This window comes from Bradyrhizobium acaciae (assembly GCF_020889785.1).
Classification (GTDB): domain Bacteria; phylum Pseudomonadota; class Alphaproteobacteria; order Rhizobiales; family Xanthobacteraceae; genus Bradyrhizobium; species Bradyrhizobium acaciae.
This window is the reverse complement of sequence record NZ_JACMYK010000019.1, coordinates 1-56,640: the sequence shown is the minus strand read 5'-3', so window position 1 is coordinate 56,640 and position 56,640 is coordinate 1. Positions and strand designations below refer to the sequence as shown.

Below are 56,640 nucleotides of genomic sequence, written 5' to 3'. Positions count from 1 at the left end.
TGGGCGCCGTTCGATCGCAGCGGCTGGCGCAGCTTCGTCTATCCGGATCCCAACAGGTAAGCGCCCTTCCTTGCCTCGCCCCGCTTGCGGGGAGAGGCCGGAACGCATGGAGCGAAGCGCAATGCGATCCGGGTGAGGGGGAGTCTCCATGGGTCGTCTCTCACCGTGAACGCGGAGAGCCCCCTCATCCCGACCTTCTCAGAAACGAGCTTCGCTCGTCTCGGCCCCACACCCGGGGAGAAGGAGAAGACACCCGCATTGTCGTGAATCGACAAAACGCGCTATGCGTTGAGGCATGCCACAGCCGCTTGCCCGCATCGTCGATCAACTGAAGCGCGAGCCGTCACGCACCGGCTCGATCATCATCACCGTGTTCGGCGACTCCATCGTACCGCGCGGCGGCGCGGTGTGGCTCGGCACGCTGCTCGAATTCTTCAAGTCGCTCGACATCGACGGCAATGTAGTGCGCACCGCGATGTCGCGGCTTGCCGCCGACGGCTGGCTCGAGCGCAGCAAGGTCGGCCGCAACAGCTTCTATCGCCTGAACGCGAAGGGCCGGCAGACCTTCGACACCGCGACGCGGCACATCTACGATCCGCCGCCGTCGGACTGGACCGGCCGCTTCGAGCTGTTGTTGATCGGCAATGCCGAGGACCGCGACGCCGCGCGCGAGGCGTTGAAGAATGCCGGCTTCGGCAGCCCGCTGCCCGGCGTGTGGGTCGCGCCGTCAGGCGTGCCGATTCCGGATGAAGCGTCGCGCGCGATCCGCCTTGAAGTCTCCGCGGAAGACGACAGCGGGCGCCGGTTGCTCAGCGAGAGCTGGCCGCTCGATCGCACCGCGGACGCCTATCTGAAGTTCATGAAGACGTTCGAGCCGCTGCACGGCTGGATCATCAGAGGAGAGAGGCTGAGCGACGCCGATGCCTTCACCGCGCGCATTCTGCTGATCCATCATTATCGCCGGGTCGTGCTGCGCGATCCGCTGCTGCCGTATCAGCTGTTGCCGAAGGATTGGCCGGGCAGGGCGGCGCGCAAGCTCTGCGGCGAGATCTATCGCGGGCTACTTCCGTCGTCGGAACAGTGGCTTGACGACCACGCAACCAATGAGGACGGCCCGCTGCCGAAGCCCAACGGCGCCGTGGCGCGGCGCTTCGAGGGCGTCTGAACGTATTACAGAAATATCTTGCATTTAGAAATTTGTGTTATATATTTCCGCCTAACAACACACCGGGAGGTCGGCCATGTATACGCAGGCGCTCAACTCATCCGACGGCGACGATCGCGGCGTCGAGGATGTTGCCCGTGCCACGCGGTTCCAGGCCCGCATCGATGCCGACGAGCGCATCGAGCCCAACGACTGGATGCCCGCCGCCTACCGCAAGACGCTGACCCGGCAGATTTCCCAGCACGCCCATTCCGAAATCGTCGGCATGCTGCCTGAGGGCAACTGGATCACCCGCGCGCCGTCGCTGCGCCGCAAGGCCGCGCTGCTCGCCAAGGTGCAGGACGAATGCGGCCACGGCCTCTATCTCTACGCCGCCGCCGAGACGCTCGGCACCTCGCGCGAAGAGCTGGTCGACGCGATGCTCTCGGGCAAGGCGAAATATTCCTCGATCTTCAACTACCCGACGCTGACCTGGGCCGACATCGGCACCATCGGCTGGCTGGTCGACGGTGCCGCGATCATGAACCAGATCCCGCTGTGCCGCTGCTCCTACGGCCCCTATGCGCGTGCGATGATCCGCGTCTGCAAGGAGGAGTCGTTCCACCAGCGCCAGGGTTTCGAGATCATGGTGACGCTGTGCCGCGGCACGGCGGAGCAGAAGGCGATGGCGCAGAACGCGCTCGATCGCTGGTGGTGGCCGGTGTTGATGATGTTCGGCCCGCCGGACCAGGTCAGCCAGCACAGCGACACCTCGACGAAGTGGAAGATCAAGCGCTTCTCCAACGACGAACTGCGCCAGAAATTCATCGACGCCACCGTGCCGCAGGCCGAGTTCCTCGGGCTGACGATCCCCGATCCCGGCATGAAGCAGAACGCAAACGGCAATTGGGTGCACAGCCCGATCGACTGGGACGAGTTCAAGCAGGTGCTGGCCGGCAACGGCCCCTGCAACCGCGATCGCCTCGCCGCACGCCGCAAGGCGCATGAGGAGGGCGCCTGGGTGCGCGAGGCCGCGATGGCCTACGCCGAGAAGCGCAAGAGCCGCCAGCTCGCGCAAGCCGCAGAATAAGGGAGCCCGAGATGGCCACGCCGAACGTTCCGCTCTGGGAAGTCTTCATCCGCAGCCGCAACGGCCTCGCGCACAAGCATGTCGGCTCGCTGCACGCGGCCGACGCGACGCTCGCGTTGCAGGCCGCGCGCGACATCTACACCCGTCGCGGCGAGGGGCTGTCGATCTGGGTGGTGCCCTCGAACGCGATCACCGCGTCCGATCCGTCCGAGAAGGGCATGATGTTCGAGCCGGCGGAATCCAAGATCTACCGTCACCCGACATTCTACGACGTTCCCGACGAAGTCGGGCATATGTGAATTTCACCCGTCATGCCTGGACGACGCTTCGCATCGCCAGGAGAACCATGACGCCCCGATCGTAACCGCGGCCATCCTTCGAGACGCCTGCTGCGCAGGCTCCTCAGGATGACGTCGAGCAAGTGGATGCAGGTGGAATAGAGAACATGGCTACCGCCAATATCGAAGTCTCCGAAACGCCGCTGGTGCTCTACGCACTGCGCCGCGCCGACGATGCGCTGATCCTCGGCCATCGGCTGTCCGAATGGTGCGGCCATGCGCCGGCGATGGAAGAGGACATGGCGCTGGCCAATATGGGTCTCGACCTGCTTGGCCAGGCCCGCGAGCTCGACACCTACGCTGCCAAGGTCGAAGGCCGCGGCAATGACGAGGACAAGTTCGCCTATCTGCGCGACGTCAGGCAGTATCGCAATCTGCTGCTGGTCGAGCAGCCGAACGGCGACTTCGCCCGCACCATGGTGCGGCAGTTCTTCTATGCGGCATTCGCCGATCTCTACTGGCGCGCGATGATGGCCTCGTCCGATGCGACCCTTGCCGCGATCGCGGCGAAGTCGGAGAAGGAGAGCGCCTATCATCTGCGGCATTCGTCGGAATGGATCGTCCGTCTCGGCGACGGCACCGAGGAGAGCCACCGCCGCGCGCAGAATGCGATCGACGATCTCTGGGCCTATACCGGCGAGATGTTTGCGGTCGACGACGGCGAGCGCGGCCTGATCGATGCCGGCATCGCAATCGATCCGGCGACGCTAAAGTCGCGCTGGCTGAAGACCGTCACCGGTATCGTCAACGAGGCAACGCTGGCGTTGCCGAAGAGCGATTGGATGCAGCAGGGCGGCCGCATCGGCAGCCATAGCGAGCATCTCGGCCATCTCCTCAGCGAATTGCAGTCCCTGCAGCGGACCTTCCCGGGGGCAACATGGTGACGGTTGCACTCAGCGATGCCGATCTGCGTCGGCGCGCCTGGAGCGCGGCCGCGCAGGTGGTCGATCCCGAAATCCCAGTGCTGACCATCGCCGATCTCGGCGTGCTGCGCGACGTCGCGGTCCACGACGGCCATGTCGAGGTTGCGATCACGCCGACCTATTCCGGCTGTCCCGCCATGAACATGATCGCGCTCGAGATCGAGCTGGCGCTGGAGCGTGAAGGCATTCGCGGGCCGAAGGTCCGCACCGTGCTGTCGCCGGCCTGGACCACCGACTGGATGAGCGAGGACGGCCGCCGCAAGCTCAGGGAATACGGCATCGCGCCGCCGCTGCCGGGCTCCTCGCGCCGCGCACTGTTCGGCGAGCAGCAGGTTGCGTGCCCGCAATGCGGCTCCGTTGATACCGAGCTGCTCTCCGAGTTCGGCTCGACCTCCTGCAAGGCGCTGTGGCGTTGCAAGAGCTGCCGTGAACCCTTTGATTACTTCAAGTGTCATTGACCATGTCGACACCGCGCTTTCATCGTCTGTCCGTCAGCGATCTGCGCCGCGAGGCGTCGGACGCCGTCTCGATGACCTTTGCGATCCCCGACGATCTGCAAGGCGACTACCGCTTCACGCCCGGCCAGTACCTGACGCTGCGCACCACGATGGACGGCGAGGAAGTCCGTCGCTCCTACTCGATCTGCTCCGGCCCCGACGACGGCGAGCTGCGCATCGCTGTGAAGAAGGTCGACGGCGGCGCATTCTCGAACTGGGCCGCCGACGAGCTGAAGACCGGCGATGAGCTCGACGTGATGACGCCGACCGGTCGTTTCGGCGTCGCGCACGCACCCGGCGAGGCACGGACCTATGTCGGATTCGCCGCCGGCAGCGGCATCACGCCGATCCTCTCCATCATCAAGGGCGTGCTGGCGCGCGAGCCGGCGAGCCGCTTCTTCCTGTTCTACGGCAACCGTTCGACCGAAGGCGTCATGTTCCGCGAGGCGCTGGAGGAGCTGAAGGACCGCTTCATGCAGCGGCTGTCGGTGTTCCACGTCATCTCGGGCGAGGAGCAGGACATTCCGATCCTGCACGGCCGGCTCGATGGCGAGAAGGTGCGGGTGCTGCTGCGCTCGCTGGTGCCGGCCGCAACCGTGGATCATGTCTTCGTCTGCGGTCCGGCCGCGATGAGCGAGACCATCGAGGCGACCTGCCGCGAGATCGGCATTGCCGACGAGCGCATCCACGTCGAACGTTTCGTCTCGGAATTCGGCGGCAAGCCGCGCCCGAAAATCGTCGTTCCCGCCGGCGCGCCGCCGAAGGCGATCGCCGGTCTGATCATCGACGGCAAGCGCCGCGAGGTCCCGGTGGCTGACGGCGAATCGATCCTCGACGCCGCGCTGCGTGCCGGCATGGACCTGCCGTTCGCATGCAAGGGCGGCATGTGCTCGACCTGCCGCGCCAAGCTGGTCGAAGGCGAGGCGCCGATGGATCTGAACTATTCGCTGGAGCCGTGGGAGCTGAAGGCGGGGTTCATCCTCACCTGCCAGGCCAAGCCGTGCTCGGAGAAGGTCGTGGTCGATTACGACCACGTCTAGTTCTTTCTGCGCGTTGACGCCCAGGGTGTCGCGCCAAACACTGATGTAACGCCAAGAGGCCCTCCGCAACGGGCCCGCGCACAGGGAGTTCGATGTGAATTTGAAGGCCACGCTATCGCCCGATGATATCGCCCGCGCCTGCGCGGATGCGATGTGGAAGGAAGACGACGCCAGCAAAGGTCTCGGCATGGAGCTCGTCGAGGTCAAGCCGGGGCAGGCTACGATGGCGATGACCGTGCAGCCGCACATGGTCAACGGCCAGCGCATCTGCCATGGCGGCTACATCTTCACGCTCGCCGATTCAGCCTTCGCCTTTGCCTGCAACAGCCGCAACGACCGTGCGGTGGCGGCGCAAGGCAACATTACTTTCATCCGGCCCGGCAAGCTCGGCGATCGCCTGGTGGCGACCGCGCGCGAGGTCTCGCGCAGCGGCCGCTCGGGAATCTACGACGTGCGCGTCACCGCCGGCGACGGCGTGATCGCCGAATTCCGCGGGCATTCGCGCGTGATACCGGGCACCTGGCTGCCGGACACGGATATCAAGGCACAATGATTTCGGGGGAGATGTGATGGTGACGGCAAAGCTCAGGGTCAAGGACGGCGGCTATCACGCCGAGCTCGATTCGGCCGAACGCGCCTCGCGCGACGAGATCATGGCGTTGCAGACCAAGCGGCTCGCATGGTCGCTCAAGCACGCCTATGACAATGTCGCGCACTACAAGAAGAGCTTCGACGCCGCGGGCGTCCACCCCACAGATTTCAAGCAGCTTTCCGATCTCGCCAAATTTCCCTTCACGGTGAAGACCGACCTGCGCGACAACTATCCCTTCAACATGTTCGCGGTGCCGCGCGAACAGCTGGTGCGGGTCCATGCTTCCTCGGGCACGACCGGCAAGCCGATCGTGGTCGGCTACACCAAAGCCGACATCGACACCTGGGCCGACGTGATGGCGCGCTCGATCCGCGCCGCCGGCGGCCGCTCCGGCATGCTGATGCACAACGCCTATGGCTATGGCCTGTTCACCGGCGGCCTCGGTGCGCATTACGGCGCCGAGCGGCTCGGCTGCACCGTGATCCCGATCTCCGGCGGCATGACCGAGCGCCAGGTGCAGCTCATCAACGATTTCCGGCCCGACATCATCACGGTGACGCCGAGCTACATGCTGGCGATCCTCGACGAGTTCAAGCGGCAGGGTCTCGACCCGCGCAAATCGTCGCTGAAGTTCGGCATCTTCGGCGCCGAGCCCTGGACCAATGCGATGCGCGTCGAGATCGAGCAGGCGTTCGATATGGACGCCACCGACATCTACGGCCTGTCGGAGGTGATCGGCCCCGGCGTCGCGCAGGAATGCGTGGAGACCAAGGACGGCCTGCACATCTGGGAGGATCACTTCTATCCCGAGGTGATCGATCCGCTGACCGGCAAGGTGCTGCCGGACGGCGAGAAGGGCGAACTGGTATTTACTTCGCTGACCAAGGAAGCTTTTCCGATCATTCGCTACCGCACCCGCGACCTGACGCGGCTGTTGCCCGGCACGGCGCGGCCCGGCATGCGGCGGATGGAGAAGGTGACCGGCCGCTCCGACGACATGATCATCCTGCGCGGCGTCAACGTGTTCCCGACCCAGATCGAGGAGGCGCTGCTGGCGACCGACTGGTGCGGCGGCCACTTCGTCATCGAGTTGACCCGCGAGGGCCGCATGGACGAGATGACGGTGCTCGCCGAAGCGCGTCCCGAGAGCTGGGACGGTGAGGGGCTCACCGCGCATGCCGAGAAGGTCGCCGGCTTCATCAAGAACACGATCGGCATCTCCACCCGCGTCCGCGTCGTCGCGCCCGAGACGCTCGAACGTTCGCTCGGCAAGGCGAAACGGGTTTACGACAAGCGGCCGAAAGAATAGCCTCTCGCCCGCAATCCAACAGGGCGCGGGGTTTTCATGGCCGATATCAACGGAGCTACCGCTGCGGAGATCGTGGCTGATATCCGCGACAAGAAAGTAACGGCGGTCAGCGTCATCGAGGCGGCGCTCGATCGTGCCGAGCGGCTCAAGCACCTCAATGCCTTCATCGTGCTGAACCGCGACGATGCGCTTGCCGCGGCGCGCGAGGTCGATGCCGGAAAGCGCACCGGCGCGCTCGCCGGTCTCCCCATCGTGGTCAAGGACAACATCAACACGTCGGATCTGCCGACATCGGGCGGCACGCCGGCACTGCAACACGCGCGGCCCAAGCGAAATGCGCCGTCGCTGCAAAAACTGCTCGACGCCGGTGCTGTCGTGATCGGCAAGACCAATCTGCATGAGCTCGCCTTCGGCATCACCAGTACCAATCTCGCGCCGTTCGCGGGACCGGTGCGCAATCCCTACGACACCAGCCGGATTCCCGGCGGGTCATCAGGCGGAACGTCGGCGGCGATCGCCGCGCGCATCGCCACCTGCGGCCTCGGATCGGACACCGGCGGCTCGACCCGCGTACCCGCGGCGCTGACCGGCACCGTTGGCCTCAGGCCTTCTGTCGGCAATGGTGGCGCCGAGCGGCGCTATCACGACGACAACCAGGTGGTCCCGATCAGCCATACCCGCGACACCGTCGGTCCGATGGGCCGCACGGTCGCCGATGTCGCGCTGCTCGATGCGGTGATATCAGGCACGCCGTTGGCCTCGCCCGTTCCGTTGCGCGGCGTGCGTCTCGGCATTCCCGCCTGTTTCTGGAGCGGCCTCGATCGCGATGTCGAGGCGGTCGTTCGCGCCGCCTGCGCCCGGCTCACGGCGGCCGGCGCGGTGCTGGTCGATGTCGATATGCCCGATCTCTTCGAGCAGAACGGCAAGGTGTCCTTCGTGGTCGCGCTGCATGAACCGATCGCCGATATCCCGGCCTGGCTCGCCGCCTCCGGGATTGAAGGGATCACGTTGTCGGATATCGCGGCCGGCGTCGCCAGTCCCGACGTGATCGGCGCGTTCGGCGCGATCACGGCGGACGCTTTCGGTGCCGCTTACGACGATGCGATCAAGGTGCAGCGGCCGGCGCTGCAGGCGATCTATGCCGCCTATCTCAGGGACAACAGACTGGACGCGATCCTGTTTCCGACCACCATCGCGCCTGCACCGGTCATCGACGAAAAGACCGGCTCCGGCGAGATGTCGGTCAATGGCGGAGACCCGGCGCCGACCTTCGGCACCATGATCCGCAACACCGATCCTGGCAGCAATGCCGGCCTTCCCGGGCTGTCGCTCTATGCCGGCATAACGCCCGGCGGCCTGCCGGTCGGGCTCGAGCTCGACGGTCCGGTCGGCAGCGATGCCAGACTGCTCGGGCTCGGCCTGTCGATCGAGTCGATCCTGGGCACGGCCCCGCCGCCGAAGCTCTGAGCTTGCCGGCCCAACAAGCCCCTTGAATTGATCGGTCAGTCGATTAGTCATGGCGGGAGGCTACCCGGCCGCCACCATCCGTGCGCGTTTGCAGCGCGCTTCATGACCGAGACTGGACTGCTTATGCCGTCGGCCCCGCAAGCACATCGTCATCCTGTCGACGCCCGTTGCGTCCGCCTGCTGGCGAAGGCAGAGAACGCAGCGGCGGTCGCGCCTGTTGTCGAGACCCATGCAATTTCGCGCGGGGATAGCGATGTCCTGATCGAGGTGAAGGCGGCGGCGGTCAATCCGTCCGACGTCAAGGCCGCGACCGGATTGATGCCCTATGCCGTCTTCCCGCGAACCTCGGGCCGCGACTACGCCGGTGTCGTGATCGACGGCCCCGCTGACTTCATTGGGCGCGAGGTGTTCGGCTCATCCGGCGATCTCGGCATCCGCCGCGACGGCACCCACGCCACGCATCTCGTGGTCGAGGCCGATGCCGTAGTGGAGAAACCCGGCGGCATTTCCTGGGATGAAGCTGCCGGGATCGGTGTGCCCTTCGTCACCGCGATGGAAGGCCTGCGCCGCGCCGGCGTTCCGAAGGCGGGCGAGACCGTGCTGGTCATGGGCGTAAACGGCAAGGTCGGGCAGGCCGCGGTGCAGATCGCGAGCTGGCACGGTGCGCGCGTGATCGGCGTGGTGCGCAAGAGCGAGCCCTATGAGGGCCACAGCAATTCAGCAGTCGAGGTGATCGATGCCTCTACAACTGATGTTGCGGCGCGCGTGCGCGAGCTGACCGGCGGCAAGGGCGCCGACATCGTCTACAACACGGTCGGCGATCCCTATTTCCAGGCCGCGCACAAGTCGCTGGCGTTGCGCGGCCGCCAGATCCTGATCGCGGCGGTCGACCGCATCGTCCAGTTCAACATCCTCGAATTCTATCGCGGGCAGCACACCTATGTCGGCATCGACACGCTGGCGCTGTCGTCGGTTGCGACCGGCGAGGTGCTGCGCGAGCTTGCACCGGGTTTTGCCGGCGGGCATCTGAAGCCGTTTCCGATCACGCCGAGCGCGATCTATCCGCTGGAACGGGCCAAGGCGGCGTTCGTTGCCGTGGCAGGCTCGTCGCGCGACCGCGTGATATTGCGACCGTAATCCACCGTTATTGCGAGGAGTGAAACGACGAAGCAATCCATTCTCTCCCGCTGTGGTGATATGGATTGCTTCGCGGAGCCTGTCATCCGGCGGCGCTTCGCGCCGACCGGTTGGCTCGCAATGACGAACCCCTGAGGACTCTTCCATGGACCCCGCCACAACGGTCATCCTCGCCGCCCTCATCATCGGCCTGATCTATGGCTCGATCGGGCTGCTCAGCGGCTTCTGCATGATGAGCGGGCTGCGCGGCTGGTGGGCGGAGGGCGACGGCAGGCTGGCGCGCACCTATGCGCTGGCGATGGGCGTCGCAATCGCGGCCTCGCAGCTGCTGGCAGCCACGGGCCTCGTCGATCTCGGCAAGTCGATCTATCTGCAGCCGTCGTTCTCAGCGCCGGTGATGTTCTTCGGCGGCCTTCTGTTCGGCTACGGCATGGTGCTGTCGAACGGCTGCGGTTCGCGGGCGCTGGTGCTGCTCGGGCGCGGCAATCTGCGCTCCTTCGTGGTCGTGATCGTGCTCGGCATTGTCGCCGAGATGACGCTGAAGGGCCTGATCGCGCCGGCGCGGATTGCGATGGTGCAGGCGTCGCAGGCCACGGTATCAGCCAATTCGTTGGCGGCGCTGCTGGCAAGCACCGGCCTCGGCGCCGTGCCGGCGCGGATGGTGGCGGCTTCGGTGCTCGCGGCCGTCCTGATCATGTTCGCCTTTGCCCATGCGCCATTCCGCAAGTCGCCCGGCCAGATCGCGGCCGGCCTGATCGTCGGCCTGCTGGTGGCGGGCGGCTGGTACGCGACCGGCTATCTCGGCGCCGATGATTTCAATCCGGTGCCGGTGACGTCGCTCACCTTCATCGCGCCGATCGCCGACGCGCTGCAATACGTCATGCTGTCGACCGGCTCGACGCTCAATTTCGGTATCGTCACCGTGTTCGGCGTGTTCGCCGGCAGCCTGGTCACGGCGGTTGCGACCGGACGTTTCAAGCTCGAAGGCTACCGCTCGCCGCAGCACATGCTGCGCTCGGCAAGCGGCGCTGCGCTGATGGGTGCGGGCGGCGTCATGGCGTTCGGCTGCTCGGTCGGGCAAGGGCTGACCGGACTGTCAACGCTGTCGCTGTCGTCGTTCATTGCCGTCGCCGGCATCATGCTCGGCACCGCCGCCGGCCTGCGCGGCGCCTTGCGGGTCAGGCCGCTTGCGACGGCCTAGGGCGTTTACTCATAGCCGTCGGCTTCCAGTCATAAAGCGGAAGTTGCCAGTTCGGTAGTTGTCGGCGGCTTATGACCCGAAGCAGGCGCGGATGTCGGGCAATTTTAGATCAACCGGTTAACTTCGGCAGAAGAGGTTGTCTGTCATCACGACGGACACTTGATGACGCAGGCGATGCAATGAAGATGTTTCGCGCACGGTGGGCAATTGCCGCAGGGGTGGCATGTCTTTGGATCGACGGGGCAGCACTCGGCGAGGTTCCTTATGCCTTTTCGGATCATCCATCGCAAGACGGCCGGTGCATCGGCGACCACGGTGCAGGCGACCTTGATCGCTCGGAGAAGGCCTGTCTGGAGCAGGTTGGCGAGCTGGCCCGGCGCATAGGCCCCGGTTTACAATTGACGTTCAGGAACGGGAAAACGCGAGTCTATCTCAACGAGGAAGCGAAATGTCAGAGTAGTGATGCTGAGGGATGCGTAAAGTATCAACTGATCGGCTATTTTCCCGAGCACGATCTTATCTTGATCGAGATCGGTTATTGGGAAGCCGTCAGTTACCGACTTGTATGGGCTGACACGGGTGACGATACGAGCGTTGTTGCACCTCCGCACTATTCTCCGGATAAGCGTTGGCTGGCATCGGTTGCCTCGGGCGAAGGCCCCTCCGGACCTCCGAACGGAATGGACGTAGTTCCGACCAGGCCAAGCTCGTCTCTTAGGGAGTGGCACTACCGCACTCCGGATGACGGCAAATGGCTCTATGAGTTCGCAGGTTGGGACGGCAACGCTCGTGTCAATCTTCTTGCATCATCGTTGGGATCACCCCAACGAAGTGTTCCGACCTCTATCGAGCGCCGAAAGGGAGAGTGGCATCTAAGGGAGCCGCAGTGAGAAACAGGCTGGCCGGCTACCGCTATTGGGCCCAAGGCCGACATGCAGCGACGTCGGTTTCGACGCCAGCTTCCGAGACCGAAGCGGACGTGACGAATCTATGAGTGCGGGCCCTAATTACGCCCGCGCCGGCGCATCCGCGAGCGCGCTCAGCGCGATGCCGCCGACGATCAGCGCCGCGGCAATCGCCAGCGACAGATCGATCGGCTCGCCGAGCAGCAGTGCGGCGGTCACGATGCCGACGATCGGCGTCCCGGTGGTGCCGAGCGAGGTGGTCAGCGCCGGCAGGCTCTTGTTGACCATCGACATTGCCCAATAGGCCAGCGCCGTGCCGATGAAGCCGGAATAGAGAAAAAGCAGCACGAGGTGCGGCGACCATGTCACCGCGGGCACACCCTCGGTGACCAGCGCCGTCGTCGTCAGCACCAGCGTCGCGACCAGCACCTGCCACAGCAAAAGCTGCAGCGGCGTCGCGATCCAGCGGTGCGAGCGGATATAGATGATGTTCGCGGCCCAGCAGATCGCGGCGAGGATGATCATGCCGGCGCCGGCGATGACGTGCAGATTGCTCCAGTCCAGCGATGCCGGGTTGAGGATCACGCAGAGGCCGGCGAGCCCCGAGGCGACCCCGACGAGCTTGAGCGCGCCGAGCCGTTCGGTTCGCGCGGCGCCGGCGGCGAGTGCGACCCAGAGCGGCGTGGTGTAGCCCAGCACGATGCCCTTGCTGGCCGGCAGATAGCGCAGGCCGGCGGCAACCAGCGTCGAGAAGAACGTCATGTGCAGCAGCGCGACGCTGAGCACGACCGGGACATCGGCAATCCGCGGAATGATCAGATTGCCGCTGGCACGCAGGATCACCAGCAGGGCGATCAGGGCGATCCAGCTGCGGATCGACGCGGTCCACAGCGGCGGCACCGCCTCGACCAGCGATTTCGTCACCGACCAGTTGATGCCCCAGGCCAGCACCACGACGATGAACAGGGCGGCGGCTTTGGCGGGAGACAGCGATTGATTCACGGTGGCATCCTTGCAGGCGGTATCGCTTGTGAATAAGATCGCGCTGGCTCTATCGAAAGAGCCAGTCTGGATAGAACGAAGGAGCCAGATTGATCCTCGCCGAATTGCTCGAGCTGAAGCGATCGGACGATGCCGGGCTCGCCGCGCAGCTGACCCAGCAGCTTCGCGCGTTGATGGCGAGCGGCCGGATCAGAAGCGGAGCGGTGCTGCCATCGAGCCGCACGCTTTCGGTGGAGCTCGACGTCTCGCGCAACACGGTGACGCATGCCTATGAGCAACTCGCGGCCGAGGGCTATCTGCGCGTCGCCGCGCGGCGGCGGCCGGTGGTGTCAGACGATATCGAGGCGAAGTTCGCAAAGGCTGCGCCGGCGCCCCGCCGAGATGTCACCCGCAGGCCGTTGCTGTCGCCCTGGGCCTTGCAGCTCTCCGACACGGATTGGCCGCTGTCCTACCAGGCGAATTTCCGGCCGCTCCGTTCCGGGCTCGCGGATGCGCGCGAGTTTCCGCACCAGATCTGGGCGCGCTGTCTGCGCCGCAGCGCGCTGCGCCGCCGCTTCAACGACCAGACCGTGGTCAACCGGCCGAGCCTGCGCGAAGCCTTGCGCGATTACCTCGAGGTTAGCCGCGGCGTCCACGCCGAGGCCGATCAGATCCTGATCCTGCCGACCGCGCAGGCGGCGCTGACGCTGATCGCCGCGACCGTCGTCGCGCCCGGCGACGCGGTGTGGACCGAGGATCCCGGTTATCCCGGCGCCGCGGCGGCGTTTCGCGCGGCTGGCGCCGACGTCGTCGGCGTCAGGCTCGATCAATGGGGCATGATGCGAATGCGTGAGGCACGCGCGCCCAAGCTCATCTTCACGACGCCCTCGCATCAGCATCCGACTGGACGGGTGATGCCGGTTGCGCGCCGTACCGAGCTGTTGGCGGCGGCCGAGCCCGGCAAGACCTGGATCGTCGAGGACGATTACGACGGCGAGTTCCACTACGACAGCCGCCCGATGCCGGCCTTGCAGGGGCTCGATCGCGAGGGACGTGTGCTCTATCTCGGCACGTTTGCAAAAGCGATGACCGCCGATATCCGCATCGGCTATCTGGTGGTGCCGCCATCATTGGCGCAGACCATGGAGATCGCGCAGCGCCACCTCGGACTGATTGCGTCCGTCCACGTCCAGGAGGCACTGACCGACTTCATGGCCGACGGGCACTTCCTGGCGCATGTCAGGCGAATGCGGCGGATCTACCGCGCGCGCCGCGACCATCTCGCCACCGCGCTGACGCGGCACCTCGCGCCGGTGCTCACCGCCGAGGTCCCGCCGGGCGGGATGCAGCTGATCGCCCGTTTCAGGGATGGTGCCGCGGACCAGAATGCGGTCTCGCGGCTGGTGGCGGCTGGCGTCGAGGTGCGCGCGCTGTCGAGCCTCGCGCTGCAGCGGCCGCGCGACCATGGCCTGTTGCTCGGCTTCGCCGCCTGGCGCGAAAACGAGATCGGCGCCGCGGTGCGGATCATGGCGAATTGCCTGTCCGGCAAGCGCGCGGCGCGTGGATAAAGCGTGATGAGATTGAGTTTGAATTGGAGCCGCGCCGAAGGTCCACCTCTCCCTTGGGAGAGGTCGGCGCGTAGCGCCGGGTGAGGGGTTACGGTCCCTCGTTGGAATTGCGGCCTCTCACCCGATTTGCTCCGCAAATCGACCTCTCCCCGCTGGGAGAGGTGAACTGACCCCGGGCCAAACCCGATTCAACCCAACGCGATCGCGCCTTAAGAGGGGGAATCTCGTGTGATTTCGGAATAATAGAAAAATATCCCTGAGTTGCCCGACGTGTCAAGTGGCCTTGTCGAGCGCGGGCGGCCGCCGGCTACTTTGCATGGGGTTGTTTTCGATATTTGTCAGCGCGCCCTTGCGATGGCCCGCAAGCGGGAGAGGGAATGCCGCTGACATGCTGCGCCGGCTCGGCCCGTATCGCTGCGTCGCAGGCTCACTCCGCCGCCTTGGTGACGATCCGCACCTCCGAAGTCAGCGTCTTGTGCACCGGGCATTTGTCGGCGATCTCCATCAGCCGCTTGCGCTGATCGGCGTCGAGGTTGCCTTCGATCCTGATGACGCGGTCGATCTGGTCGAGCATACCCTCGCGCGTCTCGCACTCCTCGCAATCCTTGGCATAGATCTTGTCGTGCCGAAGCGTGACGGTGATGCGATCGACCGGCAGCGACTTGCGGTCGGCATACATGCGCATCGTCATCGAGGTACAGGCGCCGAGCCCGGTGAGCAGGAAATCGTACGGCCCGGGGCCGGTGTCATCGCCGCCGACGCCGACCGGTTCATCGGCGATCAACCGGTGCGGACCCGTGGTGACGATCTGCTGGAACTTGCCGTTGCGGGTCTCCTGCACCACGACGTTGCGCGGCGCGCTGCCGGTGTCGGCCACAGGCTGCGGCGCGAGGTCGACGTAGCGCTCGGCCCAGGCGCCGATCACGTCGGCGACATAGGAGGCGTCCTGCTTGCCGCTCAGGAGATGATCGGCACCCGCAAGCGAGACGAAGCTCTTCGGGTGCTTGGCCGCGATGAAGATGTTGGTGGCGTTGTCGATGCCGACGGTGTCGTCGGTCGGCGAGTGCATGACCAGCAGCGCCTTGTGCAGCTGCTTGACCTGCGCCATCAGATTCTGCTCGGCAACGTCGTCGAGGAATTCGCGCTTGATGCGGAACGGGCGGCCGGCGAGCGACACTTCGCCTTCGCCCTGCGCGCGGATGTCCTCGATCCGGTCCCTGAAGAAATGCGTGACGTGAACCGGATCGGAGGGCGCGGCGATGGTGACCACCGCCTTCGCCTCGGGGATTTGGCCCGCTGCCGCGAGGATCGCGGCACCGCCCAGGCTGTGGCCGATCAGGATTGCCGGCGCCTTGCGCGTTTCGCGCAAATGGTCGGCGGCGCGGACGAGATCAGCGACGTTCGACGAGAAGGTCGAGTTGGCGAAATCGCCCTCGCTGGAGCCGAGGCCGGTGAAGTCGAAGCGCAGCGTCGCGATGCCCTTCGCGGCCAGCGCGACCGCGATGCGCTTGGCCGCCAGCACGTCCTTGCCGCAGGTGAAGCAGTGCGCGAACAGCGCATAGGCCTTGATCGGGCCGTCGGGCGTATCGAGTGCGGCGGCCAGCTGATGGCCGCCTACACCGGTGAATTGAAAGCGTTCATGCGGCATCTTTTGCTCCGGATGGTTCTACACCTCTCCCATAGGGAGAGGTCGAATTTCGAGCATAGCGAGAAATTCGGGTGAGGGGTTACGCTCCATCGGGGGCCGCGACCCCTCACCCGGCGCTTCGCGCCGACCTCTCCCCATGGGAGAGGTGAGGAAAGTCAGTCGCCAGAATAGCGCTGTTCGGCCCAGGGATCACCGCGATTGTGATAGCCGCGCACCTCCCAGAAGCCCGGCGCATCGTCGGTCAGGAATTCGATGCGCTGCAGCCATTTGGCGCTCTTCCAGAAATAGAGATGCGGCACCACCAGCCGCACCGGCCCGCCATGCTCCTGCTCCAGCGGCTGGCCCGACCAGCTATGGGCGAGCAGGGCGTCCTCGGCGGCGAAATCCTCGAGCGGCAGGTTGGTCGTATAGCCGTCATACGAATGCAGCACGACGAACCGCGCATCCTCGCGCGGCTGGCAGGCGGCGAGCAGGTCGCGTGTGGCGAGCCCCTCCCACTGGTTGTCATAGCGCGACCAGGTCGTGACGCAGTGAATGTCCGAGACGAACTGCGTCTGCGGCTGCGCCATGAATTGCGGCCAATCCCAGTAGATCGTCTGCTCGACCGCACCGTGGACGTCGAGCCGCCAGCGTTCGCGCGTGACGTTCGGCAGCAGCCCGAGATCGAGCACCGGCCAGTCCGCCGTCAGGTGCTGGCCCGGCGGCAGACGCTGCTCCTCCGGCCGGGTGACCCGGCCGGTCAGGAATTTGCCTTCGCGCGCCCAGCGCTGCTTGCTGCGCGTCAGTTTGCTCTCGGGCGGCTCCTGGTCGTCGGTCATCGCATCAGGCCATCACTCGTGGCGGTGCATCGCGGAGTCGTGCTTGGTGTCGCGCATGGTCGAGTAGATCAAGAGCGACAGGAAAATCATGCCGCTGAGATAATAGTAGAACCAGCCCTCGTGCCCGATGCTCTTGAAATAGAGCGCGACCGCAGGCGCGGTGCCACCGAAGATCGACACGGTGATGGCGTAGGGCAGGCCGACGCCGAGCGCGCGGACATTGGTCGGAAACAGCTCGGCCTTCACGATCGCATTGATCGAGGTGTAGCCGGCGACGAAGATCCAGGCGCCGCAGATCAGCAGGAAGGCGGTGAAGGGCGACTTGGTCTCCTTCAGCGCGGTCAGGATCGGGACCGTCGCCAGCGTGCCGACGACGCCGAAGAAGATCAACAGCGGCTTGCGGCCGATGCGGTCGGACAATGCGCCATAGATCGGCTGCAGGAAGGTCGCGAAGATCAGCGAGCCGAAGATCACGAAGGTGGTCTGGTCCTCGGTGAGGCCGACCGACAGCTTCACGAAAGTCTGCATGTAGGTGGTGAAGGTGTAGAACGCCGCGGTGCCGCCGGCGGTGAGCCCGACCACCAGCAGCAATTCGCGCGGGTAGTTCAGGAGGCCGACGATCGAGCCGGTCGGCTTGGAGACCTTCTTGGCCTCCTCGAATGCCTCGGTCTCGTGCAGGCCGCGCCGCATCACTGCAGCGAAGATCGCGAGCATGGCGCCGATCACGAATGGAATCCGCCAGCCCCAGGCCTTCAGCTCGTCCGGCGTCAGGAACACCTTCTGCAGCAGCAACAGCACGATGATCGCGGTGAGCTGGCCACCGATCAGCGTGACGTACTGGAAACTGGAGTAGAAGCCGCGATGCTTGGGATCGGCGACCTCGCTGAGATAGGTGGCGCTTGCGCCGTATTCGCCACCGAGGCTGAGGCCTTCGATGACGCGGGCGAGCGCCAGGATCGCGGGGGCTGCAATGCCGATGCTGGCATAGGTCGGCGTCACCGCGATGATCAGCGAGCCGAAACACATGCAGACCACCGAGAGCGTCAACGACAGCCGGCGGCCGTAGCGGTCGGCGATGAAGCCGAACAGCCAGCCGCCGAGCGGGCGCATCAGGAAGGTTGCGGCAAACAGCACCGCTGCATTGAGCTGCTGCACCACTGGGTCGCTGTGGGGGAAAAACGCCGGCGCGAAATAAAGCGCAAACGCGGTGTAGGCGTAGAAATCGTACCACTCGACGAGATTGCCGACCGAGCCGATGAAGATCGCCTTCACCCGCCGCTCGACGTCGTGGATGTCGAGATGATCGCTCGCGGGTTGAGCGGTTTGATCGGACATAGGCTGGCCTCCCCGGATTCTCTGGACGATTCCGGGGCAAGCTACCTCATTGGGTTGTGCGATGTAACTGCTGTCCGGTTCCTCAGGCGTTCTTGCCGAACAGAACGGGCAGTTGACGCGGGCCGCGCACCGTGCCTTCCGACCAGGTGACCTTGCCGGCCGGGTCGAGTCGAAAATCCGGGATCCGCTTCAGCCATTCCTCGATCGCCACCTGCATCTCCATTCGCGCCAGGTTGGAACCGACGCAGCGGTGAATGCCGAGGCCGAAGGCGGCGTGGCGGTTCTCCTTGCGGTCGATCACCACCTTGTCCGCGTCGGGGAACATGGCGGGGTCGCGGTTGGCTGCGGGGAATGACAACAGTACCATGTTGCCCGCCTTCACCGGGCAGCCGGAGATCGTGGTCTCCTTCATCACCTCGCGTGCCATCGTGACAGGCGAATAGGCGCGCAGGAATTCCTCGATCGCGGTCGGGATCAGCGCCGGCTCTGCAATCAGCCGCTCGCGATCGGCCGGCGTCCTGGCGAGGTGCCAGAGCGAGGAGCCGATCGCGCTCCAGGTGGTGTCGATGCCGGCGATCAGGAGCAGCCGCAGCGAGCCCAGCACGTGCTCGTCGGTCAGTGGCTGGCCGCCGGGGCCCTTGGCCCGCAACAATTGCGAAATCAGATCGTCGCTCGGCGCAAGCTTGCGCTGCTCGAGATGGGCCATGAAGTAGCCGGTCATCTCGCGCACGCCGCTCATCATCTCGTTCTCGTCCTTGATGCCGAGCTCGAGGATCTGATGGATCCACTTGATGAAGAGGTCGCCGTCCTTCTCGGGAATTCCCAGCATATGCGCGATCGCGCGCACCGGGATGTGCTTGGTGTAACGCGCCGCGGCGTCGCAATGGCCATCGGCGATGAATTCATCGATCAGCTCGTTGCAGATCGCGCGCACGCGCGGCTCCAGCCGCTTCATCGCATCCGGCGTGAACGGCGGCAGCAGCACCTGCTTGGCGGGCTTGTGCTCCGGCGGATCGGAGGTGATCGGCGGCGCACGGGCCGAGATCTCGGGACGGACGTCGCGGACGATGACGCGGCGCGAGGAGAAATGTTCGGTGTCGTAGGCGATTTCCTTCACCGCCTGATAGGTGGTCGGCATGTAGCAGCCGAGGAAACGCTCGGTGTGCACGACCGGCGAGGCGGCGCGCAGCGTCTCCCAGATCGGGAACGGGTCGTCGGTCCAGACCGGATCGGTGTGGTCGAAATCATGGACCCAGTCGGTGACCGGGGGATGTTCGGGCAGAAAGCTCGCGGACGGGGAATCGGACATCGGCTCGTTTCCTTCTCGTTCGATCAACGTTGGTCGGCACAACGGGCGGCGCGCGGCCAGCCCTTGGCCGGCGCTATTCCTCGGTGACTTCGATCGCGATTTCCGGGCAGTTGGTCTGCGCGAGCCAGGCCTTGTCCTCGAGCCCGGCCGGCACGGTCCCGTCGCCGACTTCATGGGCATTGCCGTATTCGTCGAGTTCGAACAATTCGGGGGCGAGTGATTTGCAGCGGGCGTGACCCTGGCATTTATCCTGGTCGACGCGGATTCTTAGCTTGGACATGCAAGCACTCTCCCTCGGCTCTGGCGCGCTGAAGCACGCCGGGTTCCTCATGTAATTGAGCAAGTCTTGGCTTGCTTGGGCGGCCGGCCGAATGATCGGCTCGCCAAGTTATAGCATATTACATTATTGTCCGGCTTGGGCGTCAAGCGAAAATTCGGGGTACTTGACGGGGTGCCCAGCGACAGCCGCGACATGGTGGCCGACGCCCCCGGGCGCGCCGGTCTGCTAATGAGCGGCTGGCGTAGGTGCGGTGAGCGGGCTCCAGGCGGCGAGGGCGGCGGCCGCAATCTGCTCGAGCTGCTTCCGGGTGGCGCCATCGCGCGCCTGGATCGACATGCCCTGCTGCACGGTGATGTAGTATTTGGCGATCGCGTCGAGGTCCGCCGCAGGTGAGATCTCGCCGCGCTCGACGCCCTGGCGCAAAAGTTCGCGCAGCTCCGTCACCGCCTGCGCGCGCCGCTGCACGAGCTCGCGCCGCACGGTCTCGGAATGCTCGTTCGGATGCAGCGCCGACAAGACCACCAGGCAGCCCGGCGGACGTGAGCGGCGGGTGAAGACGCGCGCGGTCTGCATCAGGAGGGTCTCCACGGCCTGGTAGGCGGTGTGCGTTTCGGTCACGGCACCCCAGATCAGTCCGCCTTCGCTCGCCACGTAATAGTCGAGCGCCTTGCGGAACAGGTCCTCCTTGCCGCCGAAGGCGGCGTACAGGCTGGGCGAGGCAATCCCCATCGCCGAGGTGAGGTCGGCCATCGAGGCGCCCTCATAGCCCTTCAGCCAGAACACCTCCATCGCCCGGGCCAGGGCGGCGTCCTTGTCGAAGTTCCGGGGGCGGCCACGCTCAGCCATCGCCTCACCATTTCTGTGTCGATCATTAAATAATTCCATTGACGTGTCGGCGCAAGCTCCTTAATTCTGTGTCGATCGTTACAGAAATGTCGCCCCTCAAACGAACGAGCCGAACATGACCCAGTCCCTGCAAGGAAAACGCGCCCTCGTCACCGGCGGCAGCCGCGGCATCGGCGCAGCCATCGCCAGGCGTCTTGCCGCCGAAGGCGCCGATGTTGCCATCACCTATGAACGCTCGGCCGATCGCGCCGAAGCCATTGGCGCCGAGATCAGGAAGCAGGGCCGCCGTGTGCTGGCCCTGCAGGCGGACAGCGCCGACGCCAGCGCCGTGCGCGGCGCGGTGAACGCCGCCGCCAAGGCGTTCGGCGGTCTCGACATCCTCGTCAACAATGCCGGCATCTTCCGTGGCGGCGGTCCGATCGACGCCATCACGCTGGAGGATATCGACGCCACGCTGGCCGTGAACGTGCGGGCGGTGGTGGTCGCATCGCAGGCCGCGGTCGCCCATATGGGCGAGGGCGGTCGTATCATCAACATCGGCAGCAACCTCGCCAGCCGGGTGCCGGATGCCGGCATGAGCCTCTATTCGATGAGCAAGTCGGCGCTGATTGCCTGGACCCAGGGCTTGGCGCGTGACCTCGGCGGCCGTGGCATCACGGTCAATATCGTCCATCCCGGCTCCACCAACACCGACATGAACCCGGCCGATGGCGAGCAGGCCGAGGCGCAACGCGCGCGCATGGCCATCAAGCGCTACGGCAAGGCCGACGACGTCGCTGCCCTGGTCGCGTTTGTTGCCGGTCCCGAAGCCGGCTCGATCAATGGCGCGGGTCTGACCGTCGACGGCGGCGCCAACGCTTGACGATGTTGCCAGTTACGGCACCGAGCGCGCCGGTGCGCGCTCGGTGCTGCGGCGACCGTGGATAATGGTCGTCTGGCGCTGCCTCCGGAGCGGCGGCAATCCTGCCTTGGGCCAGGCCGGACTGAGGCAGGGAACCCGTTAAGCAAATCAGAATCCACGGCTGGCTTGACAGACTTTCCAATGGACGCGCTTGCCGGTTTTGCGGTTAATAGCCTGCGGATGTCGTGTTCGCGAAAGTGACCGAAGCGGCCGATGTCGCTGTTGTAGCGTTCTCCGCTCTAGCCCGACCGACCGGTGATCAGCATCTCGATGGGACAAATCGTTCGTAAGCCGTTCAAGACCTACCACCATGGCGACCTCCGCGAAGCCCTGATTCAGGCCGCCTTACGTGAGGTCGAACTCGGTGGCCCCGAAGCGATCAGCATCAAGGCGTTGGCCAAGCAGCTCGGCGTCTCGCAGCCGGCGCCGTACCGGCATTTCGCCGACCGCGAGGCGCTGCTGCAGGCGGTCACCGCGGAGGCGTTCCGGCAGTTCAACGTGATCATGCGCGAGGCGATCGAGCAGCCCGGCAAGGGCTCGAAGCTGTCGCGTTTTGCGCAGGCTGCGCTGGCCTTCGGGCTCGAGCGCCACGGCATCTACCGCTTGATGTTCGCGTCCAGAACCATGGCCTGCGCGCCTGTCGGCAGCGAGCTGCACATTGCTGCGATGGAAACGCTGGCGCTCTTGATCGAGTCGTTCGAGGCGCCGGCCGTCGGCCTGTTGCGCGAGCGGCAGGCGCTGAAGATCTGGGCCGGGCTGCATGGCATCGTGATGCTCGCCGAGCAGGGCTTGCTGACCGGCGAGGTCGCCCAGATCAGCCGCGAGGAACTGATGGACGAGATCGTCGAGCAGACCAAGCTCGCACTCACCGTCGCGCTCAAGGCGACGGGAGAGGCGTAGGCCGCCTTATCGCGGCGGCCGCGGATCGATCGGGGTGGTGCCGCGCACGCCCAGAATATCTTCCAGCACTTTCGCGCCGGCCAGAAGCTGCGCCTCGGCGCGCGGCTTGGCGATCATCTGCAGGCCGACCGGCAGGCCCGACGCGGTGAAGCCGCAGGGCAGCGACAGCGCCGGGCAGCAGGCCAGCGTGATCGCATAGACGATGCCGAGCCATTCGACATAGTTGTCGAACTTCTTGCCGTCGCATTCGGCGACATAGCGGTTCTCGACCGGGAACGGCGGCACGATGGTCGCGGGTGCCAGCAGCAGGTCATACTTGTCGAAGAATTCGAGCGCACGCTGCGTCATCGCGACGCGCTGCGCCTCGGCGCGTTCGAGTTTCTCGACCGTGAGCTTCAGCCCTTCCTCGATGTTCCAGATCACTTCGGGCTTGAGCAGATCGCGCTTGGTGCGCAGCAATTCGGCCTTGCTGATCGCGAAATCGAACGCGCGCAGCACGTGGAAGCATTCATGGGCCTCGCGGAAGTCGGGATGCGCCTCCTCGACGATCGCGCCGGCCTCTGCGAAGCGCTCCGCGGCCTTGCGGGTCACCGCCTTGACCTCGGGATCGACGGGCGTGATTCCGAGATCGGGCGAGTATGCGATGCGCTTCGGCGTCTTGCCGGAACACGTCGCCGACAGGAACGACGTCGGCAGCGCGGGCAGCGACAGCGGATCGGCGGCATGCTCGCCGCTCATCGCGTCGAGCAGCAGCGCAAGGTCCTCGACATTGCGCGCCATCGGTCCCTGCACGCCGAGGGTACGGTCGACGCCGAATTTCGGCGTATGTGCGACGCGGCCGATCGAGGGCCGCAGGCCGACGATGCCGCAGAAGCTCGCCGGGTTGCGCAGGCTGCCGCCCATGTCGGAGCCGTGGGCGAGCCACGCGGTGCCGCTGGCCAGTGCGGCCGCGGCGCCACCGGACGAGCCGGCAGCCGAGCGCGACGTGTCCCAGGGATTGCGGGTCGGACCGAACACCTCGTTGAAGGTGTTGGCCCCGGCGCCGAATTCCGGCGTGTTCGACTTGGCGTAGATCACGCCGCCGCTCTGTTCGAGTTGTTCGACCAGGATATCCGACTTCGCCGGGATGTTGTCCTTGAAGATCGGTGAGCCCAGCGTGGTCAGCACGCCGGAGACCGCGGTGAGGTCCTTGATCGGAACGGGAAGGCCCGCGAGCAGGCCGCGCTCGCCGACCGGCTTCTGCATCAGCGCCTTGGCGTGGGTGCGGGCGCGATCGAAGCAGAGCGTCGGCAGTGCGTTGACCTTGCGGTCCACCTCGGCGATGCGCTGTTCCAGCACGTCGAGTAGGTCGAGCGGCGTGACGTCACCGGCTTTCAGCTTCTCGACGACGGCACACGCCGTTTCCTTCACCAAGCCCTGATCAGCCATGCGCCGTTGCTCCTATGAGTTCTGTTTGCTTGTGCTGTAGAACATTTCCTGCTGTCGTGGCAATGCGACGAGAACCGAAGAGGCAGGGATGGCAGCGTTGTTTTCCGCGCTGGACTGGCGCGCGATGAGCCAGCAGGAGCGCGACCTCGGTCTGAACAATGGCGTCGCCGTCAAGGGCAGCGCCGAGCTCGCCGCCGGCTGGGAGCAGCGCTCGGCGCGGATGCGGCAGCAGCACGCCGAGCATCTCGACCTCCGATACGGCCCGCGTGAGCGCAACCGGATCGATTTCCTGAGGACAAGCGATGGCGCGCCGACGCTGCTGTTCATCCATGGCGGCTATTGGCAGACCCGCGCCAAGGAGGCGTTCACGATCTTTGCCGAGGGACCGATGGCGCATGGCATCAATGTCGCGCTGATCGGCTACACGCTTGCGCCGGATGCGACGCTCGATGACATCGTCGCCGAGATTCACGTCGGGATCGACTTTCTTGCCGGGCAACTGCCCGCGCTCGGCGCTGCTGCCGACGGCATCGTCGTGTCCGGTTGGTCGGCCGGCGGACATCTGACGTCGATGGCGCTGTCGAACGCCCATGTTCGGGCCGGCATGGCGATCTCGGGCATCTATGACCTGGAGCCGATCAGGCATTCCTACCTCAACGAGAAGCTCAGGCTCGACGAAGCCGCCTCGCGGCGCAACTCGCCGATGATGCAGCAGGGCGGCACGGCAAAGCCGCTGTCGCTGGTGGTCGGCAGTGCCGAACTGCCGCTGCTGCGCAAGCAGACCGCCGATTTCGCCGGCCATCGCGCCCGCTACGGCTTGCCGGTGACCTATGAGGAGATTCCAGGCGCCGATCATTTCACGATCATGAATCAGATGCTGGCGCCGCGGGGCCGGATCACGACGCTGATCCGGCAGCTGCTCGAGCGGACTGCTGGTTAACCTGTCATTGCGAGGAGCGAAGCGACGAAGCAATCCATCGCTCCGCATCTGCCGAAGCATGGATTGCTTCGCTGCGCTCGCAATGACGGGGACAGAGCCGAGCCTGTTTAACCCCACCCCGAGGTCAGCCCGCCATCCACCGTGTAGATCACGCCCGACGTATATCCCGCGCGGTCGGAGGCCAGGAACGCCATCAGGTCGCCGATCTCGCGCGCATGCGCCGGACGGCCGAGCGGCAGGCCCTTCTGGAACTCCGTGTAGCGGTTCTCGTCGCCGAACTGGTTCTTGGCGCGGGTCTTGAGCAGCGTGACGTGGCGGTCGGTACCGACAGGGCCGGGATTGATGCCGACGACGCGGATGTTGTCGGCGAGGCTTTTTCCCCCGAGCGCGCGGGTGAACGACATCAGCGCCGCATTGCCGGCGCTGCCGCAGATGTAATTGGCGTCGAACTTCTCGCCGGCCGCACCGATGTCGTTGACGATCACGCCGCCGCCGCGCGCCTTCATCTGGGCGTAGATCGCGCGAGTCAGATTGACATAGCCGAACACCTTGAGCTCCCAGGCATGCCGCCAGGTCGCCTCGTCGATCTTGTCGATCGAGCCGCCCGGGATGTCGCCGGCATTGTTGACCAGGATGTCGATTTCGGCCGCCTCCTTGGCGAGCCGCGCGAGATCTTCGGATTTGCGGAGATCGACCACGCTGATCGCGGCATCGATCTGGTGCGCGGAGCGCAACCGTTCGGCGAGCGCCTTGAGCTGATCGCCGTTGCGGGCGGCCAGCAGCAGATTGGCGCCTTCCTCGGCAAAGGCTTCGGCGGCGGCCGCGCCAATGCCCTTGGAGGCGCCGGTAATCAGGACACGCTTGCCGCGCAGATGCAGATCCATGGGATGTCTCGCTTGGTATGAGGAACGAATGTCGGCGAAATTGGTGGGGCAGGGTCGCGCATTGGTCAACACTGCACTGCAGCGTTGCGCTCGCGCGAAGATTGGTCCATTGCAGGACCATCAGAATAGGCGGCATTGCCGGCCGGGCAAATCACAAGGGTGTTCTCGATGAGCAAGAAGCAATATCGGATTGCGGTCATTCCCGGCGACGGCATCGGCAAGGAAGTGATGCCGGAGGGTATCCGCGTCATCGAGGCGGCGGCGAAAAAGCACGGCGTCGACGTGAAGTTCGACCATTTCGACTTCGCCTCCTACGACTATTACGAGAAGCACGGCGAGATGATGCCGGCCGACTGGAAGGACAAGATCGGCAAGCATGACGCGATCTATTTCGGTGCGGTCGGCTGGCCGGCCAAGATTCCGGACCACATCTCGCTGTGGGGCTCGCTGATCAAGTTCCGCCGCGAGTTCGACCAGTACGTCAATCTGCGCCCGGTGCGACTGATGCCCGGCGTGCCGTCGCCGCTGGCCGGCCGCAAGCCCGGCGACATCGATTTCTGGGTGGTGCGCGAGAACACCGAGGGTGAATACTCCTCGGTCGGCGGCCGCATGTTCCCGGATACCGACCGCGAATTCGTTACCCAGCAGACCGTGATGACTCGTACCGGCGTCGACCGCATCCTGAAATTTGCGTTCGATCTGGCGCAGTCGCGGCCGAAGAAGCACCTGACCTCGGCCACCAAGTCGAACGGCATCTCCATCACCATGCCCTATTGGGACGAGCGCGTGGAGGCGATGGCCAAGAAGTATCCGGGCGTGAAGTGGGACAAGTATCACATCGACATTCTGACCGCGAACTTCGTGCTGCATCCGGACTGGTTCGACGTCGTCGTCGGCTCCAATCTGTTCGGCGACATCCTCTCCGACCTCGGCCCGGCCTGCACCGGCACCATCGGCATCGCGCCGTCGGGCAACATCAATCCGGAAGGCAATTTCCCCTCGGTGTTCGAGCCGGTGCACGGCTCGGCGCCTGATATTGCGGGGCAGGGCATCGCCAACCCGATCGGCATGATCTGGTCCGGCGCGATGATGCTGGAGCATCTCGGCGAGAAGCAGGCGGCGGCCGCCATCGTCGGCGCGATCGAGCGCACCCTCGGCGAACGCACGTTGCGCACCCGCGATCTCGGCGGCAACGCCGACACCACCGCATGCGGCAAGGCGGTCGCGGAGATGGTGGATTAAGCAAGCCGAGCCGTCGTCCCTGCGGAAGCAGGGACCCATAACCACAGGGTTCGGTTGTTGAGACACGCTGTGGCCACAGCCTTCGCGGTAACGCAGGGCTGTGGTTATGGGTACCGGCTCGCCGCGGAGCCTGTCATCGGGCGGCGCTTTGCGCCGACCCGTTGGCTTGGCCGGGACGACGGTGAAATTATTGCTTCACGATCCGTCGGCAATGCTCCCAGGCTGCGTGGATCAGGTTCTCGCTCGCCTCGGGCGTGCGGAACGCCGAATGCGCCGACAGCGTCACGTTCGGGATTTTCGTCAGCGGATGATCCTTCGGCAACGGCTCGATGTTGTAGACGTCGAGGCCGGCGTGGCGGATGTGGCCTGAGTTGAGCGCATCGATCATCGCCTGCTCGTCGACGATCGCGCCGCGCGCGGTGTTGATCAGCACCACGCCCTTTTTCATCTTGGCGATCTTGTCGCGCGTGATCAGGCCGCGGGTCTCATCGTTCAGCAACAGATGGATCGAGACCACGTCGCTGTTCGCGAGCACGGTGTCGAGCTCGGTGAATTCGACGCCCGGATGACTCTTGGGTGACCGGTTCCAGGCGATCACCTTCATGCCGCTGCCGAGCGCGATGCGGGCGACCTCGGCGGCGATGCCACCGAAGCCGACCAGGCCGAGCGTCTTGCCGGTGAGCTGCATGCCGTCCTCGCGCAGCCAGTTGCCGGCGCGCATCTCGCGGTCCATCTGCGCGATCACCCGCGCCGACGACCACATCAGCGCGATCGCCGACTCCGCAACCGCGGTGTCGCCGTAGCCCTTGATCAGGTGCACGGAGATCCCGAGTTCGGCGAGCTCTTCCGGGTTCATGTAGCTGCGGGCGCCGGTGCCGAGGAACACGACGTGTTTCAGGCCGGCGCATTTCTTCGCAATGTCGGTCGGCAGCGCCGTGTGATCGACCACCGCGATCTCGGCGCCGTCGAGCACCGCCGGATAATCCTCGGACTTGATGTCCGGGTTGCGGTTGATCCGCATCTTGGGATCGCCGGCCTTTTCCAGGCGCTCCGTGATGACAGCGAGCGATTCATTGGCGTCGACAAACACTGCGCGCACGAAAGCCTCCATCGAAGGAAGGAAAGATGATCAGGACGCGACGCCGGCGAGCGCCAGCACCGTATGCAACAGGACGTTGGCGCCGGCAGCGCAATCGGGCTGCGTGGCATCTTCCAACTCGTTGTGGCTGATGCCGTCCTTGCACGGCACGAACACCATGGCGGCAGGGATCACCGTGTTGAGGTTGCAGGCGTCGTGGCGGCGCCGGAGGTGATGCGGCGATGCGAGTAGCCGAGCTGCTTGGCCGCGTTCTCGACCGCGTCGACCAGCTTGGGGTCGAAATGCGTCGGCGCCTTGCGCCAGACCAGATCGAGCTGGACTTCGACCTTGCGGCGCGCGGCGATCTCGGCAACCGCGGCCCGCAGGTCGCGGTCCAGCGCATCCATGATCCCTACATCGGCGCTGCGGCAATCCACGGTGAAGGCGATCTCGCCGGGAATGACGTTGCGCGAGGGCGCAGCGATCACGGCCTCGCCGATGGTGCCGACCGCCTTCGGGCCATGTTTTTTGGCGATGCTTTCCATCGCCAGCACGATCTCCGACAGCGTCGCCAGCGCATCGCGGCGCAGCGGCATCGGGGTCGATCCGGCGTGGCTTTCGAAGCCGATGATCTTGCCGTCGTACCACAACACGCCCTGGCCGGAATCGACCACGCCGATGGTCTTGCCCTCGGCCTCCAGGATCGGACCCTGCTCGATATGCAGTTCGACGAAGCCTGAGAACTTCTGGCGGCCGACCGGGGCATCGCCGCGATAGCCGATCGAATCCAGCGCCTGCGCCACGGTGACGCCTTCGGCGTCCTTGCGCGACAAGATGTCGTCGGTGGTGAAATCGCCGACATAAGCGGCTGAGGCCATCATCGCCGGCGCGAAGCGCGAGCCTTCCTCGTTGGTCCAGTTGCAGATGCAGATCGGCAGCTCGGTCTCGATCCCGGCATCGTTGAGCGTGCGCACCAGTTCGAGCCCGGCCAGTGTGCCGAGGATGCCGTCATATTTGCCGCCGGTCGGCTGGGTGTCGAGATGCGAGCCGACGCCGATCGGCGGCTTCGACATATCCCGTCCCTTCCGTAACCCGAACATCGAGCCGAGCGCATCGACCTGCACCTCCAGGCCGGCGTCCTCGCACGCCTTGCGGAACCAGTCGCGCACTTGCTTGTCCTCGGCGCTCAGCGTCAGCCGCCGCACGCCGCCCTTTGGCGTTGCACCGAACTTTGCGGTTTCGTGAATGCTGCCCCAGAGGCGGGCGGAATCGATCTGCAGGTTGGTTGCGGCTCGGCTCATTGCGGCTCTTCCCTTTACGCGACCGTTTTTTCATGACGCGCCGTTCTCGCGTCGTCAACCACCACGCTTGCCTGTGCGATCTGCCTGGCGAGATTGGCGACACGCTCGATGGCGACCGCATCGGGGGAGGCGAGCCAGCTCGCGGTGAAGGTGAGGGGCGGCAGCTTGAGGTCGGTGTCGAGCAATTGCAAGCGCCCGTCAGCGAGCTCGTTCTCGACGATCGCCGACGGGATCACCGCGATGCCAAGCCCTTCATTGGCCATGTGGATCACGGTTGCGAGCGAGGTCGAGGCGTGCAGCCGGATCGGCGGCAGATCGGGTGCATTGAACAATGCGCGCACGGTCTCATAGGGCTGCGTCTTGCGCGGAAAGGTGATGATCGGAAATCGCGCCAGATCCTGCCGCGCCACCGGCCCTTCGCCGAGACCGAGCGCGGGGCTTGCCAGGAAGCCGATCGGGTAATCGCACAGCACATGGTTGTGGGCGCCGGACGCCGAGACCGGTCCGAGCACGAAGGCGAGCTCGATCTCCTGCGCCAGCAGCCGTTGCGTCAGGTTGGGCGTGATGTCGACCTCGATCTCGAGCGACAGGTTCGGGTAGATCTCGTTGACGCTCTTGACCAGTCGCGGCAGCCAGGTGTGCACGATGGTCTCCGCGACACCGAGCCGCAGTGCGCCGCGCATCGCCGAGCGGTCGCCGACTTCGGCCATCATCTCCGAGCGCAGGCCGATCAGCTTCTCGGCATAGATCATCATCAGCCGCCCGCTCGGCGTCGGCGAGGCGACCCGGTGGTCGCGGTTCAGCAGCTTGACGCCCATCTCGCGCTCGAGCTGCGCAATGCGCTGGGAGATTGCCGGCTGGGTGGTGTTGAGCCGCTGGGCGGCGCCGCGGAAGCTGCCGAGCTTGACGACCCAAAGAAATGTTTCGATCGAGCGGAAGTCCGTCATTGGAAGTGTTTTCCCGATCGATAAATTTGACTTATCGATTTTGATTAGAAAGGACGATTAGACATTATATCACGCTTGGTGTTGGTTTGTCCTTGTCGAGATTATGGGCAGGAGAATCCCATGACTGTTTTTGCGGCAGTGCAGCGATCTCAGGGGGAACCGGTGCTGGCGAGCGTCGAAGCGCGCCGCGCCTGTCGTGACGGCATGGCCTCGGCCACCACCGCCGGCCTCGCCAACGGTTTCGTCCAAGGCAATCTGGCGATCCTGCCGGAGGAACTCGCCGGCGCCTTCCACCGGTTCTGCCAGCTCAATCCGAAGCCGTGCCCGATCATCGGCATGTCCGACGTCGGCGATCCCCGCATTCCGGCGCTCGGCCTCGACCTCGACATCCGCACCGACGTGCCGCGCTACCGGGTCTGGCGCGACGGCGAGGTGGCCGACGAGCCGACCGACATCACCAAATACTGGCGCGACGATCTCGTCACCTTCGTGCTCGGCTGCTCCTACTCGTTCGAGGAGGCGCTGCTGGATGAGGGCCTGCCGATCCGTCACATCGAACGCAACCTGCGTGTGCCAATGTACCGGACCAATATTGCGTGCAGCCCGTCGGGGCCGTTCGCGGGACCCATGGTGGTGTCGATGCGCCCGTTCAAGCCGGCGGATGCGATCCGCGCGGTGCAGATCACCTCGCGCTTCCCGTCGGTGCATGGCGCGCCGGTCCATCTCGGCCAGCCGCATGCGATCGGCATCAAGGATATCGCCAAGCCCGACTATGGCGATGCGGTACCGGTCGCCGATGACGAGATCCCGGTGTTCTGGGCCTGTGGCGTGACGCCGCAATCGGTGATCGCAAGTGCGAAGTTGCCGTTCGCGATCACGCATGCGCCGGGCCTGATGCTGGTGACCGACCTCAGGAACAAGCAGCTCGCTGTGCTCTGAATAGGCAATTCGTGCAATTCATTGAGGCTTTACTGCGCGCTACAAGCGTCACATCGATAAGAACAAAGCTGAAGGGGAAATTTCGATGACGATCTCTCGCCGTAACGTATTGCTGGGTGCCACTGCAGCCGCCGCGCTCGGTCCGATGGCCGCGCGCGCGCAGACGAGTGAAGTGGCGATCGGCGTGATCTATCCGCTGTCCGGCTCCAGTGCCGCGATCGGCGTCGACGCGCAGCATGCCTTCAACACCGCGGCCGACATCATCAACAAGAATTACGATTTCGCGCTGCCGCTCGCCAAGGGCGAGGGCCTGTCCGGCCTCGGCGGTGCGAAAGTCAAACTGGTGTTCGCCGACCACCAGGCCGATCCGCAGAAGGGCCGCGCCGAGACCGAGCGCCTGATCACCCAGGAGAAGGTCTGCGCCGTCGTCGGTACCTATCAGAGCGCGGTTGCGGTCACCGTCAGCCAGACCTGCGAGCGCTACGGCGTGCCGTTCATCTCGGCCGACAACTCCTCGCCGAGCCTGCATCGCCGCGGCCTGAAGTATTATTTCCGCGCCTCGCCGCATGACGAGATGTTCTCGGCCGCGATGTTCGACTTCTTCGATGCGATGAAGAAGAAGGGCCAGAAGATCGAGACGCTGGCGCTATTCCACGAGGACACCATCTTCGGCACCGATTCGGCGAATGCCCAGATCAAGCTCGCCGGCGAGCGCGGCTACAAGATCGTCAGCGACATCAAGTACCGCGCCAACTCGCCGTCGTTGACCGCCGAGGTGCAGCAGCTCAAGGCGGCGAATGCCGACGTGCTGATGCCGTCGAGCTACACCACCGACGCGATCCTGCTGGTGAAGACCATGGCGGAGCTCGGCTACAAGCCGAAGAACATCATGGCGCAGGATGCCGGCTTCTCGGAAAAGGCGACCTATGACGCGGTCGGCGACAAGCTCGAGGGCGTGATCTCGCGCGGCAGCTTCTCGCTCGACCTGGCACAGAAGCGGCCGATGGTCGGTCTGATCAACGAGATGTACCGCGCCAAGTCCGGCAAGGACTTCAACGACTATACCTCGCGCCAGTTCATGGGCCTCATCATCATGGCCGACGCCATCAACCGCGCCAAGTCGACCGATGGCGAAAAGATCCGCGACGCATTGGTCGCCACCGACATGCCGGGCGATGTGACCATCATGCCGTGGCGGCGCGTCAAGTTCGACGAGATGGGACAGAACAACTTCGCCGATCCGGTGCTGTTGCAATACAGCGCGAAGAATTTCGTGACGATCTTCCCGGAACAGGCCGCCGTTTCCGAGGCGATCTGGCCGATGAACAGCTGATCGGTCTCTCAGTTTCCCTACGTCGTCCCGGGCAAGCGAAGCGCGACCCGGGACCCATTACCACAGGCAGGCGTTTTGCGATGATTGGTTGTTATCTCTCCTCCCGATGCATTTGTGGTTATGGGTCCTGGCCTGCGCCAGGACGACGTTCGAGTGATGCGTTGACCGGGGCGCAGCGGTGACAGCCGAGACCATTATCCAGAGTTTGGCGAGCGGCCTCTTGATGGGGCTGCTCTACGGACTGATCGCCGCAGGCCTCGCATTGATCTTCGGATTGATGGACGTCGTGAATTTCGCGCACGGCGAATTCCTGATGATCGCGATGTACGTGACCTTCTTCCTGTTCGCGTTCTTCGCGATCGATCCCTTGCTCGCGGCGCCGCTGGTCGCCGCGGCGCTGTTCGTGTTCGGCGCGGTGGTCTATCTGTTGATCGTCCGCTTCGCCATGCGCGCCAAGGCCAATGCAGGCATGGTGCAGATCTTCTCGACCTTCGGCCTTGCGATCGTGATGCGGGGCCTCGCCCAGTTCTTCTTCACGCCCGACTACCGCAGCGTCACCAACTCCTGGGTCGGCGGCAAGACGGTGTCGATCGCCGGGATCTATCTGCCGGAGCCGCAACTGATCGGCGCGATGCTCTCGATCGCAGCTTTCGTCGCGCTCTACTTCTTCATCAATCGCACCGATTTCGGCCGTGCGCTGGAGGCGACGCGCGAGGACGCCGGCGCGGTGGCCCTCGTCGGCATCGACAAGAACCGGGTATTCGCGCTCGGCTGGGGCCTTGGTGCTGCGCTGGTCGGCCTCGCCGGCGCCATCATGGCGATCTTCTTCTACATCTACCCCGATGTCGGAGCGTCGTTTGCGCTGATCGCCTATGTCACCGTGGCGCTCGGCGGCTTCGGTAGCGTGTTCGGCGCTTTTGCCGGCGGCATCATCGTCGGCCTGGTGGAAGCGACCACCGCACTGATCCTGCCGCCGTCGCTGAAATCGGTCGGCATCTACGCCGTCTATCTCCTGGTCGTCTTCATCCGCCCGCGTGGCCTGTTCGGATCGATGTGATGGACACCCAGTTCGCCCAACGCCGCAGGCGTGACCTGATCGTCGCTGGTTGCCTGGCGGTGATCGCCGCGCTGGTGCCGCTGTTCGTCAAGGACGTCTACGTCCAGAACATCATGGTGCTCACCTTGATGTATGCGGCGCTGTCGCAGAGCTGGAACATCCTGTCCGGCTATTGCGGACAGATCTCGCTCGGCCATGCGCTCTATTTCGGGCTCGGGGCCTATACGACTGCGCTGTTGTTCACCAAATTCGGCGTGCTGCCGTGGTTCGGCATGCTGGCGGGCGGGGCGATCTCCGCGGTGATCGCGATGGCGCTCGGCTATCCCTGCTTCCGCCTGCGCGGGCATTACTTCGTGATCGCGACCATCGTGATCGCCGAGATTGCGCTGGTTTTGATCCAGAACTGGGACTGGGCGGGTGCGGCGCTCGGCATCGACATCCCGGTGCGCGGCGATAGCTGGCTGAAATTCCAGTTCGCACGCTCCAAGCTGCCGTACTTCTATTTCGCGCTGGCGCTGGCCAGCGTCGCCTGGCTCGTCACCTGGTGGCTGGAAGATTCCAAATGGGGCTATTGGTGGCGCGCGGTGAAGGACAATCCCGATGCCGCCGAAAGCCTCGGTGTGGTCGTGTTCAACTCCAAGATGGGCGCGGCGGCGGTTTCGGCGTTCCTCGTTGCCGTGGGCGGCAGCTTCTACGCCCAGTTCGTGTCCTATATCGATCCTGAGAGCGTGATGGGTTTCCAATTCTCGCTGTTGATGGCGCTGCCCGCGGTGCTCGGCGGCATCGGCACGCTGTGGGGCCCGGTACTTGGCGCGGTGATCCTGATCCCGCTCACCGAGTTGACGCGCTCGTTCATCGGCGGCTCCGGTCGCGGCGTCGACCTCATCGTCTACGGCACGCTGATCGTCGTGATCTCGCTGGCGCTGCCGCGCGGTCTCGTCAGCGTGTTCTCGTGGCGCAAGGAGGCTGCGCGATGACGGCGCTTCCGGAAACCCCGCTCCTGGAAACCCGAGGCGTCTGGCAGCGCTTCGGCGGCCTCGTCGCCAACAGCGATGTCTCGATCTCGGTCGGGCGCGGCGAGATCGTCGGCCTGATCGGCCCGAACGGCGCCGGCAAGTCGACGCTGTTCAATCTGATCGCGGGCGTGCTGCCGCCGACCCAGGGCTCGATCATCTTCGACGGCGAGGACGTCACCCGGCTGCCGGCCGCCGAGCGCTGCCAGCGCGGCGTCGGACGCACCTTTCAGGTGGTCAAGAGCTTCGAGACCATGACCGTGGTCGACAACGTCATCGTCGGCGCGCTGATCCGCAACACCAAGATGCGCATCGCGCGGCAGAAGGCTTACGAGGTGCTGGAGTTCTGCGGTCTTGCCGCGCGCGCCGACAAGCTAGCCGCCGATCTTGTCCCGTCGGAGAAGCGCCGGCTCGAGGTCGCGCGTGCGCTGGCGACGGAGCCGAAGCTGCTGCTGCTCGACGAAGTCCTGACCGGGCTGACGCCTGTCGAGGCTCAGACCGGCGTCGAGCTGGTGCGCAAGGTGCGCGCCACCGGCGTCACCGTGCTGATGGTCGAGCATGTGATGGAAATCGTGATGCCGCTGGTCGACCGCGCCATCGTGCTCAATCTCGGCAAGGTGCTGATCGAGGGCAAGCCGACCGAGGTCGTCCGCAATCCGGAAGTCATTTCTGCCTATCTCGGGGATCGTCATGCTGTCGGTGCGTGAAGTCACCACCGCCTATCAGGGCCTGGTCGCGATCTCCTCGGTGTCGATCGACGTCACCAAGGGCGAGATCGTCTGCGTCGCCGGCGCCAACGGCGCGGGCAAGTCGACATTGCTCAAATCGATCGCCGGTGCCGAGCGCCCGCGTTCGGGCAGTGTCACCTTCGACGGCAAGCGGATCGACGGCCAGCCGCAACACGTCATCACGGCAGGCGGCATCGCCTTCGTGCCGGAAAACCGCCGGCTGTTTCCGCGGTTGTCGGTGCGCGACAATCTGCGGCTCGGCAGCTACCTCTATCGCAGCAAGTCCGACCGCGACGCGCCGCTCGATCTGGTGTTCAACCTGTTCCCGCGGCTCGGCGAGCGGCTCGAGCAGCGCGCCGAGACCTTGTCCGGCGGCGAGCAGCAGATGCTGGCGATCGGCCGCGCGCTGATGACGCGGCCGCGCCTGTTGATGCTCGATGAGCCGTCGCAGGGCATCATGCCGAAACTCGTCGACGAGATCTTCCAGGCCGTGAAGCGCATCCGCGACGCCGGCATGACGGTCCTGATCGTCGAGCAGCGCATGGCCGAGTGCCTCGAAATCGCCGACCGCGCCTACATCCTGCAAACCGGCCGCGTGCTGATGCAGGGCACCGCGGCCGAGATCAGCGGCAATCCCGACGTGCGCAAGGCGTATCTGGGGCTGTAGTTTTTGCGACGTCTCCACGTACACAAACGTCATCCTGTGGTGCGAGCGCAGCGAGCCTCGAAGGATGGCCGCGGGCGGGCATGTGGCCCATCCTTCGAGGCTCGCCCCGCGGCACAAGCGCGCCGCCTAGCTCGCACCTCAGGATGACGTCGGCGTTTGCGGCCATGCGGGCTACGAATCGAGCCTACTTGCCCTGTTCTTTGCCATCTTCGACCTTCTCGACCTTTGCCGCGAGGTCCGGCACGCGGCTCACGCGGTAGGTCGCGTTGCTGCAGGTCAAGGTCCAGGCCTCGTTGTCGGGCTTCGAGAGCTTGTCGTCACGTTCGGCCTTGAGCGGCTTGTCGCAGGCATAGCCTTGCGCGCGCAGCTGGGTTGCCAGCAGGCCTTGCAAGGTCTCCTCGGTCCGAGCGACTGAACCCGCCAGACCGACGACAAACGGCACCGCGAATGCCAAGCCTGCGAACCTCATCATGACTGTCTTCCGCATATCGATCCTCCGCTTGATCTAATGAGAGTGATCCGGCAGCACGAGCCCGAACGTCCTGGTCAAATCCGCCACCTGTTCGGGCGAGAGATAGCGCGGGTTCAGCCCGCGCAGCAGCAGATAGAGCTTTGCGGTTTCCTCCAGCTCCTCGGTCGCGAACACCGCGGCTTCCAGCGTGTCGCCGGAGACGACCGGGCCGTGATTGGCGAGCAGCACCGATGAATATTTCCCGGCCAGCCCCCTGATCGCATCGGCAACGGCGGGGTCGCCGGGGCGATAGTATGGCACCAGCGCGGTCTGGCCGCACTTCATGACATAGTACGCCGTCATCGCCGGCAGCGCGGCGCGCGGGTCGATCTCGGGCAGCATCGAAAGCGCGACCGAATGGGTCGAGTGCAGATGCACCACCGCGCCGGCGCTGGCGCGCGTCTGGTAGAGCGCGGTGTGCAGCGGCACTTCCTTGGTGGGGGCATCGCCGGAGACCAGCCGGCCGTTGCCGTCGAGCCGCGACATTTTCGCCGGATCGAGGAAGCCGAGCGAGGCATTGGTCGGCGTCACGAGCCAGCCGCCGTCGTCGAGCCGGACGCTGATATTGCCGGAGGAGCCCGGCGTCAGCCCGCGCTCGAACAGCGAGCGGCCGAACCGGCAGATGTCCTCACGAAGCCTTGTTTCGCTCATCCGGTTTCGCTCTCGGCGTCTTCTTTGGGCGCTATCCGTTTTCAGCTTGTCTCATGCTTTGGCAGCACGGCCAAGCCGTGATAGGCAAGCAGCAACGAGCAAGATCGGCAAGGTTGAAGGCCGGTTTTCCGAAAATGCTCAAACAACTAAAAATGTTCAGGGATCGCCGCATGTCCAGTTCCGCAACACCGCACGTCGCCGTCATCGGGCTGGGCTCGATGGGATACGGCATGGCGACCTCGCTCAGGCGCGCCGGCTTCACTGTGACCGGCTGCGACGTGTCGGCCGACGCCGTCGCTCGCTTCGTGGCCGACGGCGGCAAGGGCGCGAAAACGCCCGCCGAGGCCTCACGGAACGCCGACATCGTCGTCAGCGTCGTCGTCAATGCGGCGCAGACCGAAGCTATCCTGTTCGGCAAGGACGGCGCCGCCGAGACCCTGGCCAGGGACGCGGTCTTCATTTCCTCGGCGACCATGGATCCCGATATCGCGCGACGCCTCGCAAAACAGCTCGAGGCGACCGGCCGGCATTATCTCGACGCGCCGATCTCAGGCGGCGCGCAACGCGCGGCGCAGGGCGAGCTGACGATCTTGGCTTCCGGCAGTGCGGCAGCGTTCGCGAAGGCGCGGCCGGCGCTGGATGCGATGGCGGCAAAACTCTACGAGCTCGGCGATGCGGCAGGGCAGGGCGCTGCGTTCAAGATGATCAATCAGCTGCTGGCCGGCGTGCACATCGCGGCCGCCTCGGAGGCGATCGCGTTTGCCGCCAAGCAGGGCCTCGACATCAGGAAGGTCTACGAGGTGATCACGGCCTCCGCCGGCAATTCCTGGATGTTCGAGAACCGCATGCCGCATGTACTCGACGGCGACTATGCGCCGCGCAGCGCGGTGGAGATTTTCGTCAAGGACCTCGGCATCATCCAGGACATGGCGCGCAACGCGCGCTTCCCAGTGCCGGTCTCGGCCGCGGCGTTGCAGATGTTCCTGATGACGTCGGCGGCCGGCATGGGCCGCGACGACGATGCATCGGTGGCGCGGATGTACGCGCAGGTCACCGGCACCAAGCTTCCCGGCGCAAAATAAGAGGATCCTGCCATGCCCCGCTTTGCCGCCAATCTCACCATGATGTTCAACGAGGTCCCGTTCCTCGACCGCTTCGAGGCGGCGGCGAAGGCGGGCTTCACCGCGGTCGAATTCCTGTTTCCTTACGACCATCCGGCCGCGGAGGTCGGCAAGCGGCTGAAGGGCGCCGGGCTGACGCAGGCGCTGTTCAATCTGCCGCCGGGCGACTGGAACGCCGGCGAGAAGGGATTTGCCGCGCTGCCGGATCGCTTCGCCGATTTGCAGGCGAGCCTGAAGACCGCACTGCCTTATGCAGAGGCGACCGGCGTCAAGCGGCTGCATCTGATGGCCGGGATCGCCGATCGCAATGATCGGCACGCCGTCGAAGCCTTCTACAAATCGGTGGCTTACGCTGCGGAATTCTTCGCGCCGCACGGCCTCGACGTCGTGATCGAGCCGATCAATCCGCGCAACGTGCCGGGCTATTTCCTCAACGACTTCAACTTTGCTTACGAGTTGATCCGTGAACTTAAGATCCCGAACCTCAAGCTGCAGTTCGACATCTATCACTGCCAGATCATCCATGGCGACGTCACGATGCGGCTGCGCGAGATGATTCCTGTGATTGGCCACATCCAGATCGCCTCGATCCCGTCGCGTAACGAGCCTGACGGCGAGGAGCTGAACTATCCGTTCCTGTTCGGCGAGCTGGACCGGCTCGGTTATGCCGGCTTCGTCGGCTGCGAATATAATCCGCGCGGCGGGACCACCGAGGGTCTTGCCTGGTTCAAGCCTTATGCCGGGGTGAAGCCGTGACATCAGCTGCGAAACTGTTGCTTGGCTGTATCGCCGACGACTATACCGGCGCGTCCGACCTTGCCAACACGCTGACGCGCGCCGGGCTGCGTACGGTGCAGACCATCGGTGTGCCGGCCTCCGATCTCGCGCTGCCGGAGGTCGACGCCGTCGTGGTGTCGCTGAAGAGCCGCTCGATCGAGGCGAGCCTGGCCGTGACGCGCTCGCGCGCGGCGGAGACCTGGCTGCGCGGCCGCGGCGCTTCTCACATCCTGTTCAAGATCTGCTCGACCTTCGATTCCACCGATGCCGGCAATATCGGTCCGGTGATGGACGCGCTGCGCGCGGACTCCAAGGACAGCATCGTTCTGGTGACGCCGGCGTTCCCGGAAACCGGCCGCACCGTCTATCAGGGCAACCTGTTCGTCGGCCCAGTGCCGCTGAACGAGAGTCCGCTGAAGGACCACCCGCTCAACCCGATGCATGATTCCAATCTGGTCCGGGTGCTCGCGCGCCAGAGCAAGACCAGGGTTGGCCTGGTCGATCTCGCGACACTCGCCCGCGGCGCCGATGCCGTTCGGGCGAAGCTCGCCGACCTCGTGAGTGGCGGCGTCGGCGCCGCCGTCATCGACGCCGTGTTCGATCGCGATCTCGAGACCATCGGGCAGGTGGCGCTGGATCATCGTCTCTCGGTCGGTGCCTCCGGCATCGGGCTTGGATTGGCGCGGGCGCTGGTCGCCGCGAGCAGGGCCAAGCCGGATCCCAAGGGCGCGACGCGCGTGACGCCGGTCGGGGGCCCGGCCGCTTGCCTCGCCGGCAGCTGCTCGCAGGCGACGCTGCGGCAGATCGCCAGCGCCGAGAAGGTGATGGCGGTCCTGCACCTCGATCCCGAGCGTGTCGTCGCCGGCAAGGATGAGGCGCAGCGCGCGCTCGCCTGGGCCAAGGAAAGGCTGGCGGCGGGCCCAATCCTGATCGCGAGCAGCTCGACCCCGGCTGAGGTGGCAGCCCTGCAATCCCGTCATGGGCGCGATGCGGCCGGACATGCCATCGAGCAGGCAATGGCCGATATCGCGGAGGGCCTGGTGCTGTCGGGCGTGCACAGGCTGGTGGTCGCCGGTGGCGAAACTTCAGGCGCCGTGGTCGATCGCCTGGCTATCCCGGGGTTCCTGGTCGGTGCGGAAATCGCGGCAGGCGTGCCGGTTCTGCGCGCGGTCGGAGCTGGGAAAGGGGAGATGGTGCTCGCCTTGAAATCAGGCAATTTCGGCGGGCCGGAGTTCTTCTCGGATGCGCTGGCATTGATGCCTTGATGCGGTTGTCGCGCATCACGTCACCGACGTGACAGGGCATCTCCGTAGTTCAACGGGGAACCAAATTAACCCTACTTAAGGAGGGGGGCTGGCTTTGATATCTGCGGCGCACCGCCGCGCCCCCAGCCATTCGATCGGGCTTCGCGAGCCCGTGTCCAAGAGACCCCACGATGTTCGCCAAATTCTCGATCCGCGCCAAGATCATTGCTGCGGTTGCATTCCTGCTTGTCGCGCTGACCGGCATGGGCCTGCTCGCCGTATGGAACATGCGGGCGATCAATTCCAGCACGGTCGACATCACGACCAACTGGTTGCCGAGCGTGCGCGTGCTCGGCGAGCTGCGCGCCGGGGTCATCACCTACCGCAACGTCATCCGCGAACACATGCTCTCGGAAACGCTCGAGGAGAAGCTGGCCGCGGAAAAGACGCTCGCTAGCGTCGTCGAGATGAACACCAAGGCTCGCGCCAAGTACGAGCCGATGATTGCCAACTCGGAGGAGCGGGCGCTGTACCAGCAGTGGTCCGACACCTGGGACAAGTACAAAAAGGGCACCGAAGAGGTGATGAGCCTGTCGCGCAAGGAAGTCGGCAAGCTTCCGCATGAAGCGCACGAGCTCAACACCAAGGTCGTCAACAAGATCGGTCTCGAGGCGGATGAGATCCTGAACAAGGACATCGAGCTCAACAACGTCGGTGCCGACAAGGCCGCGCAGGAAGCCGCCAGCAATTACGGCTCGGCGCTGGTGATGGTGGCCGCGATCCTCGGCATTGCGATCCTGATCAGTGTCGGCGTCAGCCTCTACACGGTTCGCGACATTTCGGCCGGCATCGCCTCGATCGTGAGCCCGATGCAGGCGCTGGGCCGCGGCGAGCTGACCGCGCAGGTGCCGCACCAGGGCGAGAAGACTGAGATCGGTGCCATGGCCGATGCACTGCAGGTATTCAAGGAAGCCCTGATCGCCAAGAAGGCGGCTGATGAAGCCGCGGCGGCCGATGCCGAGGCCAAGATCGAGCGCGGCCGCCGGGTCGATACCATCACCCGCAATTTCGAGCAGATGATCGGCGAGATCGTGCAGACCGTGTCGTCGGCCTCGACCCAGCTCGAAGCTTCCGCCAGCACGCTGTCGTCGACCGCCCGGCGTTCGCAGGAACTCACCACTTCGGTTGCTGCGGCGTCCGAAGAGGCCTCGACCAACGTCCAGTCGGTGGCGTCGGCGACCGAGGAGTTGTCGTCGTCGGTGACCGAGATCAGCCGTCAGGTGCAGGAGTCGGCGCGGATGGCCGGCGACGCCGTCGGCCAGGCGCGCACCACCAACGATCGCGTCAGCGAGCTGTCGAAGGCGGCCGCGCGCATCGGAGACGTCGTCGAACTGATCAACACGATTGCCGGCCAGACCAATCTGCTGGCGCTGAACGCCACCATCGAGGCGGCGCGCGCCGGCGAAGCCGGCCGCGGCTTCGCGGTCGTGGCTTCCGAGGTGAAGGCCCTTGCCGAGCAGACCGCCAAGGCGACCGGCGAGATCGGCCAGCAGATTGCCGGCATCCAGACCGCGACCCAGGAGTCGGTCGGTGCGATCAAGGAGATCTCGTCGACCATCGAGAAGTTGTCGGAGATCTCGTCCACCATTGCCGCCGCGGTCGAAGAGCAGGGCGCGGCGACGCAGGAGATTTCCCGCAACGTGCAGCAGGCGGCGCAGGGCACCCAGCAGGTCTCGGCCAACATCACGGACGTGCAGCACGGCGCCAACGAAACCGGCTCGGCGTCGAGCCAGGTGCTGTCGGCAGCACAGTCGCTCTCGGGTGACAGCAACCGCCTCAAGCTCGAAGTCGGCAAGTTCCTCGAGGCCGTCCGCGCGGCCTGACGCCGGCCGAATCTCCGACCATCGAACAATGCCCGGTCGACAGGCCGGGCATTTTTTTGCGCGGATGCCGCATTCTCGCTCAGCGATTCAACGGAAGGAAATATCCCGAAACGTGCAGCAGCGGCGCAGGGCACCCAGCAGGTCTCGGCCAACATCACCGACGTGCAGCACGGCGCCAACGAGACCGGTTCGGCATCGACCCAGGTGCTGTCGGCGGCACTGTCGCTCTCGGGCGAGAGCAGCCGCCTCAAGCTCGAGGTCGGCAAGTTCCTCAACGCCGTTCGCGCCGCCTGATCCGGCGCCATCAGGCGGGCCGGGCTGCCGCGATGGTTCTCAGGGCAACCAATCCCAGCGTGGTGGGCCGGCCGGCTCACACGCTTTGCATTTTCGCAGGGCAGCGATGCGTTAGCCTTCTGGCGGCGGAAACGGCGTACTCGGCCAGCCCGGTTTCGGAGCAGGGCCGTCTCTTTTGCCGACAACATGAGCGCGATCGGCGGCACTGCGTCCGGCACGGTTGATCGAAGCGCGCCGCCTCACCGTGCTATGCCAAGGAAGTGAAGGCTGTCGGGGCTCCGCAGGTTGGCGTTTTGCTCGTCATCGGGTAAATCGGCCGCTGCGGAACGGCTTTTGCAATGTCGATTCCTCCGCCCGGGCGGGCTTCATTTCGGGAATGCTGCTTTTATGATCGCACTGGTCCGTATCGCGCTGAGCCGGCCATATACTTTCGTCGTGCTCGCGATCCTGCTGCTGATCATCGGACCGCTGGCGGCATTGCGCACGCCGACCGACATCTTTCCTGAAATCCGCATCCCCGTGATCGGCGTGGCCTGGCAATACACCGGCCTGCCGCCGGACCAGATGTCCGGGCGGATCACGACGCCGTTCGAGCGCACGCTGACCACGACGGTCAACGACATCGAGCACATCGTCGCCAATTCCTATAACGGCTTCGGCATCGTCAAGATCTTCTTCCAGCCCAACGTCGACATCCGCACCGCCAACGCGCAGGTCACCGCGATCTCGCAGACCCTGCTCAAGCAGTTGCCGCCGGGATCGACGCCGCCACTGATCCTGAATTACAGCGCCTCGACGGTTCCGATCATCCAGGTCGCGCTGTCCGGCGACGGCTTGACCGAGCAGAACCTCGCCGATATCGGCATCAACCAGCTGCGCACGCCGCTGGTCACGGTGCCCGGCGTCGCAATCCCGTATCCGTTCGGCGGCAAGCAGCGCCAGGTCCAGATCGACCTCAATTCGACCGCGCTGCAGGCGCGGGGGCTGTCGGGGCAGGACGTCGCCAACGCGCTCGCCGCGCAGAACCTGATCACGCCGGTCGGCACCCAGAAGATCGGCAGCTTCGAATACACCATCAATCTCAACAACTCGCCGCTCAAGATGGAAGAGCTCGGCGACCTGCCGATCAAGCAGGTCAACGGCGCGATGGTCTATGTGCGCGACGTCGCCACCGTGCGCGACGGCAACCCGCCGCAGACCAACATCGTCCATGTCGACGGCAACCGCTCGGTGTTGATGATGGTGCTGAAGGCCGGCGCGATCTCGACGCTCGATATCATCGCCGGCATCAAGCAGAAGGTGATCGAGGTCAAGGACCAGCTGCCGGACGCGCTGAAGATCGGCTTCATCGGCGACCAGTCGGTGTTCGTCCGCGGCGCGATCACCGGCGTCGCCGTCGAGGGCGTGATCGCGGCGCTCTTGACCAGCGTCATGATCCTGCTGTTCCTCGGCAGCTGGCGCTCGACCGTCATCATCGCAGTGTCGATCCCGCTGTCGGTGCTCGGCGCCATCATCATGCTGTCGGCGATCGGCGAGACGCTGAACATCATGACGCTCGGCGGCCTTGCGCTCGCGGTCGGCATCCTGGTCGACGACGCCACGGTGACGATCGAGAACATCAACTACCATCTGGAGCAGGGCAAGCCGGTCGAGCAGTCGATCCTCGACGGCGCCAACCAGATCGTGACGCCGGCCTTCGTCTCGCTGCTCTGTATCTGCATCGTGTTCGTGCCGATGTTCTTCCTGACCGGCGTCGCGCGCTTCCTGTTCGTGCCGATGGCCGAAGCGGTCATGTTCGCGATGATCTGGTCGTTCATCCTGTCGCGCACTCTGGTGCCGACGATGGCGAAATATCTCTTGCAGCCGCATGTCCATCACGAGGGCGCGCCGCCGAAATCGCGCAATCCCCTGGTCTGGTTCCAGCGCGGTTTCGAGGCGGGCTTCGAGCGCGTCCGCGGCGGCTATCGCGGCCTGCTCGAGATGGCGCTCGGCCATCGCAAGGTGTTCGTCGCCGGCTTCCTCGCGGTGGTGGCGACGTCGTTCCTGCTGGTGCCGTTCCTCGGCCGCAATTTCTTTCCTGCGGTTGACGCCGGCAACATCCTGATGCATGTCCGCACCCAGGTCGGCACCCGCGTCGAGGAAACCGCCAACCAGATGGCCGACGTCCAGAAGGCGGTCCGCAAGCTGATCCCCGGCGAGATCGAGACCATGACCGACAACATCGGCATGCCGATCTCCAGCATCAACATGACCTACAACAACACCGGCGTGATCGGCCCGCAGGACGCCGACATCCAGATCAGGCTGAAGGACGGCCACAAGCCGACCGCTGAGCATGTGCGCACGCTGCGCGAGCAGTTGCCGCGACTGTTCCCGGGCACCAGCTTCTCGTTCCTGCCGGCCGACATCGTCAGCCAGATTCTGAACTTCGGCGCGCCGGCGCCGATCGACCTGCAGATCCGCGGTGCCAATATCGAGGCTAACTTCGCCTATGCCAACAGGCTGCTGGCCAAGATCAAGCGCATCCCCGGCATCGCCGACGCGCGGATCCAGCAGTCGCCGAACAACCCGACCTTCAACATCGATGTCGACCGCACCCGCGCGCAATATGTCGGCCTGACCGAGCGCGACGTCACCAACTCGCTGGTCGTCAACCTCGCAGGCTCCTCGCAGGTCGCGCCGACCTACTACCTCAATCCCGATAACGGCGTGTCCTATTCGATCGTGATGCAGACGCCGCAATACCAGATCGACTCGCTGAGCGCGCTGCAGACCCTGCCGATCACCGCGACCGGCAACACCCAGGCTCCGATCCTCGGCGGCATCGCCGACATCAAGCGCGCGACCTCGAGCGCGGTGGTGTCGCAATACGACATCCAGTCGCTGGTGCAGATCTACGCCACGACGCAAGGGCGCGATCTCGGCGGCGTGGCGACCGACGTGCGCCAGCTGATCGCAGACACCGCCAAGGAAGTGCCGAAGGGCTCGTCCGTGGTGCTGCTCGGCCAGGTGCAGACCATGAACTCGGCCTTCACCGGCCTGCTGTTCGGCCTGCTCGGTGCGGTCGTGCTGATCTACTTCCTGATCGTGGTGAACTTCCAGTCCTGGTCGGATCCGTTCGTGATCATCACGGCGCTGCCTGCCGCGCTTGCCGGCATCGTCTGGATGCTGTTCACGACCCAGACCACGCTGTCGGTGCCGGCGCTGACCGGGGCCATCATGTGCATGGGCGTCGCAACCGCCAACAGCGTGCTGGTGATCAGTTTCGCCCGCGAGCGCTATGAGGAGCTCGGCGATCCCGTCGCTGCGGCGCTGGAGGCCGGCTTCGTCCGGTTCCGCCCGGTGCTGATGACGGCGCTCGCGATGATCATCGGCATGGCGCCGATGGCGCTGGGGCTGGGCGAGGGCGGCGAGCAAAACGCTCCGCTCGGTCGGGCCGTGATCGGCGGCCTGATCTTCGCCACAACCGCGACGCTGATGTTTGTTCCCGTGGTATTCAGTATGGTACACAAGAAGCAAGGCGCCAAAGCCGCCGCCTCATCGGAGATTCCGCATGCAGCCCACTGAACAGCGCCCACCGGTGTCCAGCCGGAGATTGGGCATATTCGGCGTGGTTGCACTGGTCGGCGCGGGACTGATTGTCGGTACCGGCATCCGCGCCCGTGAGGAGCAGGACAACCGGCTGAAGGAATGGACCGACGACCAGGCCGTTCCGACCGTCGCGGTGGCGCTGCCTAACGCCAAGGCGCTGAGCCCCACGATCGATCTGCCCGGCCGGCTCGAGGCGTACTCCCGCGCGCCGATCTTCGCCCGCGTGTCCGGCTATCTCAAGACCTGGGACGCCGATATCGGCGCTCGCGTCAAGGCCGGCCAGGTGATCGCCGAAATCGAGGCGCCCGACCTCGACCAGCAATTGCTGCAGGCGCGCGCCGATCTCGCCAGCGCCCAGGCCTCAGCCAAGCTCTCGGAGGCCACGCTGAGCCGGCGCAAGACGCTGGTTGCCTCGAACTTCGTGTCCGCGCAGGAGATCGACGAGCGCACCGCCGACCTCTCCAACAAGAACGGTGCGGTCAAGGCCGGTCAGGCCAATGTCGAGCGGCTGGAAGCGCTCGCCGGTTACAAGAAGATCACAGCGCCGTTCGATGGCGTGGTGACCTCGCGCGACACCGACGTCGGCGCGCTGATCAACGCCGGTGGCGGCTCGGGCCCGGCGATGTTCACGGTCTCCGACATCACCAAGCTGCGCGTCTATGTCAACGTGCCGCAGAACTACGTTCCGGCGATCAAGATCGGCGCCAAGGCGACGCTGGTGCTGCCGGATTACCCGAACCGCACTTTCCAGGCGACCGTGGAAGCCTCTTCGCAGGCGGTCGACGTCGCCTCCGGCACCACGCGGATGCAGCTCGGGCTCGACAATTCCTCCGGCGAATTGATGCCGGGGAGTTATGCCAGCGTGAAGCTGAACTTGCAGCGCGAGTCCACGCCGCTCAGCATTCCCGCCAGCGCACTGATCTTCAACAGCAGCGGCCTGCGGGTCGCGACCGTCGGCCCTGACGACAAGGTGCTGTTCAAGACCGTGAAGATCGGCCGCGACCTCGGCAAGGAGATCGAGATCGCCTCGGGCCTTGCTCCCGACGACCGCATCATCACCGCCCCGCCGGATGGCCTCGCCGACGGCGATCATGTCCGCGTCACCGGCGCCGGCGCCAAGGGCAAGCCGACGACGGCCTCCGAGAAGCAGGATGTGAAGGGGTAGGGGACGCGGCGTCGCTCCTTCGTCATGCCCGGGCTTGTCCCGGGCATCCACGTCTTACCTTCCTTCGTTGGGCAAAGACGTGGATGGCCGGGACAAGCCCCGGCCATGACGCGGAAAGTGCGTTACCCCACCCGCCATTCCAGCATGCCGTCACCGGCGGTGACGATGTTGCCGGTGCTGCCGACCGGCGTGCGATCCATGTTCTGCAGATGCGCCAGCGTCGCGGTATCGCTCGCCGGAATCCGGCCGAGCGTGCGGCGGCCATCCTCGGTGCGCAGCATGGTGACGCCGTGCTCGACCTCGCCATTGGCGCGATAGATCACGGTGAAGGCCTCGACCTTGCCTTTGCCCGCGGCCTCCGCGGTGAAGTCGGGCACATCGCGCCGGTTGCGGTCGGCCTCGGCCTGCACGGAGGTCTCCTGCTTGAGCGCGGCCGTCGGCGCCGCACGCGACAGCACCAGGCCGTGATGCTTGGTGACGAAGCCGCCCTGGCCATAGAGCAGGCCGAGCGTGCCGCCGCTTCGCAGCTTGCGCACCATCGCGCAGGCCGAATGCGTCATGTAGGTGTTGAGCGGCGCGCCGAAGAAGGTGAGGCCGCCCGTCACAGTCGGCTGCACGTCGGCACCGAGGCCAAGCGTCCGGCGCGCCATCTTGGGCACGCAGGGGAAGCAGCTATAGAGCTCGATCGCGTCGAACTTCCTGCCGTCGCCGCCGACAAGATCCATCACTGCCTTCAACACCGCGGTCTGCGCGTGGCTTTCGACGAACTGATCGCGGGTCAGATAATCGCGCGGCTCTTCCGCCGAGGCGCCGCCGAGCGGATAGATCAGCTTGTCCTCCGGCACGCCGGCGGCCCGCGCCTTGGCAAGGCTGGTCAGGATCAGCGCGCCGCCCATGTTCACCGTCGGGTTCGCCACCATCAGCTTGGTATACGGCCAGGCGATCATCCGGTTGTCGGGGGTTGCGGTGGTGATCTCGTCGCCGGTGAAGCGCTTCTTCAGCCATGAGTTCGGATTGTCCGCGGCAACGCGTGCGTAGGTCGACCACAGGTCGCCGGATTCCTTCAGCGCCTCGCGCGGCGTCTGCCCCCAGTGCGCCGAGGTCGCGGACTCATAGAGCGGATAGACCGTGATCGGCCTGAACACACCAAGCGTCACGGCCATCGGCTTCTGGAACGCAGCGCCGCGCTTCGGCTCCTCGACGTCATGGGCGAACGGCGTCCACGGCAATTCGACGCCGGCGCGCTGCGCCTTCGTCGCGGTCGACTGCGCCTCCGCGCCGCACACCGCCGCGACGCTGCATTCGCCGCGCGCAATGCGCTGCGCCGCCTCGTGCAGATAGCGGATCGGGCTCTCGCCGCCGACCGGGCCGTAATAGAGATGCGAAGGCTGAATGCCGAGCCGTGCGGCGAGCTGCTTCTCGGGATCGCGATAGCGCCAGCTCAGGAAATTGACGACGTCGAGCGACTGCACGTCGGAGAGCAGCTTTGCGCCGCTGTCCGCCTCGGCGCGCTTCAGCGCCTGTTCCAGCAGGGTGAGCGGCTCGAGGCCGGCGGCGATGTCCTTCGGACGATCGACGATCTCACCGACGCCGACGATGACGGGAATGCGGTCTTCGGGGATGCTGTTCGACATTTTGTTCTAGCTTTACTTTCTCGATTTTATCACGCCGTCGCCCTTCGAGGCCTCCGCTGCGCTACGGCGCCTCAGGGTGACGGCTACGGGGACGGCGTCATCCTGAGGTGCGAGCCTTGCGGCGCGTCAGCGCCGCTGGGCGAGCCTCGAAGGATGGGCCACGTATTCGATCACTCCGCCATCAGTGCGTTCATGTGCTCGACGGCCTCGACGAAATCTTCCTTGAACTCCTGCACCACGGCGCCCGCGGACTTCACGCTGTCGACCAGGCCGACACCCTGGCCGACGAAATAGCTCACGAGATCGCGGGCCTTCTCGTTACCACCAGCGGCGGCGCGGTCGATCGCGTTGAAGGCGTCGCGGCTGATGATGCTTTGTAGCGGCATCGGCAGCGCGCCGGGGCTGTCCGGCGAGCGGTCCCAGGCGTCGGTCCACACCGAACGGAGCTGCCGTGCCGGCTTGCCGGTGCGGCCCTTCGAGCGGATGGCGTCGCGGGAGGAGGCGGCGATCATCTTCTCGCGGAAAATCTGCGAGGTCTCCGATTCCACCGTGGCAAGCCACACCGAGCCGGTCCACGCGCCGGCCGCGCCCATCGCCATGCAGGCCGCCATCTGGCTGCCGGTCATGATGCCACCGGCGGCGAGCACCGGCACGTCGCGGATCTTCTTGATCGCCTTGATCACCTCGGGCACCAGCACCATGGTCGAGACCTCGCCGCAATGGCCGCCGGCCTCGGTGCCCTGCGCGACGAGGATGTCGACGCCGGCCGCGACCTGACGCAGCGCATGCTCCTTGGAGCCGACCAGCGCCGCCACCGGTACGCCGTGCTTGCGGCCCATCTCGATCATCGCCTTCGGCGGCACGCCGAGCGCGTTCGCGATCAGCCGGATCGGATGGCGGAACGAGACCTCGAGCAGTTGCAGCGCGGTCTCCGCATCGAACGGCTGCGGCTGGTTGTCGGCGACGCTCTGCGTCGTGAGCTCGATGTTGTATTTCTTCAGCAGATTGCGGGTGAAATCGCGGTGCTCCTGTGAGACGCGTTTCTCCAGGCTCCTCCAGGTGACGTTCTTCTCACCTGCGGTCGAGATGTTTTCCGGGATCAGCACGTCGATGCCGTAGGGCTTGCCGTCGACATGTGCGTCGATCCATTTCAGCTCCTGCTCCAGCGTCTCCGGCAAGTACCGGGTCGCGCCGAACACGCCGAAGCCGCCGGCGCGGCTGACTGCCGCCACCACGTCGCGGCAATGGCTGAAAGCGAGCAGGGGGAATTCAATTCCCAGCATGTCGCAGATCGGTGATTTCATGAGTTGGTTTTCTCCCGGCGGCTGCTTCTTGTGCTCGTTGGCATCGGCGCCTGCAACGCTAGCGCATCACGGTCGACGAAGCCAAGCGGGTTTCGGCCGCGTCGATCTTGCGTGCAGGCGCTGCTTGGCTGCATCGCCCTCAGTGCATTCCGCTGGATAGAAAATGCGATCCGGCGGGGGTGGGCAAAGCCGGGCGTGCCCACCATCTAGTGCGGGCATGCGGATGGGCGCGGCGGTCGCCGCACCATGGAAAAACGAAAACCGGGAGCCAACGACGTGACTGACACCCCTGCCTACGAGCCGCCGAAAGTCTGGACCTGGAACAAGGAGAGCGGCGGGCGCTTCGCCAGCATCAACCGGCCGATCGCCGGCCCCACCCATGACAAGGAGCTGCCGGTCGGCCGCCATCCGCTGCAACTCTACTCGCTGGCGACGCCGAACGGCGTGAAGGTCACCGTGATGCTGGAAGAGCTGCTGGCCGCGGGCCACAAGGGGGCGGAATACGACGCCTGGCTGATCAAGATCGACGGCAATCAGTTCGGCAGCGGCTTTGTCGCGGTCAATCCGAACTCGAAGATCCCGGCGCTGATGGACCGCAGCGGGCCCGAGCCGATTCGGGTGTTCGAGTCGGGTTCGATCCTGGTCTACCTCGCAGAGAAATTCGGCGCCTTCCTGCCGACCGACACCAAGAGGCGCGCCGAAACCTTCTCCTGGCTGTTCTGGCAGATGGGCTCGGCGCCGTATCTCGGCGGGGGCTTCGGGCATTTCTACGCCTATGCGCCGACCAAGATCGAATACGCCATCGACCGCTTTGCGATGGAGGTGAAGCGTCAGCTCGACGTGCTCGACCGCAGGCTCGCCGACAACGAATATCTCGCAGGCGATGTCTACACGATCGCCGACATGGCGGTGTGGCCCTGGTACGGCGGACTGGCCAAGGGCCTGCTTTATGGTGGCGGCGAATTCCTCTCGGTGCAGGACTACAAGAACGTGCAGCGCTGGACCGATGCGATCGCGGCGCGGCCCGCGGTGAAGCGCGGCCGCATGGTCAACCGCACCTGGGGCGAGCCGTCGAGCCAGCTCCACGAGCGCCATGACGCCGGCGATTTCGAGACCAAGACGCAGGACAAGATCGAGCAGGCGGCGTCGTGATTGCGTAGGACGGATTAGTCTTACTGTGTCACGAGTCTGTCTCCATCGTCATTGCGAGGAGCGATAGCGACGAAGCAATCCATCGAACCGCATTCGCGGACAGATGGATTGCTTCGCTTGGCTCGCAATGACGGTTTGATTCGTTCGCGGTCTCACAGGGCTGGCGGGAAAGACGGTGTGACGACCCGCTCTAGGCATCGGTGCCTTACCCCAACAGATCGTCATACTCCGGATGCTTCTTCATGAAGCCCTGGATGAACTCGCACTTCACGATGAGCTTGATGCCCTGCGCGCGGACGGCGTCGAGCGTGGCGCGGGCGATCTTGGAGCCGATGCCGCGGCCGCCGAGCTCCGGCGGCACTTCGGTATGCACCAACGTGATGGTGTCCGGCGTCTTGCGGTAGACCACGAAGGCGGTGGCGCCGTCGACGGCGAGTTCGAACCGGCTCTGCGCCTCGTTGTCGCGGAATGCTTCACTCATTGTCTTGTCCTCGGCTATTTCGTCTTTGCCCCTTCGGCTGCGGGAAACACCACGCGGTCGTCGGTGCGGCAGTAGCGATCGGCGAACATGCGGCCGATCGGGTGGTAGCGGTCCATGTGGACGCGCATCGCTTCGCGATCCCACAATTCGTCGCGGATGTGGAAGTGAATGCCTTCGCCCATGATGAGTTCGCGGTCGCCGTTGACGTCGATCAGCTTCCAGGTCTTGCACTCCATCGCGAACGGCGCGTCGGCAAGCCGGGGCACCGCGATCTTGCTGGATGGCGCGAGTTTCAGGCCGAGATAATCGGGCTCGCCGATCTCAGGCGGGAAGTCGCCCGAGCTCTCGTGCATCGCGCGCGCCAGCGGCTCGTCGGTCAGGTTCACCACGAATTCGCCTGATCGTTGGATGTTGAGCATCGTGTCCTTCTCGCGGCCGTCGGGCCGGCGGTTGACCGCGAACATGCAGAGCGGCGGGTCCTCGCAGAACACGTTGAAGAACGAGAACGGCGCCGCATTGACCACGCCATCGGCGTTTTGGCTCGTCACCCATGCGATCGGCCGCGGCAGCACGAAGGAGGTCAGCACCTTGTAGCGTTCGCGCTGGGTGAGGTCGCTTGCGGCGTATTCCATGGAGATGATCCGAAATGTGGGATGGGTTAGCGACTTGTCTGCCGTAGCTCCAAGAGCGAAGGCGGAAGCGTAACCCGCCGCTGACGGGCCGCAAAGTAAAAGGCGGGTTACGCTTGCGCTAACCCGCCTTACGATTCCTGGCAAAATTCCGAATAATAGAATTATGCCGCTGAGTTGCCCGACATGTCAAGTTGCCGTGTCGAACGCCGGCCGGCTCCTTTGCATGGGGTTGTTTTCGATATTTTGGCAGAGCGCCCCTGCGGAGGCAGCCCTCCCCCCGCGAAGCGCGGGGAGAGGGAGGCGTAGCAACTACGTCATGCTCAGTTCATGACGGCCGACCACCATCCAGTGCACCTCGTCCGGACCGTCGGCGAAGCGCAGATGGCGGACGTCCTGGTACATTTCGCCGAGCGGCGACCACTGCGAGATGCCGGTGGCGCCGTGCATCTGGATCGCCTGGTCGATCACCTTGCAGGCGCGCTCGGGGACCATGGCCTTGACCATCGAGACCCAGACGCGGGCTTCCTTGTTGCCGAGCACGTCCATCGCCTTGGCCGCCTTCAGCACCATCAGCCGCATCGCTTCGATTTCGCAGCGCGCCTGGGCGATGATCTGCATGTTGCCGCCGAGGTGAGCGATCTTCTTGCCGAACGCTTCACGGGTCAGGCCACGCTGCACCATCATGTCGAGCGCCTTCTCGGCCTTGCCGATGGTGCGCATGCAGTGATGGATGCGGCCCGGTCCGAGGCGGACCTGCGAGATCTCGAAGCCGCGGCCTTCACCGAGCAGCATGTTTTCCTTCGGCACCTTGCAATTGTTGAAGCGCAGATGCATGTGGCCGCGCGGCGCATGGTCATGGCCGAACACGTGCATCGGGCCGAGGATCTCGACGCCGGGAGTGTCGATCGGGACCAGGATCTGCGACTGCTGCTTGCTCGGCGCCGCATCGGGGTTGGTCTTCACCATCACGATCATGATCTTGCAGCGCGGATCGCCGGCGCCGGAGATGTAATACTTCTCGCCGTTGATCACCCACTCGTCGCCGACGAGCTTTGCGGTGGTCGAGATGTTCTTGGCGTCGGAGGAGGCGACGTTCGGCTCGGTCATCGCATAGGCCGAGCGGATCTCGCCGTTGAGTAGCGGCTTCAGCCACTTCTCCTTCTGCGCCTTGGTACCGACGCGCTCCAGCACCTCCATGTTGCCGGTATCGGGCGCCGAGCAGTTCATGGTCTCGGAGGCCAGCGGGCTCTTGCCGAGCTCAGCGGCGATATAGGCGTAGTCGAGGTTGTTGAGGCCGTCGCCGGTTTCGGCGTCGGGCAGGAAGAAGTTCCAGAGACCGACTTCCTTGGCCTTGTCCTTGGCCTTCTGCAGGATCGCGAGCTGTTCGTCGGTGAAGCTCCAGCGGTTGGTCTTCTTCTCGCCGGCGCGATAGAACTCGACCGACATCGGGTCGACGGTGTCGCGGATGAACTGCTTCACATGATCGTAGAGCGGGCGGACCTTGTCCGACATCCGGAGGTCGTTGAGCTCGTCGCCCGGATTGAGTGTGTAGTTCGTGGTGCGCGGCACATAGGCATGCTTCATTGTCTTTTCTCCCTCGCGAAGGCGCGTTTCGCGGCGGACAATAGACGCGTGCGACGCGAAGCGCGAGCACCGATTTTTGCAGGATCTCTACCGCATCGCGGAATTTTGGCGACGGCGTTTCAAACGTTGTTTGAACGCCGCCGCCGCATGCAGCGTGAAAAAGACTCCGGCGGGCGCCGGCTATGTCATCCGGTGCATTGCGCAGATCTTGTTGCCGTCGAGATCGCGCAAGTAGGCGAGGTAGAGCTTGATGCCGCCTCCTTCGCGGACACCCGGCGGGTCCTCGCAGGGCTTGCCGCCATTGGCGACGCCGGCCGCGTGCCAGGCATGGACCTGCTCAGGCGAAGAGCAGGCAAAGCCGATCGTGCCGCCATTGGCGTGCGTCGCCGGCTCGCCGTTGATCGGCTTGGACACCATGAAAATGCCTGCCTTGGTCAGGTACATGATGCGGTGACCGTCGACCCGGGCCGGCCGGACATCGAGCGTGCCGAGCAGCGCATCGTAAAACGTCTTGGCCTTGTCCAGATCGTTGGTGCCGACCATCACGTGTGAAAACATCTGAAATATCCTCCCTGCTTGTTTGTGAAAAGTCGCCTTGTGCGTCCTTACGGCAGGAACGCTAGCAGCAGTTTTGTCGCGACGGAAGCGACGCACCGTCGCGCACTGTTCTGAAGCGATTCACTCGCGTCATTCCGGGGCTCGCGCCAAGGGGCACGCCCCGGAATGACGAGGGAGAAACGTCGCACCGCTATCACAAAACTCACTGTCGTCCCTGCGAAAGCAGGGAGCCATAACCACGACCTTGCATTGTTACATGTGGTTGGAACGGCGAGTCCCGTTCACAACATCCGCCGCGGGGTACGGGTCCCTGCTTTCGCAGGGACGACAGCGGTAAACGTGGTGGCAGCGAAAACTCAAAACGCCGTGTACCCGCCGTCGATCACAAAACAGTCCGCTGTATGATAGGACGATGCCTTGCTCATGAGATAGACGGCGATGCCGCCGAAATCGCTCGGCTCGCCGAAGCGGCGCACCGGGATGCGCGGCATCACGTTGGCGACGAACTTGTCGTTGGCCATGATGCCGGCGGTCATGTTGCTCTTGATCCAGCCCGGCAGGATCGCATTTGCGGTCACGCCGTGGCGGGCGAGCTCGACGCCGAGCGCCCGGCACAGCGCATTCAGCGCGGCCTTGGTGCCGGCATAGTGCTCGTTGCGCGCGGTGCCGAACAGCGAAGCGAGGCTCGAGGTCGCGACCAGCCGGCCGAACTTGTCGCCCGCTTCAGACCGCTCGGTCATGTGGCGTGCCGCAGCCTGGAATACATGAAACACGCCGTCGAGATTGGTCGCGAACATCTTGCGCCATTCCTCCTCGGTGCGGTCGATGAAGGAACGGCGTCCGCCGCCGCCGATGCCGGCATTGGCGAAGCAGCCGTCGACGCGGCCGAACGTGTCGAGCGTTGCCTTCATCGCGGTCTTGACCGAGCCGGGATCGCTGACGTCGCAGAATTGCGTCGAGACCTTGCCCGGCCCGGCCTTCATCGAAGCCGCGGCGTTGGCGTTTTTTTCCGCGTTGCGGCCCCAGATCGCGACGTTGCAGCCGGCGGCGTTCAACGCCTGCGCGATGCCGAGGCCGATGCCGCCATTGCCGCCGGTGATGACAGCGACGCGGCCGGTGAGATCGAAGATGCCACTCATTGGGGTTTCCATTTGGTTTGGTGCGCGCTAATCACGCGTTCACGGATGGGCTTGCCATCGACCATGGACAAGCCCGGCACAAAAATCAAATATGGGTCCAAATAAAGGTCGACCCATCGACCTACCGCGGTACCAACCGCCAAGACAACGCAAGCAAGACAACGTAACGAGGAAACCATGCAGTTCAAACACGTCACGCTCGACTTCGACGGATCGGTCGCGATCCTCAGGCTCGACCATCAGGAAGTCATGAACGCGGTGTCGATCGACATGCTCGGCGGCCTTGCCGAGGCGCTCGATGCGATCGACGACAAGCGCGACGAGGTGCGCTGCCTGGTGATCACCGGTGCGGGCAGGGCCTTCTGCACCGGAGCCAATCTGCAGGGCCGCAACCAGCAGCAGAAGCCCGGCAAGAGCAACGCCGGCGCGGCACTGGAGACCGCGTTCCATCCGTTCCTGCGCCGATTGCGTAAGCTGCACTGTCCGATCGTGACGGCGGTGAACGGTCCGGCCGCCGGCGCCGGGATGAGCTTCGCATTGATGGGCGACCTCATCCTGTGCGCGCGCTCGTCCTATTTCCTGCAGGCGTTCCGCCGCATCGGCCTGGTGCCGGATTGCGGCTCGACCTGGCTACTGCCGCGGCTGATCGGCAAGGCGCGTTCGGTCGAGCTGTCGCTGCTCGGCGAGCGGCTGCCGGCCGAGAAGGCGCTGGAATGGGGCCTCGTCAACCGTGTCTATGACGACGGCGCGCTGATGGAAGAGACGATGAAGATGGCGCACGATCTCGCCAACGGCCCGACGGTGGCGCTGTCGCTGATCCGCAAGCTCTACTGGGACAGCCCGGAAAACACGCTCGAGGATCAGCTCAATCTGGAATTCGAGTCGCAGCGAATTGCGGGCGGCGCGGAGGATTTCAAGGAGGGTGTCACCGCATTCCTCGAGAAGCGGCCGGCGAAGTTCAAGGGCAAATGATCGAGACCGAACTCGGGCGCTGCGTCGCCGCGTTTCATCCGAGCGCAACGGGCGTCACCGGCGCCGCCAAGCTCTCCGGCGGCGCCAGCCAGGAGACCTGGACGTTCGACATCGTGCACCCGAACGGCACTATCGGCGCGATCCTGCGCCGCGCGCCGCCG

General features: G+C 65.0%; 52 protein-coding genes and 3 pseudogenes (1 of these 55 only partly in view). 34 read left to right on the top strand and 21 right to left on the bottom strand.

The features are described from left to right. The 13 genes from H8A92_RS11250 to H8A92_RS11190 all read left to right on the top strand — a co-directional run. Positions 1-60, top strand: partial view of an esterase/lipase family protein gene (locus tag H8A92_RS11250; RefSeq protein WP_229195864.1) — the 3' end only. The gene continues 711 nt to the left of window position 1, outside the view; 60 of the gene's 771 nt are visible here — the last part of the coding sequence; its start codon lies beyond the left edge, outside the window; it ends in the stop codon at positions 58-60. A gap of 235 nt (positions 61-295) precedes the next feature. Then, entirely contained in the window at positions 296-1,165 is an 870-nt protein-coding gene (gene paaX / locus H8A92_RS11245) for a phenylacetic acid degradation operon negative regulatory protein PaaX (protein WP_229195863.1), read from the top strand. Positions 1,166-1,241: 76 nt separating this feature from the next. Then, a complete protein-coding gene (paaA, locus tag H8A92_RS11240) occupies positions 1,242-2,234 on the top strand; it encodes a 1,2-phenylacetyl-CoA epoxidase subunit PaaA (protein ID WP_229195862.1) in 993 nt (330 codons plus the stop codon). Positions 2,235-2,245: 11 nt separating this feature from the next. Next, on the top strand, positions 2,246-2,533 hold the full coding sequence (gene paaB, locus H8A92_RS11235; RefSeq protein ID WP_016842890.1) for a 1,2-phenylacetyl-CoA epoxidase subunit PaaB: 288 nt from the start codon (positions 2,246-2,248) through the stop codon (positions 2,531-2,533). 146 nt (positions 2,534-2,679) lie between these two features. Then, on the top strand, positions 2,680-3,456 hold the full coding sequence (gene paaC / locus H8A92_RS11230) for a 1,2-phenylacetyl-CoA epoxidase subunit PaaC (RefSeq protein ID WP_229195861.1): 777 nt from the start codon (positions 2,680-2,682) through the stop codon (positions 3,454-3,456). Beyond that, positions 3,450-3,953, top strand: a complete 504-nt coding sequence (gene paaD, locus H8A92_RS11225; protein WP_229195860.1) for a 1,2-phenylacetyl-CoA epoxidase subunit PaaD — start codon at positions 3,450-3,452, stop codon at positions 3,951-3,953. Before paaC ends, paaD begins: the two co-directional genes overlap by 7 nt. Before the next feature lie 2 nt (positions 3,954-3,955). After that, positions 3,956-5,032, top strand: a complete 1,077-nt coding sequence (paaE, locus tag H8A92_RS11220; protein ID WP_229195859.1) for a 1,2-phenylacetyl-CoA epoxidase subunit PaaE — start codon at positions 3,956-3,958, stop codon at positions 5,030-5,032. 94 nt (positions 5,033-5,126) lie between these two features. Continuing rightward, a complete protein-coding gene (gene paaI, locus H8A92_RS11215) occupies positions 5,127-5,585 on the top strand; it encodes a hydroxyphenylacetyl-CoA thioesterase PaaI (protein WP_229195858.1) in 459 nt (152 codons plus the stop codon). Positions 5,586-5,601: 16 nt separating this feature from the next. Further along, complete coding sequence (gene paaK, locus H8A92_RS11210) at positions 5,602-6,933, top strand: phenylacetate--CoA ligase PaaK (protein WP_229195857.1); 1,332 nt, start codon at positions 5,602-5,604, stop codon at positions 6,931-6,933. Between the two features lie 36 nt (positions 6,934-6,969). Next, positions 6,970-8,400: an indoleacetamide hydrolase gene (gene iaaH, locus H8A92_RS11205; protein WP_229195856.1), complete on the top strand. Its 1,431-nt coding sequence runs from the start codon at positions 6,970-6,972 to the stop codon at positions 8,398-8,400. A 102-nt stretch (positions 8,401-8,502) separates the two neighbouring features. Continuing rightward, positions 8,503-9,537: a quinone oxidoreductase family protein gene (locus tag H8A92_RS11200; protein ID WP_229195855.1), complete on the top strand. Its 1,035-nt coding sequence runs from the start codon at positions 8,503-8,505 to the stop codon at positions 9,535-9,537. Between the two features lie 145 nt (positions 9,538-9,682). Further along, positions 9,683-10,738: a YeeE/YedE family protein gene (locus H8A92_RS11195; protein ID WP_229195854.1), complete on the top strand. Its 1,056-nt coding sequence runs from the start codon at positions 9,683-9,685 to the stop codon at positions 10,736-10,738. Between the two features lie 179 nt (positions 10,739-10,917). Next, complete coding sequence (locus H8A92_RS11190; protein ID WP_229195853.1) at positions 10,918-11,628, top strand: hypothetical protein; 711 nt, start codon at positions 10,918-10,920, stop codon at positions 11,626-11,628. 117 nt (positions 11,629-11,745) lie between these two features. Here H8A92_RS11190 and H8A92_RS11185 read toward each other — a convergent pair whose 3' ends face one another. Beyond that, positions 11,746-12,645 carry a DMT family transporter gene (locus tag H8A92_RS11185; protein ID WP_229195852.1) on the bottom strand — a complete coding sequence of 300 codons (900 nt, stop codon included), beginning with the start codon at positions 12,643-12,645 and terminating at the stop codon, positions 11,746-11,748. Between the two features lie 89 nt (positions 12,646-12,734). Between H8A92_RS11185 and pdxR the strand changes: the two genes are divergently transcribed. After that, positions 12,735-14,192, top strand: a complete 1,458-nt coding sequence (gene pdxR / locus H8A92_RS11180; RefSeq protein ID WP_229195851.1) for a MocR-like pyridoxine biosynthesis transcription factor PdxR — start codon at positions 12,735-12,737, stop codon at positions 14,190-14,192. A gap of 427 nt (positions 14,193-14,619) precedes the next feature. Here pdxR and H8A92_RS11175 read toward each other — a convergent pair whose 3' ends face one another. The 6 genes from H8A92_RS11175 to H8A92_RS11150 form a co-directional block, all read right to left on the bottom strand. After that, complete coding sequence (locus H8A92_RS11175) at positions 14,620-15,840, bottom strand: bifunctional alpha/beta hydrolase/OsmC family protein (protein ID WP_229195850.1); 1,221 nt, start codon at positions 15,838-15,840, stop codon at positions 14,620-14,622. Positions 15,841-15,995: 155 nt separating this feature from the next. Continuing rightward, positions 15,996-16,658 carry a sulfite oxidase-like oxidoreductase gene (locus tag H8A92_RS11170; RefSeq protein ID WP_229195849.1) on the bottom strand — a complete coding sequence of 221 codons (663 nt, stop codon included), beginning with the start codon at positions 16,656-16,658 and terminating at the stop codon, positions 15,996-15,998. Between the two features lie 12 nt (positions 16,659-16,670). Beyond that, positions 16,671-17,993: an MFS transporter gene (locus H8A92_RS11165; RefSeq protein WP_229195848.1), complete on the bottom strand. Its 1,323-nt coding sequence runs from the start codon at positions 17,991-17,993 to the stop codon at positions 16,671-16,673. 82 nt (positions 17,994-18,075) lie between these two features. Then, positions 18,076-19,302: a cytochrome P450 gene (locus H8A92_RS11160; RefSeq protein WP_229195847.1), complete on the bottom strand. Its 1,227-nt coding sequence runs from the start codon at positions 19,300-19,302 to the stop codon at positions 18,076-18,078. Between the two features lie 73 nt (positions 19,303-19,375). Continuing rightward, on the bottom strand, positions 19,376-19,582 hold the full coding sequence (locus H8A92_RS11155; protein ID WP_016842874.1) for a ferredoxin: 207 nt from the start codon (positions 19,580-19,582) through the stop codon (positions 19,376-19,378). Between the two features lie 225 nt (positions 19,583-19,807). Then, positions 19,808-20,428 (bottom strand): TetR/AcrR family transcriptional regulator, encoded by a 621-nt coding sequence (locus tag H8A92_RS11150; RefSeq protein ID WP_229195846.1) that lies wholly within the window; start codon positions 20,426-20,428, stop codon positions 19,808-19,810. A 115-nt stretch (positions 20,429-20,543) separates the two neighbouring features. Here H8A92_RS11150 and H8A92_RS11145 point away from each other — a divergent pair, with 115 nt between their 5' ends. Both H8A92_RS11145 and H8A92_RS11140 read left to right on the top strand, forming a co-directional pair. After that, positions 20,544-21,290, top strand: a complete 747-nt coding sequence (locus H8A92_RS11145; RefSeq protein ID WP_229195845.1) for an SDR family NAD(P)-dependent oxidoreductase — start codon at positions 20,544-20,546, stop codon at positions 21,288-21,290. A 309-nt stretch (positions 21,291-21,599) separates the two neighbouring features. Next, the gene (locus H8A92_RS11140; protein WP_229195844.1) at positions 21,600-22,229 is read left to right on the top strand and encodes a TetR/AcrR family transcriptional regulator; all 630 of its coding nucleotides are present in this window, start codon (positions 21,600-21,602) and stop codon (positions 22,227-22,229) included. A gap of 6 nt (positions 22,230-22,235) precedes the next feature. On the opposite strand, the gene H8A92_RS11135 is transcribed toward H8A92_RS11140, so the two are convergent. Then, positions 22,236-23,657: an amidase gene (locus H8A92_RS11135; protein ID WP_229195843.1), complete on the bottom strand. Its 1,422-nt coding sequence runs from the start codon at positions 23,655-23,657 to the stop codon at positions 22,236-22,238. A gap of 88 nt (positions 23,658-23,745) precedes the next feature. Here H8A92_RS11135 and H8A92_RS11130 point away from each other — a divergent pair, with 88 nt between their 5' ends. Next, positions 23,746-24,597 (top strand): alpha/beta hydrolase, encoded by an 852-nt coding sequence (locus H8A92_RS11130; protein ID WP_229195842.1) that lies wholly within the window; start codon positions 23,746-23,748, stop codon positions 24,595-24,597. Between the two features lie 107 nt (positions 24,598-24,704). Here the strand turns inward: H8A92_RS11130 and H8A92_RS11125 are convergent, their stop codons facing one another. Continuing rightward, positions 24,705-25,481, bottom strand: a complete 777-nt coding sequence (locus H8A92_RS11125) for an SDR family oxidoreductase (RefSeq protein ID WP_229195841.1) — start codon at positions 25,479-25,481, stop codon at positions 24,705-24,707. A 168-nt stretch (positions 25,482-25,649) separates the two neighbouring features. Here H8A92_RS11125 and H8A92_RS11120 point away from each other — a divergent pair, with 168 nt between their 5' ends. Then, entirely contained in the window at positions 25,650-26,723 is a 1,074-nt protein-coding gene (locus tag H8A92_RS11120) for a tartrate dehydrogenase (RefSeq protein WP_163160555.1), read from the top strand. Positions 26,724-26,910: 187 nt separating this feature from the next. Here H8A92_RS11120 and H8A92_RS11115 read toward each other — a convergent pair whose 3' ends face one another. The 3 genes and pseudogenes from H8A92_RS11115 to H8A92_RS11105 all read right to left on the bottom strand — a co-directional run bounded on the left by H8A92_RS11115 (position 26,911) and on the right by H8A92_RS11105 (position 30,049). Continuing rightward, the gene (locus H8A92_RS11115; RefSeq protein WP_229195840.1) at positions 26,911-27,822 is read right to left on the bottom strand and encodes an NAD(P)-dependent oxidoreductase; all 912 of its coding nucleotides are present in this window, start codon (positions 27,820-27,822) and stop codon (positions 26,911-26,913) included. A gap of 30 nt (positions 27,823-27,852) precedes the next feature. Further along, a pseudogene (locus H8A92_RS11110) lies at positions 27,853-29,102 on the bottom strand (allantoate amidohydrolase). Positions 29,103-29,116: 14 nt separating this feature from the next. Next, complete coding sequence (locus tag H8A92_RS11105) at positions 29,117-30,049, bottom strand: LysR family transcriptional regulator (protein ID WP_229195839.1); 933 nt, start codon at positions 30,047-30,049, stop codon at positions 29,117-29,119. A 120-nt stretch (positions 30,050-30,169) separates the two neighbouring features. Between H8A92_RS11105 and H8A92_RS11100 the strand changes: the two genes are divergently transcribed. The 6 genes from H8A92_RS11100 (at position 30,170) to H8A92_RS11075 (ending at position 35,786) form a co-directional block, all read left to right on the top strand. Beyond that, positions 30,170-30,988 (top strand): putative hydro-lyase, encoded by an 819-nt coding sequence (locus tag H8A92_RS11100; protein ID WP_229195838.1) that lies wholly within the window; start codon positions 30,170-30,172, stop codon positions 30,986-30,988. An 85-nt stretch (positions 30,989-31,073) separates the two neighbouring features. After that, positions 31,074-32,321 carry an ABC transporter substrate-binding protein gene (locus H8A92_RS11095; protein WP_229195837.1) on the top strand — a complete coding sequence of 416 codons (1,248 nt, stop codon included), beginning with the start codon at positions 31,074-31,076 and terminating at the stop codon, positions 32,319-32,321. 178 nt (positions 32,322-32,499) lie between these two features. Then, positions 32,500-33,378, top strand: coding sequence for a branched-chain amino acid ABC transporter permease (locus H8A92_RS11090; protein WP_076862477.1), 879 nt, complete (start codon positions 32,500-32,502; stop codon positions 33,376-33,378). Beyond that, positions 33,378-34,355 (top strand): branched-chain amino acid ABC transporter permease, encoded by a 978-nt coding sequence (locus H8A92_RS11085; protein WP_229195836.1) that lies wholly within the window; start codon positions 33,378-33,380, stop codon positions 34,353-34,355. The genes H8A92_RS11090 and H8A92_RS11085 overlap by 1 nt, the downstream gene beginning before the upstream one ends. Further along, on the top strand, positions 34,352-35,098 hold the full coding sequence (locus H8A92_RS11080) for an ABC transporter ATP-binding protein (protein ID WP_229195835.1): 747 nt from the start codon (positions 34,352-34,354) through the stop codon (positions 35,096-35,098). The genes H8A92_RS11085 and H8A92_RS11080 overlap by 4 nt, the downstream gene beginning before the upstream one ends. Continuing rightward, a complete protein-coding gene (locus tag H8A92_RS11075; protein ID WP_229195834.1) occupies positions 35,082-35,786 on the top strand; it encodes an ABC transporter ATP-binding protein in 705 nt (234 codons plus the stop codon). The genes H8A92_RS11080 and H8A92_RS11075 overlap by 17 nt, the downstream gene beginning before the upstream one ends. Positions 35,787-35,970: 184 nt before the next feature. On the opposite strand, the gene H8A92_RS11070 is transcribed toward H8A92_RS11075, so the two are convergent. Next, positions 35,971-36,273: a hypothetical protein gene (locus H8A92_RS11070; RefSeq protein ID WP_229195833.1), complete on the bottom strand. Its 303-nt coding sequence runs from the start codon at positions 36,271-36,273 to the stop codon at positions 35,971-35,973. 18 nt (positions 36,274-36,291) lie between these two features. Further along, positions 36,292-36,948, bottom strand: a complete 657-nt coding sequence (otnC, locus tag H8A92_RS11065; RefSeq protein WP_229195832.1) for a 3-oxo-tetronate 4-phosphate decarboxylase — start codon at positions 36,946-36,948, stop codon at positions 36,292-36,294. Positions 36,949-37,118: 170 nt separating this feature from the next. On the opposite strand from otnC, the gene ltnD reads away from it, so the two are divergent. From ltnD to H8A92_RS11035, 7 genes and pseudogenes are all read left to right on the top strand, one after another. Continuing rightward, positions 37,119-38,030 (top strand): L-threonate dehydrogenase, encoded by a 912-nt coding sequence (gene ltnD / locus H8A92_RS11060; protein WP_229195831.1) that lies wholly within the window; start codon positions 37,119-37,121, stop codon positions 38,028-38,030. Between the two features lie 12 nt (positions 38,031-38,042). Further along, positions 38,043-38,825 (top strand): 2-oxo-tetronate isomerase, encoded by a 783-nt coding sequence (gene otnI, locus H8A92_RS11055; RefSeq protein ID WP_229195830.1) that lies wholly within the window; start codon positions 38,043-38,045, stop codon positions 38,823-38,825. After that, a complete protein-coding gene (otnK, locus tag H8A92_RS11050; protein ID WP_229195829.1) occupies positions 38,822-40,111 on the top strand; it encodes a 3-oxo-tetronate kinase in 1,290 nt (429 codons plus the stop codon). The genes otnI and otnK overlap by 4 nt, the downstream gene beginning before the upstream one ends. A 170-nt stretch (positions 40,112-40,281) precedes the next feature. Continuing rightward, the gene (locus tag H8A92_RS11045; protein WP_229195828.1) at positions 40,282-41,973 is read left to right on the top strand and encodes a methyl-accepting chemotaxis protein; all 1,692 of its coding nucleotides are present in this window, start codon (positions 40,282-40,284) and stop codon (positions 41,971-41,973) included. A gap of 94 nt (positions 41,974-42,067) precedes the next feature. Next, a pseudogene (locus H8A92_RS40775) lies at positions 42,068-42,267 on the top strand (methyl-accepting chemotaxis protein); the annotation flags it as partial. Between the two features lie 387 nt (positions 42,268-42,654). Continuing rightward, a complete protein-coding gene (locus H8A92_RS11040; RefSeq protein ID WP_229195827.1) occupies positions 42,655-45,834 on the top strand; it encodes an efflux RND transporter permease subunit in 3,180 nt (1,059 codons plus the stop codon). Further along, entirely contained in the window at positions 45,821-47,023 is a 1,203-nt protein-coding gene (locus H8A92_RS11035) for an efflux RND transporter periplasmic adaptor subunit (RefSeq protein WP_163162270.1), read from the top strand. Before H8A92_RS11040 ends, H8A92_RS11035 begins: the two co-directional genes overlap by 14 nt. Before the next feature lie 122 nt (positions 47,024-47,145). On the opposite strand, the gene H8A92_RS11030 is transcribed toward H8A92_RS11035, so the two are convergent. Together H8A92_RS11030 and H8A92_RS11025 are read right to left on the bottom strand one after the other, a co-directional pair. Further along, positions 47,146-48,657, bottom strand: a complete 1,512-nt coding sequence (locus H8A92_RS11030) for an acetyl-CoA acetyltransferase (RefSeq protein WP_229195826.1) — start codon at positions 48,655-48,657, stop codon at positions 47,146-47,148. Between the two features lie 170 nt (positions 48,658-48,827). Continuing rightward, a complete protein-coding gene (locus tag H8A92_RS11025) occupies positions 48,828-49,961 on the bottom strand; it encodes a nitronate monooxygenase (RefSeq protein ID WP_229195825.1) in 1,134 nt (377 codons plus the stop codon). A gap of 276 nt (positions 49,962-50,237) precedes the next feature. Here H8A92_RS11025 and yghU point away from each other — a divergent pair, with 276 nt between their 5' ends. After that, positions 50,238-51,113, top strand: coding sequence for a glutathione-dependent disulfide-bond oxidoreductase (gene yghU / locus H8A92_RS11020; protein ID WP_229195824.1), 876 nt, complete (start codon positions 50,238-50,240; stop codon positions 51,111-51,113). A gap of 205 nt (positions 51,114-51,318) precedes the next feature. Here yghU and H8A92_RS11015 read toward each other — a convergent pair whose 3' ends face one another. The 5 genes from H8A92_RS11015 to H8A92_RS10995 form a co-directional block, all read right to left on the bottom strand. After that, a complete protein-coding gene (locus tag H8A92_RS11015) occupies positions 51,319-51,594 on the bottom strand; it encodes a GNAT family N-acetyltransferase (protein WP_229195823.1) in 276 nt (91 codons plus the stop codon). Positions 51,595-51,608: 14 nt separating this feature from the next. Beyond that, the gene (locus tag H8A92_RS11010) at positions 51,609-52,226 is read right to left on the bottom strand and encodes a flavin reductase family protein (RefSeq protein ID WP_163153212.1); all 618 of its coding nucleotides are present in this window, start codon (positions 52,224-52,226) and stop codon (positions 51,609-51,611) included. Between the two features lie 309 nt (positions 52,227-52,535). Beyond that, complete coding sequence (locus H8A92_RS11005) at positions 52,536-53,810, bottom strand: acyl-CoA dehydrogenase family protein (RefSeq protein WP_163153213.1); 1,275 nt, start codon at positions 53,808-53,810, stop codon at positions 52,536-52,538. A gap of 180 nt (positions 53,811-53,990) precedes the next feature. Next, positions 53,991-54,368 (bottom strand): VOC family protein, encoded by a 378-nt coding sequence (locus H8A92_RS11000; RefSeq protein ID WP_229195822.1) that lies wholly within the window; start codon positions 54,366-54,368, stop codon positions 53,991-53,993. A gap of 356 nt (positions 54,369-54,724) precedes the next feature. Continuing rightward, positions 54,725-55,507 (bottom strand): SDR family NAD(P)-dependent oxidoreductase, encoded by a 783-nt coding sequence (locus H8A92_RS10995; RefSeq protein WP_229195821.1) that lies wholly within the window; start codon positions 55,505-55,507, stop codon positions 54,725-54,727. Positions 55,508-55,684: 177 nt separating this feature from the next. Here H8A92_RS10995 and H8A92_RS10990 point away from each other — a divergent pair, with 177 nt between their 5' ends. Further along, a complete protein-coding gene (locus tag H8A92_RS10990; protein WP_229195820.1) occupies positions 55,685-56,479 on the top strand; it encodes an enoyl-CoA hydratase/isomerase in 795 nt (264 codons plus the stop codon). Further along, positions 56,476-56,640, top strand: a pseudogene (locus H8A92_RS10985) (phosphotransferase family protein); the annotation flags it as partial. The gene H8A92_RS10990 and the pseudogene H8A92_RS10985, both read left to right, overlap by 4 nt.

Bases quoted from the DNA above. Each gene is read 5' to 3' on its own strand.
- paaX (WP_229195863.1), top strand. From the start codon at position 296: ATGCCACAGCCGCTTGCCCGCATCGTCGATCAACTGAAGCGCGAGCCG.
- paaA (WP_229195862.1), top strand. From the start codon at position 1,242: ATGTATACGCAGGCGCTCAACTCATCCGACGGCGACGATCGCGGCGTC.
- paaB (WP_016842890.1), top strand. From the start codon at position 2,246: ATGGCCACGCCGAACGTTCCGCTCTGGGAAGTCTTCATCCGCAGCCGC.
- paaC (WP_229195861.1), top strand. From the start codon at position 2,680: ATGGCTACCGCCAATATCGAAGTCTCCGAAACGCCGCTGGTGCTCTAC.
- paaD (WP_229195860.1), top strand. From the start codon at position 3,450: ATGGTGACGGTTGCACTCAGCGATGCCGATCTGCGTCGGCGCGCCTGG.
- paaE (WP_229195859.1), top strand. From the start codon at position 3,956: ATGTCGACACCGCGCTTTCATCGTCTGTCCGTCAGCGATCTGCGCCGC.
- paaK (WP_229195857.1), top strand. From the start codon at position 5,602: ATGGTGACGGCAAAGCTCAGGGTCAAGGACGGCGGCTATCACGCCGAG.
- iaaH (WP_229195856.1), top strand. From the start codon at position 6,970: ATGGCCGATATCAACGGAGCTACCGCTGCGGAGATCGTGGCTGATATC.
- H8A92_RS11200 (WP_229195855.1), top strand. From the start codon at position 8,503: ATGACCGAGACTGGACTGCTTATGCCGTCGGCCCCGCAAGCACATCGT.
- H8A92_RS11195 (WP_229195854.1), top strand. From the start codon at position 9,683: ATGGACCCCGCCACAACGGTCATCCTCGCCGCCCTCATCATCGGCCTG.
- H8A92_RS11190 (WP_229195853.1), top strand. From the start codon at position 10,918: ATGAAGATGTTTCGCGCACGGTGGGCAATTGCCGCAGGGGTGGCATGT.
- H8A92_RS11175 (WP_229195850.1), bottom strand. From the start codon at position 15,840: ATGCCGCATGAACGCTTTCAATTCACCGGTGTAGGCGGCCATCAGCTG.
- H8A92_RS11170 (WP_229195849.1), bottom strand. From the start codon at position 16,658: ATGACCGACGACCAGGAGCCGCCCGAGAGCAAACTGACGCGCAGCAAG.
- H8A92_RS11165 (WP_229195848.1), bottom strand. From the start codon at position 17,993: ATGTCCGATCAAACCGCTCAACCCGCGAGCGATCATCTCGACATCCAC.
- H8A92_RS11160 (WP_229195847.1), bottom strand. From the start codon at position 19,302: ATGTCCGATTCCCCGTCCGCGAGCTTTCTGCCCGAACATCCCCCGGTC.
- H8A92_RS11155 (WP_016842874.1), bottom strand. From the start codon at position 19,582: ATGTCCAAGCTAAGAATCCGCGTCGACCAGGATAAATGCCAGGGTCAC.
- H8A92_RS11150 (WP_229195846.1), bottom strand. From the start codon at position 20,428: ATGGCTGAGCGTGGCCGCCCCCGGAACTTCGACAAGGACGCCGCCCTG.
- H8A92_RS11145 (WP_229195845.1), top strand. From the start codon at position 20,544: ATGACCCAGTCCCTGCAAGGAAAACGCGCCCTCGTCACCGGCGGCAGC.
- H8A92_RS11140 (WP_229195844.1), top strand. From the start codon at position 21,600: ATGGGACAAATCGTTCGTAAGCCGTTCAAGACCTACCACCATGGCGAC.
- H8A92_RS11135 (WP_229195843.1), bottom strand. From the start codon at position 23,657: ATGGCTGATCAGGGCTTGGTGAAGGAAACGGCGTGTGCCGTCGTCGAG.
- H8A92_RS11130 (WP_229195842.1), top strand. From the start codon at position 23,746: ATGGCAGCGTTGTTTTCCGCGCTGGACTGGCGCGCGATGAGCCAGCAG.
- H8A92_RS11125 (WP_229195841.1), bottom strand. From the start codon at position 25,481: ATGGATCTGCATCTGCGCGGCAAGCGTGTCCTGATTACCGGCGCCTCC.
- H8A92_RS11120 (WP_163160555.1), top strand. From the start codon at position 25,650: ATGAGCAAGAAGCAATATCGGATTGCGGTCATTCCCGGCGACGGCATC.
- H8A92_RS11105 (WP_229195839.1), bottom strand. From the start codon at position 30,049: ATGACGGACTTCCGCTCGATCGAAACATTTCTTTGGGTCGTCAAGCTC.
- H8A92_RS11100 (WP_229195838.1), top strand. From the start codon at position 30,170: ATGACTGTTTTTGCGGCAGTGCAGCGATCTCAGGGGGAACCGGTGCTG.
- H8A92_RS11095 (WP_229195837.1), top strand. From the start codon at position 31,074: ATGACGATCTCTCGCCGTAACGTATTGCTGGGTGCCACTGCAGCCGCC.
- H8A92_RS11085 (WP_229195836.1), top strand. From the start codon at position 33,378: ATGGACACCCAGTTCGCCCAACGCCGCAGGCGTGACCTGATCGTCGCT.
- H8A92_RS11080 (WP_229195835.1), top strand. From the start codon at position 34,352: ATGACGGCGCTTCCGGAAACCCCGCTCCTGGAAACCCGAGGCGTCTGG.
- H8A92_RS11075 (WP_229195834.1), top strand. From the start codon at position 35,082: ATGCTGTCGGTGCGTGAAGTCACCACCGCCTATCAGGGCCTGGTCGCG.
- H8A92_RS11070 (WP_229195833.1), bottom strand. From the start codon at position 36,273: ATGCGGAAGACAGTCATGATGAGGTTCGCAGGCTTGGCATTCGCGGTG.
- otnC (WP_229195832.1), bottom strand. From the start codon at position 36,948: ATGAGCGAAACAAGGCTTCGTGAGGACATCTGCCGGTTCGGCCGCTCG.
- ltnD (WP_229195831.1), top strand. From the start codon at position 37,119: ATGTCCAGTTCCGCAACACCGCACGTCGCCGTCATCGGGCTGGGCTCG.
- otnI (WP_229195830.1), top strand. From the start codon at position 38,043: ATGCCCCGCTTTGCCGCCAATCTCACCATGATGTTCAACGAGGTCCCG.
- H8A92_RS11045 (WP_229195828.1), top strand. From the start codon at position 40,282: ATGTTCGCCAAATTCTCGATCCGCGCCAAGATCATTGCTGCGGTTGCA.
- H8A92_RS11040 (WP_229195827.1), top strand. From the start codon at position 42,655: ATGATCGCACTGGTCCGTATCGCGCTGAGCCGGCCATATACTTTCGTC.
- H8A92_RS11035 (WP_163162270.1), top strand. From the start codon at position 45,821: ATGCAGCCCACTGAACAGCGCCCACCGGTGTCCAGCCGGAGATTGGGC.
- H8A92_RS11030 (WP_229195826.1), bottom strand. From the start codon at position 48,657: ATGTCGAACAGCATCCCCGAAGACCGCATTCCCGTCATCGTCGGCGTC.
- H8A92_RS11025 (WP_229195825.1), bottom strand. From the start codon at position 49,961: ATGAAATCACCGATCTGCGACATGCTGGGAATTGAATTCCCCCTGCTC.
- H8A92_RS11015 (WP_229195823.1), bottom strand. From the start codon at position 51,594: ATGAGTGAAGCATTCCGCGACAACGAGGCGCAGAGCCGGTTCGAACTC.
- H8A92_RS11010 (WP_163153212.1), bottom strand. From the start codon at position 52,226: ATGGAATACGCCGCAAGCGACCTCACCCAGCGCGAACGCTACAAGGTG.
- H8A92_RS11005 (WP_163153213.1), bottom strand. From the start codon at position 53,810: ATGAAGCATGCCTATGTGCCGCGCACCACGAACTACACACTCAATCCG.
- H8A92_RS11000 (WP_229195822.1), bottom strand. From the start codon at position 54,368: ATGTTTTCACACGTGATGGTCGGCACCAACGATCTGGACAAGGCCAAG.
- H8A92_RS10995 (WP_229195821.1), bottom strand. From the start codon at position 55,507: ATGAGTGGCATCTTCGATCTCACCGGCCGCGTCGCTGTCATCACCGGC.
- H8A92_RS10990 (WP_229195820.1), top strand. From the start codon at position 55,685: ATGCAGTTCAAACACGTCACGCTCGACTTCGACGGATCGGTCGCGATC.